Source organism: Pseudomonas sp. B111 (assembly GCF_026428275.1).
GTDB classification, from domain to species: Bacteria; Pseudomonadota; Gammaproteobacteria; order Pseudomonadales; family Pseudomonadaceae; genus Pseudomonas; species Pseudomonas aeruginosa.
The window spans coordinates 112956-169507 of sequence record NZ_CP097857.1; the positions used below are offsets into that span (position 1 = coordinate 112956).

Annotated in this window: 49 protein-coding genes (1 of these 49 only partly in view); 15 read left to right on the forward strand and 34 right to left on the reverse strand. The window is 68.1% G+C overall.

Features of this window, described 5'->3' with window-relative positions:
* Window positions 1-464 precede the first annotated feature (464 nt).
* Entirely contained in the window at window positions 465-1388 is a 924-nt protein-coding gene (locus tag M6E97_RS00530) for a LysR family transcriptional regulator (RefSeq protein WP_003093559.1), read from the reverse strand.
* Between the two features lie 140 nt (window positions 1389-1528).
* Here M6E97_RS00530 and M6E97_RS00535 point away from each other — a divergent pair, with 140 nt between their 5' ends.
* On the forward strand, window positions 1529-1927 hold the full coding sequence (locus tag M6E97_RS00535; RefSeq protein WP_019484601.1) for a RidA family protein: 399 nt from the start codon (window positions 1529-1531) through the stop codon (window positions 1925-1927).
* A 31-nt stretch (window positions 1928-1958) separates the two neighbouring features.
* Here M6E97_RS00535 and xth read toward each other — a convergent pair whose 3' ends face one another.
* From xth to M6E97_RS00550, 3 genes are all read right to left on the reverse strand, one after another.
* The gene (gene xth, locus M6E97_RS00540) at window positions 1959-2759 is read right to left on the reverse strand and encodes an exodeoxyribonuclease III (RefSeq protein ID WP_019484600.1); all 801 of its coding nucleotides are present in this window, start codon (window positions 2757-2759) and stop codon (window positions 1959-1961) included.
* Between the two features lie 22 nt (window positions 2760-2781).
* Window positions 2782-3345 (reverse strand): type 1 glutamine amidotransferase, encoded by a 564-nt coding sequence (locus M6E97_RS00545; RefSeq protein ID WP_003118177.1) that lies wholly within the window; start codon window positions 3343-3345, stop codon window positions 2782-2784.
* Between the two features lie 135 nt (window positions 3346-3480).
* Window positions 3481-4413, reverse strand: a complete 933-nt coding sequence (locus tag M6E97_RS00550; protein ID WP_003121894.1) for an NAD(P)/FAD-dependent oxidoreductase — start codon at window positions 4411-4413, stop codon at window positions 3481-3483.
* A gap of 80 nt (window positions 4414-4493) precedes the next feature.
* On the opposite strand from M6E97_RS00550, the gene M6E97_RS00555 reads away from it, so the two are divergent.
* The gene (locus M6E97_RS00555; RefSeq protein WP_003101327.1) at window positions 4494-4922 is read left to right on the forward strand and encodes an Rrf2 family transcriptional regulator; all 429 of its coding nucleotides are present in this window, start codon (window positions 4494-4496) and stop codon (window positions 4920-4922) included.
* A gap of 64 nt (window positions 4923-4986) precedes the next feature.
* Here M6E97_RS00555 and M6E97_RS00560 read toward each other — a convergent pair whose 3' ends face one another.
* Entirely contained in the window at window positions 4987-7395 is a 2409-nt protein-coding gene (locus tag M6E97_RS00560; protein WP_019484599.1) for a TonB-dependent siderophore receptor, read from the reverse strand.
* Window positions 7396-7737: 342 nt separating this feature from the next.
* On the opposite strand from M6E97_RS00560, the gene dkgB reads away from it, so the two are divergent.
* Complete coding sequence (dkgB, locus tag M6E97_RS00565) at window positions 7738-8556, forward strand: 2,5-didehydrogluconate reductase DkgB (RefSeq protein ID WP_019484598.1); 819 nt, start codon at window positions 7738-7740, stop codon at window positions 8554-8556.
* 49 nt (window positions 8557-8605) lie between these two features.
* Here the strand turns inward: dkgB and M6E97_RS00570 are convergent, their stop codons facing one another.
* On the reverse strand, window positions 8606-9064 hold the full coding sequence (locus M6E97_RS00570) for a GNAT family N-acetyltransferase (protein ID WP_003110534.1): 459 nt from the start codon (window positions 9062-9064) through the stop codon (window positions 8606-8608).
* Between the two features lie 131 nt (window positions 9065-9195).
* Here M6E97_RS00570 and M6E97_RS00575 point away from each other — a divergent pair, with 131 nt between their 5' ends.
* On the forward strand, window positions 9196-10686 hold the full coding sequence (locus tag M6E97_RS00575) for a PLP-dependent aminotransferase family protein (RefSeq protein WP_034005649.1): 1491 nt from the start codon (window positions 9196-9198) through the stop codon (window positions 10684-10686).
* A 15-nt stretch (window positions 10687-10701) separates the two neighbouring features.
* On the opposite strand, the gene M6E97_RS00580 is transcribed toward M6E97_RS00575, so the two are convergent.
* The 5 genes from M6E97_RS00580 to fepB all read right to left on the reverse strand — a co-directional run bounded on the left by M6E97_RS00580 (window position 10702) and on the right by fepB (window position 15986).
* Window positions 10702-11028, reverse strand: a complete 327-nt coding sequence (locus M6E97_RS00580; protein ID WP_003093540.1) for a gamma-glutamylcyclotransferase family protein — start codon at window positions 11026-11028, stop codon at window positions 10702-10704.
* A 61-nt stretch (window positions 11029-11089) separates the two neighbouring features.
* Window positions 11090-12799, reverse strand: coding sequence for an amidase (locus M6E97_RS00585; RefSeq protein ID WP_003112050.1), 1710 nt, complete (start codon window positions 12797-12799; stop codon window positions 11090-11092).
* 200 nt (window positions 12800-12999) lie between these two features.
* On the reverse strand, window positions 13000-14031 hold the full coding sequence (locus M6E97_RS00590; protein WP_003119001.1) for a FecCD family ABC transporter permease: 1032 nt from the start codon (window positions 14029-14031) through the stop codon (window positions 13000-13002).
* A complete protein-coding gene (locus tag M6E97_RS00595) occupies window positions 14028-15050 on the reverse strand; it encodes a FecCD family ABC transporter permease (protein WP_003118181.1) in 1023 nt (340 codons plus the stop codon). Before M6E97_RS00595 ends, M6E97_RS00590 begins: the two co-directional genes overlap by 4 nt.
* Before the next feature lie 30 nt (window positions 15051-15080).
* Window positions 15081-15986 (reverse strand): Fe2+-enterobactin ABC transporter substrate-binding protein, encoded by a 906-nt coding sequence (gene fepB, locus M6E97_RS00600; RefSeq protein WP_034005650.1) that lies wholly within the window; start codon window positions 15984-15986, stop codon window positions 15081-15083.
* 126 nt (window positions 15987-16112) lie between these two features.
* Between fepB and M6E97_RS00605 the strand changes: the two genes are divergently transcribed.
* Window positions 16113-16910: an ABC transporter ATP-binding protein gene (locus M6E97_RS00605; protein WP_003093530.1), complete on the forward strand. Its 798-nt coding sequence runs from the start codon at window positions 16113-16115 to the stop codon at window positions 16908-16910.
* 6 nt (window positions 16911-16916) lie between these two features.
* Here the strand turns inward: M6E97_RS00605 and M6E97_RS00610 are convergent, their stop codons facing one another.
* The gene (locus tag M6E97_RS00610) at window positions 16917-17705 is read right to left on the reverse strand and encodes an IclR family transcriptional regulator (protein WP_074197973.1); all 789 of its coding nucleotides are present in this window, start codon (window positions 17703-17705) and stop codon (window positions 16917-16919) included.
* A 255-nt stretch (window positions 17706-17960) separates the two neighbouring features.
* Between M6E97_RS00610 and M6E97_RS00615 the strand changes: the two genes are divergently transcribed.
* From M6E97_RS00615 to M6E97_RS00625, 3 genes are all read left to right on the forward strand, one after another.
* Complete coding sequence (locus M6E97_RS00615; RefSeq protein ID WP_034005651.1) at window positions 17961-20045, forward strand: TonB-dependent receptor; 2085 nt, start codon at window positions 17961-17963, stop codon at window positions 20043-20045.
* A gap of 67 nt (window positions 20046-20112) precedes the next feature.
* The gene (locus tag M6E97_RS00620; protein WP_003129381.1) at window positions 20113-21420 is read left to right on the forward strand and encodes an NtaA/DmoA family FMN-dependent monooxygenase; all 1308 of its coding nucleotides are present in this window, start codon (window positions 20113-20115) and stop codon (window positions 21418-21420) included.
* Window positions 21421-21856: 436 nt separating this feature from the next.
* A complete protein-coding gene (locus M6E97_RS00625) occupies window positions 21857-22525 on the forward strand; it encodes a TIGR04211 family SH3 domain-containing protein (RefSeq protein WP_003104779.1) in 669 nt (222 codons plus the stop codon).
* A gap of 83 nt (window positions 22526-22608) precedes the next feature.
* On the opposite strand, the gene M6E97_RS00630 is transcribed toward M6E97_RS00625, so the two are convergent.
* The 6 genes from M6E97_RS00630 to M6E97_RS00655 are packed head-to-tail and all read right to left on the reverse strand — an operon-like array spanning window position 22609 to window position 28709.
* Window positions 22609-23670: a 2,3-butanediol dehydrogenase gene (locus M6E97_RS00630; RefSeq protein ID WP_003111357.1), complete on the reverse strand. Its 1062-nt coding sequence runs from the start codon at window positions 23668-23670 to the stop codon at window positions 22609-22611.
* 43 nt (window positions 23671-23713) lie between these two features.
* The gene (locus tag M6E97_RS00635; RefSeq protein ID WP_003093511.1) at window positions 23714-24826 is read right to left on the reverse strand and encodes an acetoin dehydrogenase dihydrolipoyllysine-residue acetyltransferase subunit; all 1113 of its coding nucleotides are present in this window, start codon (window positions 24824-24826) and stop codon (window positions 23714-23716) included.
* A complete protein-coding gene (locus M6E97_RS00640; protein ID WP_015502331.1) occupies window positions 24823-25842 on the reverse strand; it encodes an alpha-ketoacid dehydrogenase subunit beta in 1020 nt (339 codons plus the stop codon). Before M6E97_RS00640 ends, M6E97_RS00635 begins: the two co-directional genes overlap by 4 nt.
* Before the next feature lie 32 nt (window positions 25843-25874).
* A complete protein-coding gene (locus tag M6E97_RS00645) occupies window positions 25875-26849 on the reverse strand; it encodes a thiamine pyrophosphate-dependent dehydrogenase E1 component subunit alpha (RefSeq protein ID WP_003093507.1) in 975 nt (324 codons plus the stop codon).
* 22 nt (window positions 26850-26871) lie between these two features.
* The gene (locus M6E97_RS00650) at window positions 26872-27912 is read right to left on the reverse strand and encodes an ATP-NAD kinase family protein (RefSeq protein ID WP_033937708.1); all 1041 of its coding nucleotides are present in this window, start codon (window positions 27910-27912) and stop codon (window positions 26872-26874) included.
* Window positions 27909-28709: an SDR family NAD(P)-dependent oxidoreductase gene (locus tag M6E97_RS00655; protein WP_033937712.1), complete on the reverse strand. Its 801-nt coding sequence runs from the start codon at window positions 28707-28709 to the stop codon at window positions 27909-27911. Before M6E97_RS00655 ends, M6E97_RS00650 begins: the two co-directional genes overlap by 4 nt.
* Before the next feature lie 331 nt (window positions 28710-29040).
* Here M6E97_RS00655 and M6E97_RS00660 point away from each other — a divergent pair, with 331 nt between their 5' ends.
* A complete protein-coding gene (locus M6E97_RS00660; RefSeq protein WP_033937713.1) occupies window positions 29041-30918 on the forward strand; it encodes a sigma-54-dependent Fis family transcriptional regulator in 1878 nt (625 codons plus the stop codon).
* Window positions 30919-31122: 204 nt separating this feature from the next.
* Window positions 31123-31734 carry a LysE family translocator gene (locus M6E97_RS00665; protein ID WP_033937714.1) on the forward strand — a complete coding sequence of 204 codons (612 nt, stop codon included), beginning with the start codon at window positions 31123-31125 and terminating at the stop codon, window positions 31732-31734.
* Here M6E97_RS00665 and M6E97_RS00670 read toward each other — a convergent pair.
* From M6E97_RS00670 to M6E97_RS00700, 7 genes are all read right to left on the reverse strand, one after another.
* A complete protein-coding gene (locus M6E97_RS00670; protein WP_003093500.1) occupies window positions 31721-32611 on the reverse strand; it encodes a LysR family transcriptional regulator in 891 nt (296 codons plus the stop codon). The two genes, M6E97_RS00665 and M6E97_RS00670, sit on opposite strands and share 14 nt — an antisense overlap.
* A gap of 95 nt (window positions 32612-32706) precedes the next feature.
* Window positions 32707-34122: a TolC family protein gene (locus M6E97_RS00675; protein ID WP_003118187.1), complete on the reverse strand. Its 1416-nt coding sequence runs from the start codon at window positions 34120-34122 to the stop codon at window positions 32707-32709.
* A complete protein-coding gene (locus M6E97_RS00680) occupies window positions 34122-36281 on the reverse strand; it encodes a peptidase domain-containing ABC transporter (protein WP_003093498.1) in 2160 nt (719 codons plus the stop codon). The genes M6E97_RS00675 and M6E97_RS00680 overlap by 1 nt, the downstream gene beginning before the upstream one ends.
* 9 nt (window positions 36282-36290) lie before the next feature.
* On the reverse strand, window positions 36291-37547 hold the full coding sequence (locus tag M6E97_RS00685; protein WP_003093492.1) for an HlyD family secretion protein: 1257 nt from the start codon (window positions 37545-37547) through the stop codon (window positions 36291-36293).
* Between the two features lie 96 nt (window positions 37548-37643).
* The gene (locus tag M6E97_RS00690; protein ID WP_003111247.1) at window positions 37644-37943 is read right to left on the reverse strand and encodes a hypothetical protein; all 300 of its coding nucleotides are present in this window, start codon (window positions 37941-37943) and stop codon (window positions 37644-37646) included.
* A 308-nt stretch (window positions 37944-38251) separates the two neighbouring features.
* Window positions 38252-40045, reverse strand: a complete 1794-nt coding sequence (locus M6E97_RS00695; protein ID WP_023125260.1) for a cholesterol oxidase substrate-binding domain-containing protein — start codon at window positions 40043-40045, stop codon at window positions 38252-38254.
* Between the two features lie 131 nt (window positions 40046-40176).
* Window positions 40177-40476: a hypothetical protein gene (locus M6E97_RS00700; RefSeq protein WP_003093477.1), complete on the reverse strand. Its 300-nt coding sequence runs from the start codon at window positions 40474-40476 to the stop codon at window positions 40177-40179.
* Window positions 40477-41234: 758 nt separating this feature from the next.
* Here M6E97_RS00700 and tyrS point away from each other — a divergent pair.
* Window positions 41235-42473, forward strand: coding sequence for a tyrosine--tRNA ligase (gene tyrS, locus M6E97_RS00705; RefSeq protein WP_009313322.1), 1239 nt, complete (start codon window positions 41235-41237; stop codon window positions 42471-42473).
* Window positions 42474-42501: 28 nt separating this feature from the next.
* On the opposite strand, the gene M6E97_RS00710 is transcribed toward tyrS, so the two are convergent.
* Window positions 42502-43758 (reverse strand): OprD family porin, encoded by a 1257-nt coding sequence (locus tag M6E97_RS00710; protein WP_003093475.1) that lies wholly within the window; start codon window positions 43756-43758, stop codon window positions 42502-42504.
* A 364-nt stretch (window positions 43759-44122) separates the two neighbouring features.
* Here M6E97_RS00710 and M6E97_RS00715 point away from each other — a divergent pair, with 364 nt between their 5' ends.
* Together M6E97_RS00715 and hpaR are read left to right on the forward strand one after the other, a co-directional pair.
* Complete coding sequence (locus M6E97_RS00715; protein ID WP_003093473.1) at window positions 44123-45331, forward strand: Bcr/CflA family multidrug efflux MFS transporter; 1209 nt, start codon at window positions 44123-44125, stop codon at window positions 45329-45331.
* 85 nt (window positions 45332-45416) lie between these two features.
* Complete coding sequence (hpaR, locus tag M6E97_RS00720; RefSeq protein WP_003093470.1) at window positions 45417-45839, forward strand: homoprotocatechuate degradation operon regulator HpaR; 423 nt, start codon at window positions 45417-45419, stop codon at window positions 45837-45839.
* Window positions 45840-45854: 15 nt separating this feature from the next.
* Here hpaR and M6E97_RS00725 read toward each other — a convergent pair whose 3' ends face one another.
* The 4 genes from M6E97_RS00725 to ccoG form a co-directional block, all read right to left on the reverse strand.
* Window positions 45855-46097, reverse strand: a complete 243-nt coding sequence (locus M6E97_RS00725; RefSeq protein WP_003093468.1) for a hypothetical protein — start codon at window positions 46095-46097, stop codon at window positions 45855-45857.
* Between the two features lie 83 nt (window positions 46098-46180).
* On the reverse strand, window positions 46181-47608 hold the full coding sequence (ccoN, locus tag M6E97_RS00730; protein WP_003093467.1) for a cytochrome-c oxidase, cbb3-type subunit I: 1428 nt from the start codon (window positions 47606-47608) through the stop codon (window positions 46181-46183).
* 263 nt (window positions 47609-47871) lie between these two features.
* Window positions 47872-49287 carry a GntR family transcriptional regulator MpaR gene (gene mapR, locus M6E97_RS00735; RefSeq protein WP_003101248.1) on the reverse strand — a complete coding sequence of 472 codons (1416 nt, stop codon included), beginning with the start codon at window positions 49285-49287 and terminating at the stop codon, window positions 47872-47874.
* Between the two features lie 97 nt (window positions 49288-49384).
* Window positions 49385-51106 carry a cytochrome c oxidase accessory protein CcoG gene (gene ccoG / locus M6E97_RS00740; RefSeq protein WP_079385791.1) on the reverse strand — a complete coding sequence of 574 codons (1722 nt, stop codon included), beginning with the start codon at window positions 51104-51106 and terminating at the stop codon, window positions 49385-49387.
* 105 nt (window positions 51107-51211) lie between these two features.
* Here ccoG and M6E97_RS00745 point away from each other — a divergent pair, with 105 nt between their 5' ends.
* A complete protein-coding gene (locus M6E97_RS00745; RefSeq protein WP_003093459.1) occupies window positions 51212-52885 on the forward strand; it encodes a nitrite/sulfite reductase in 1674 nt (557 codons plus the stop codon).
* Window positions 52882-53370 carry a DUF934 domain-containing protein gene (locus M6E97_RS00750; RefSeq protein WP_003093457.1) on the forward strand — a complete coding sequence of 163 codons (489 nt, stop codon included), beginning with the start codon at window positions 52882-52884 and terminating at the stop codon, window positions 53368-53370. The genes M6E97_RS00745 and M6E97_RS00750 overlap by 4 nt, the downstream gene beginning before the upstream one ends.
* 81 nt (window positions 53371-53451) lie before the next feature.
* Here M6E97_RS00750 and hpaI read toward each other — a convergent pair whose 3' ends face one another.
* The 4 genes from hpaI to M6E97_RS00770 all read right to left on the reverse strand — a co-directional run.
* Window positions 53452-54258: a 4-hydroxy-2-oxoheptanedioate aldolase gene (gene hpaI, locus M6E97_RS00755; protein WP_003110125.1), complete on the reverse strand. Its 807-nt coding sequence runs from the start codon at window positions 54256-54258 to the stop codon at window positions 53452-53454.
* Window positions 54259-54270: 12 nt separating this feature from the next.
* Window positions 54271-55074, reverse strand: a complete 804-nt coding sequence (hpaH, locus tag M6E97_RS00760; protein ID WP_003101261.1) for a 2-oxo-hept-4-ene-1,7-dioate hydratase — start codon at window positions 55072-55074, stop codon at window positions 54271-54273.
* A 17-nt stretch (window positions 55075-55091) separates the two neighbouring features.
* Window positions 55092-56396, reverse strand: a complete 1305-nt coding sequence (locus M6E97_RS00765) for an MFS transporter (RefSeq protein WP_003101263.1) — start codon at window positions 56394-56396, stop codon at window positions 55092-55094.
* 92 nt (window positions 56397-56488) lie between these two features.
* A protein-coding gene (locus M6E97_RS00770; RefSeq protein ID WP_003093450.1) for a 5-carboxymethyl-2-hydroxymuconate Delta-isomerase crosses the window boundary here: on the reverse strand, window positions 56489-56552 show its end. It continues 329 nt past the right edge of the window; only the last 64 of its 393 coding nucleotides appear in the window; the start codon falls outside the window, past its right edge; the stop codon is at window positions 56489-56491.

The following is a 56552-nucleotide window of genomic DNA, read 5'->3' on the forward strand; positions in this document are numbered from 1 at the left end:
TGACGGAGTCGTTCAAATATTTTTTATATTCGTTTCTGCTAGCTATTAAATATGAAGAAGCGTTTATGGATAGCAGAATAGATAGCTATTCCCCTCACTTGTCATTGATGTTGGAGTGCTCTCTCTACCAACTAAAGTTTGGTCTGGAGTGCCGCTATAGAGCCTTCGGCTTGCTTCAGAGAGGTGCAGGGTGTAGTGCGCGAGTGCTTTGCTGGTGCATCTATCGATGTGATCGGGTTAACGAAATCCGGATTTTCAAGTTATCCGGTTTGACCAGTCCTGAATATAAGGCTGAGTGAATCTTTCATTCATCGCTCGGAAACCGTTCCGATGTCGGCTTGGTTGAATTCCAGGATATCCGGCTTATGGTCGTATCAGTCATCTTTATAATCGCGGGGCATATATAGAGCCCTGGCCGCTTACCATTACTCCAGGGTTTTCCAGGATACGCCTCCGTCTTTGTTTCAGAGCGGCGGATGCAACGGCGGCGCATGCCGCGCGATCAGTTCGGCGACCCACTCGATGAACACCCGCAGCTTGCCGCTGACGTGGCGGTTCGGCGGGAACGCCAGGTACAGCGGCATCGGCTCCAGGCTCCAGTCCTCGAACAGCGGCAGCAGCTCGCCGCGGGCGAGGGGCTCACGCGCCATGTAGTGCGGCAGCCAGAGGATGCCCAGGCCGGCCAGCCCGGCCGCCAGGTAGGCGTTGCCGTCGTCCACCGCCAGCACATGGCGGCCCGCCACCCGCAGGCTTTCCTCGCCCCTGTGCATGGCGTAGGGCAGGGCCTTGCCGGTGCGCGCCCAGAGGAAGCCGACGATGCGCTGGTGGCTGTCCTCCAGTTCGCGCGGGTGGCTCGGCACGCCGGCGCGCTGCAAGTAGGCCGGTGCCGCGTAGACCCCCAGTTGCAGGTCGCCGACCCGCCGCGCCATCAGCGACTGGTCGCGCAGTTCGCCGCCGCGGATGACGCAATCGACATTCTCGTCGATCAGGTCGACGAGCCGATCGCTCACGCCCAGGTCGATCTGGATATCCGGATAGCGCGCATGGAACTCGGGCAACGCCGGGATCAGCAGCAGCCGCGCCAGCGGGCTCGGCACGTCGATCCGGAGACGCCCGCGGGGCGCCAGGGCGGCGCTGGAGAGGCTGGTCTCGGCATCGTCCAGTTCCGCCAGCAGGCGTATCACCCGCTCGTAGTAGGCGGCGCCGTCGGCGGTCAGGTTGAGCTTGCGCGTGGTGCGATTGAGCAGGCGTACCCGCAGCCGCGCTTCCAGTTGCTGGACCAACTGGGTGACGCTGGTGCGGCTCATGTGCAGCGTCTCCGCCGCCTTGGTGAAGCTGCCGGTCTCCACCACACGGGCAAAGGCCTGCATCGCATCGAAACGGTCCATCGGGGCTCCGGGTCGTCGGGGATTGTTTGGATTCTACAAACAGTCATGGCCAGGGTTGCGCGTTTATCCACGGCGCGCACGACCTTACCGTTCTTCCATCGACGATGACGGGGCCGGGAGCCCCAGGATGGAGGTATCGCATGACTGTACGCGACGTGGTTTTCCCCGCCGGCCGCCAGGCCCTCTACGAGCGCAACCGCTATTCCCCGGCGGTCCGCAGCGACGGCCTGCTGTTCGTCTCCGGCCAGGTCGGCAGCCGCGACGACGGCTCTCCCGAACCCGAGCTGGAGACCCAGGTCCGCCGCGCCTTCGACAATCTGAATGCGGTGCTCGCCGCGGCCGGTTGCGGGTTCGACGCTGTGCTCGACGTCACCGTGTTCATGGTCGACGCCGAGGCCAACTTCGAGCGCATCTGGAAGATCGTCCCGGAGTACTGGGGCGAGGCGCCGCACCCCACGCTGACGGCGGTGGGGGTGAACTGGCTGTATGGCTTCAGCTTCGAGATCAAGGTGGTGGCGAGGTTGCCGGCGGGGCGGTGAGAGCCGATGCGCAGTGCCGGGGCCAGCTCGGCTAGCGCCGGGGCTCTGAGGGACGCCGCAGGCTTACCCAGGCCGGCGCGTGGTCGCTGGCGTGCTCCTCGCCGCGCACCCAGCGATCCACCCCGGCGTCTTCCAGGTGGTCCGCCAGGCTGGCGCTGAGCAGCAGGTGGTCGATGCGCAGCCCGGCGTCGCGTTGCCAGTGCTGGCGGAAGTAGTCCCAGAAGGTATAGATGCGCCGGTCGGGGAAACGCTGGCGTAGCGCGTCCACCCAGCCCTGCCGCAGGAGGCGCTCAAAGCACTCGCGGGACGCCGGCTGGAGCAGGGCGTCCTTTTTCCAGGAGCGGGTGTCGTAGATATCGAAGTCGCTGGGCACCACGTTGAAGTCGCCGGCCAGCACCACCGGATGACCGCTCTCCATCAGTTCGGCGGCGTGGCGGATGAGGTGCTCGAACCAGGCCAGCTTGTAGTCGAACTTCGGTCCCGGCTGGGGATTGCCATTGGGCAGGTAAAGACTGGCCACCAGCAGGCCGTCGACGGCCGCTTCGAGGTAGCGGCTGTGGGGATCGCTGGCGTTGCCCGGCAGGCCGCGGCGTACCTCCAGCGGCTGGCTGTCGCGGGCGAGGATGGCGACGCCGTTCCACGCCGACTGGCCCTGCCAGATCGCGCCGTATCCGGCCTTCTCCAGCGCCGCGGCGGGGAAGCGCGCGTCGGGCGTTTTCAGTTCCTGCAGGCAGACGATGTCCGGCGCTTCCCGCTCCAGCCAGGCCAGCAGCGCGGCCAGCCGGGTCTGGATGCCGTTGACGTTGAAGGTGGCGATCTTCAGGGTGTCCACCGGTCGCCTCCGCGAATGACGATCAGGCGGCCGCCTGCAGGGCTTCGCCGATGGCTTCGTTGAACGCCTGCAAGTCACCCGGGTTGCGCGAGGTGATCAGGGTCCAGCCGTTCGCCGGGCAGACTTTCACCCGCGTGTCGACCCAGTCCGCGCCGGCGTTGGTCAGGTCGATACGCACGCTGGAATAGGAGGTCAGGGTCTTGCCGCGGGCGACACCGGCGTCGATCAGCAGCCAGGGGCCGTGGCAGATGGCGGCGACCGTCTTGCCTGCGTCGCTGAATTCCCTGACCAGGCGCCGGGCCTCGCTGTCCTGGCGCAGGGTGTCGGCATTCACCGTGCCGCCGGGGACCAGCAGCAAGTCGTAGTCCTCGGCGCGCAGGCCTTGCAGCCTGGCGTCGGAATTGACGATCAGGTCCTTCTCGCTGTCGTGCACCCAGGTCTGCGCTTCGCCGCCCTCGATGGTCGCGTGGGTGACCGTGGCGCCCTGTTGCTTCAGGGTCTTCAGCGGTTCGAGCAGCTCGTCGCGCTCGATGCCGGTGTTGGCGGTGATGACCAGGACGTTCTTGCCTTGCAGCTTCGCGCTCATGGTTTTCTCCTCTGCTGGGGCGCCCGTGGCGGGCGCCGTGGCGTGACATGCAGGAGAGTGGAAAGCCGGAACGCCGGGGAGTTCGAAAGATTTGCCGGGCGGTGGGCCGGATCCTTGGCCTGTCAGCCTCCGGCGTCAGCGGAACAGCAGCGAATGATGCGCCGCGCCACCGGTGCGCGCGCCGTCGCCCACCGCGATGGCGACGTTGCCGGCCGCCAGCGCCGCGTCGCCGCAGGCGAAGACGCCGGGAACGCTGGTTTCGCGCATGCCGTCGGTCCTGATGAACGGCCCGCTCGGGCCGTCCTCGAACTCGCAGCCGAGCAACGCCGCCAGCGGGCTGGCCATGCGCGTACGCGGCTGGGTGAACAACCCCGCGAGCGTAATCGTGCGGCCACTGGCCAGGGTCACGTCGGCGCGCGCGCCGCCCAGCGCGACCACGGCTTCGCGCTCGATCGTCACGCCGCGCCGGTCCAGCCTGGACATTTGCTCGGCATCCGGTTCGAAGACGCCGTTGAGGAAAAAGGTGGTCGCTCCCCAGTCGGGCAACATCAGGGCGTGGTGGATGGCCAGCGGTGAGGCCGCCAGTACGCCAATCGGCCCGCCGTCCAGTTCGTAGCCGTGGCAATACGGGCAATGGAACACGTGCCGTCCCCAGCGCTCGGCAAGACCGGGGATCTCCGGCAGCTCGTCGGCGACCCCGCTGGCGAGGATCAGCCGGCGCGCGGTGAAGCGTTCTCCGTTGGCGGCCTTCACCACGAAACCGTCCGCCTCCTTCTTCGCCGCGACGGCGGCTTCGGACAGCCACTCGACGCTGGGATAGGCCAGCAACTGGGCGCGGGCGTCATCGGCGATGGCCGCCGGATCGCGGCCGTCCTGGCCGAGAAAGCCGTGGGAGGCCCGGGCGAAGCGGTTGCGTCGCAGTCCCGTATCCATCACCAGCACCCTGCGCCGCGCCCGCGCCAGTTGCATGCCCGCGGAGATGCCGGCGTAGCTGCCGCCCACGATGATCACGTCGAAAGTCATGGCGTATCTCCCATTCGGATAGTCACGCAACAACGTAAGTTTCATGAGATGCGCTTGTCAACGCTCTCGTAACTTTTTCTGTAGCGAGACATACTCATGGTCTTTCCGTCACGAGCCCGCCGTTCATGAGAAACGACACCCGCCTCTCGCGCATGCTCCATGTGCTGATCCATATGGCCCGCCACGAAGGGCCGGCGACTTCCGAAGCCATCGCGCAGATGCTCGGCACCAACCCGGTGGTGGTGCGACGGACCATGGCGCTGCTGAAGAACGAAGGCTACGTGAGTTCGGAGAAGGGCCATCGCGGCGGTTGGCGGCTGGCCAAGCCGTTGGCGGACATCACCTTGCTGGATATCCACCAGGCGCTGGGAGCGTCCTCGATCTTCGCCATCGGCCTGTCTACCGATCATCCGGAATGCCTGGTCGAGCAGGCGGTCAACGAAGCGCTCGGCGAGGCGTTCGAGGCGGCGCAGGCGTTGCTCCTGGAGCGCCTGGGGAGCGTCACGCTGGAGCAGTTGGCGAGCGAGTTCGAGCGCCGCTATCGGCCCTGCTGAGGCGCCTGGAAGGGCCGTTCGGACACCGCCGCCGCGCCTGCGGAGGCACGCCGGCGGTCCGGGATCAGAGCGAGTACTTCACCGTGAACATCAGGTTGCGCGGCTCGCCGTAGTTGAGGTTGCCGAAGTCGATGCCGCTGTAATAGTACTTGTCGAACAGGTTGTTGAAGTTCAGCCGCGTGTCGATCCGTTCGTTGACCTTGTAGCCGAGCATGGCGTTGACCACGGTGTAGCCGCCCTGCTGGAAACCGGTGCTGCTGTCCTCGGTCTTGCTCTGGGTGGCCAGGTCGCCGCCGACGCGCCATTTGTGCAGTTCGCCGGGTAGCGTGTAGCTGGTGGCGAGCTTGAACAGGTGGCGTGGCTTGGCCGCGTCGAATGGCTTGCCCTCGTTGGCCTTGTTGCTGTCGTGCTTGTACTTGGCGTCGACGTAGGTATAGCCGGCCATCATCTGCCAGTCGTCGCTCAGCGCACCGCTCAGCTCCAGGTCTACGCCCTGGCTGCGGACCTTGCCCGAAGCGCGCGAGCAATAGCGCGAGGTGGGGCTGAAGGGGCATGGCGAGGGGCCGCCGACGTCCTCGGTGGCGCGGTTTTCCTGGTCGATCTGGAACAGCGCGATCTGCGAATTGAGCGCGCCGCCGAAGTGTTCGCCCTTCAGGCCGATCTCGTAGTTCTTGCCGGTGATCGGGTCGAGCAGGCCGCCGCCGGCGTCGAAGTTGCTCTGCGGCTTGAAGATGTCGGTATAGCTGGCGTAGACCGAGTAGGTCTGGTTCAGGTCGTAGATCACCCCGGCATAGCGGGTGACGTTGCGGGTGACCTTGTAGCTGTCGGTATCGGCGTCGGCCTTGTACCAGTCCAGGCGCCCGCCGAGGATCACTTTCAGCGGGTCGGCGAGGTTCAACCGGGTGGTGAGGTAGGCGCCTTTCTGTTCCTGGTCGAGCTTCATGCCCCACAGGCTGGTGTTCAGCCTCGGCTTGAGGGTTGAACTCGGGTCCCACTGGGTCGGGTCCATCGGCCCGGTCGGGGTGCCGTCCTTGTTGAACAGGCTGCCCCAGCCGCCGTGGCCGTCGAAGCGTTCCTGGCGATAGCTGGCGCCGACCACCAGCTCGTGCTCGCGGCCGAGCAACTGGAAGGGACCGTTGGCATAGGCGTCATAGCTGTCGTGGTCGTCGGTGTAGCTGTAGTCGCCGGGGTTCTGGGTCATGCTGGCGCAGCCGGTGGTCGAGTAGTAGCAGTCGTTGTACAGCCCGAGCATGTTGATTCGCGCCCACAGCTTGTCGGCGGCCAGCTTCATCTGCCAACCGTTGGCGAAGCGGTGGGTCAGGTCGCTGAACAGGTGGGTGGTGTCGGTATCCCAGTAGGACCAGTCGGCGCCGTAGTAGGACGAGCGCTTGAGGTCCAGGTGGCGGCCGCCCAGCGGGCTGGGCAGGCCTACCCAGTTGTCGTTGCGGTTGTCGTTCTGGTTCGAGGCGCCGATGGCGAAGGTGGTGTCCGGGCTCAGGTCGGCTTCGGCGATCCCGTAGAACACGCCGCGTTCGCTGCTGACGTGGTCCTGGAAACTGTTGCCTTTCTGGTAGGCGACCACCGCGCGGCCGCGCAGGGTTCCTTCGCTGTTCAGCGGACCGGAAACGTCGGCCTCGCTGCGATAGCGGTCCCAGGAGCCGACGCTGCCTTGCAGGGAGGCGCGGAAGTCCTGGGTCGGACGCTTGCGCACCATGTTGATCGCCGCCGCCGGGTTGCCTGCGCCCTGCATCAGGCCGGTGGCACCGCGCACCACTTCGACGCGGTCGAACATGGCCAGGTCGGCGGCGGAAATGACGTCCTGGGTATAGGTGGAAATGCTCGTCGGCAGGCCGTCGTACATGATGTTGTCGACGTCGAAGCCGCGCGCCGCGTACTTCACCCGGGCCGGCCCGTACTGTTGCACGGTGAGGCCGGTGACGCCCTTCACCGCGTCGTTGAGGTCGCGCATGCCCTGGTCGTCCATGCGCTGGCGGGTGACCACGCTGACCGACTGAGGGGTCTCGCGGATCGACATCGCCAGCTTGGTCGAGGTGCGCATCGCCCGGGTGGTGTAGGAGCCGCTGTCTTCGGTGATGGCGGCGGTGGCCGGGTCCTGGGTGGCGACCACGCTGAGCGCGCCGAGGTCGACGCTGTCGCCGGGGGCGATGCCGGCACCTGTCGGCGCGGCCTCGACCCAGGCGTCGCCGCCCCGTACCTCCCCGCTCAGTCCGGAACCTGCGAGCAGACGCTGCAGTGCCTCGCTCGGCTCCAGCGTGCCGCGTAGGGCCGGTGCGCGCCGGTCGGCCACGGTCGCGCGGTCGAAACGGATGCGCAGGCCGCTGGCGCCCTGCAATTGCTCGAGGGATGCGGCCAGGGGCTGAGCGGGAAGGTCAAGGGCGATGGGAGCGGCCTGGGCGGCCAGGGAAAGCGAGGAGAGACCGAGCAATAACGCACTGGAAACGACGTGTTTCATCTGCAGTGTCCTGGATGGCGGCGCAGGCAGGCCGTTGGCGCGACCGGCTGCGTTTCTTGTTTATGTGGGAAACCGGCGTAGGAATTCGCGGCGGGGCAAGTGTATGTAAATGTAAAAATGGAGTAAATGATAGAGATTATCGTTATCAGTAGTATTCGTAGAAATCCGATGAACTGCGTCCTGCCAGCGGCTGACGGGGATTTCCGCTGGATACCTCCCGTGAAGGCCGCCTGGATTCGTGATTCCAGCGCAAATGAATTTGCTCGATTCGGGTCTTAATCGAAGAGATGTAAGCCGCCACACTGCGCTTCCTTCGAGTCATCCCGCCCACGGAGCGCAGCCATGTCTTCCACCATCCACCCCCTCCCGTCCTTCGGTCTCGGCACCTTCCGCCTCACCGGCCAGGTCGTCGTCGACTCGGTGCGCAGCGCCCTCGAGCTGGGTTATCGCGCCATCGATACCGCGCAGATCTACGGCAACGAGGCGGATATCGGCCGGGCGATCGCCGAGAGCGGCGTACCGCGTTCCGAGCTGTTCCTCACCACCAAGGTCTGGGTCGACAACTACGCCCGCGAAAAGCTGCTCGCCAGCCTGCGCGAGAGTCTGGAGAAACTGCGCACCGACCGGTTGGACCTGGTCCTGATCCATTGGCCGGCACCCGGCAACGGCGTCGAGCTGGCGGAGTACATGGCGGCGCTGGCGGAAGCCAAGTCCCTGGGCCTGACCCGGCGGATCGGCGTCTCCAACTTCAACATCGAGCTGACCCGCCAGGCCATCGCCGCGGTCGGTGCGGGCGAGATATCCACCAACCAGATCGAACTCAGCCCTTACTTGCAGAACCGCGCGCTGACCGCCTTCCTCGAGGAGCAGGGCATCGCGGTCACCTCGTACATGACCCTGGCCTACGGCAAGGTGCTGAAGGACCCGACGCTGGCCGGGATAGCCGCCAGGCACCGGGCCACGGTCGCCCAGGTGGCGCTGGCCTGGGCGATGCAACTGGGCTACGCGGTGATCCCGTCCTCGACCCGCCGCGAGAACCTCGCCAGCAACCTGCTGGCGCGCGACCTGCGCCTGGACGCCGAGGACATGGCGCGCATCGCCGGCCTCGAGCGTAACGGCCGCGAGGTCAGTCCGCAGGGCCTGGCGCCGGCCTGGGACTGAGAACCGCGTCGAGGGTCCGCCGCGCGGAGGCTCCGGTCGCGCGGTCGGTTCAGAGCTCGATGCGGTATTCGATCACGCCCGGCTTGTCCGCCACCCAGTCGTACAGGCGCTGCGCCCTGTGGTTGCTTTCCTGGGTATGCCAGTAGAGCCGCGCGCAGCGACGTTCCTCGGCCTGCCGGCGGACGTACTCGATCAACTGCTTGCCGATCTGCTGGCCGCGCACGTCGGGCGAGACATAGAGGTCTTCCAGGTAGCAGACGTCCTGTGCCGCCCAGGTCGAGCGGTGGTAGAGGAAGTTGACGATGCCATGCAGGCGGCGACCGTCGCTGGCCACCGCGCAGTGCATCGGTTCGCCCTCGTCGAAGAAGCGCCGCCAGGTGGCCTCGGTGGTCTGTGCCGAGAGTTCGACTTCATAGAACGCCTGGTAGGCCTTCCAGTGTTCGAGCCACTGCTCGAAGTCCTCGTGTGCCACGGGGCGTACCGATACCAGTGTGTGCAGGGATTGCATCCAGTGCTTCCTTCTTTGGCTTGATGGGGCGATCCGGCGGAGGCCGGGACCGAGGGTCTTGACCCGGGTGTTTTTATAGCCGCCTAATGGCTTGCCATATCCCACCAATTAGATGATCGAGGGCAGACCATTTGTTCAGGCAATCACTGCTCGAATCGGTCAAGGCGCGACTCCTCCATCCACAGCTCCAGGCCCTGCCGCTGCATGCGCGAATCCAGCGCGCGATCCGCCAACTGATCCTCGACGGTGCCCTGGCGCCGGGCAATCCGTTGCCGGCCTCGCGGGCGCTGGCGCAGTCGTCGGGGGTATCCCGCGACACCGTCGAAGCGGCCTATTCGCACCTGCATGCCGAGGGCTTCATCGAGCGTCGGGTCGGCAGCGGCAGCGTGGTGGCCGCGGCTACCCGGCTGTCCCCCGGCCGGCGCGGCGCGGGCGCTCCACGGCGGGTCGGCGGCGCGCCGCGACTGAGCCGGCGTGGCGAGGCGATGCAGGCTGGCGGCGGGGTTCGCGAGCAGCTCGTCCCGCGCCCCTTCGCTCCCGGCGTGCCGGAGACCCGCACCTTTCCCCTGGCGACCTGGGAGCGCCTGCAGCGCCAGGTCCTCAAGGAATATGGCGCGCGCGCCCTGACCCACGGCGACCCGCAGGGCGCCGAACCGCTGCGCCAGGCGATCGCCGACTACGTCAACCTGGAGCGTGGCGCACGCGCCACGGCCGACCGGGTACTGGTGCTGACCAGTTCGCAACAGGCGCTGGGTCTTTGCGCCAGCGTGCTGCTCGACGCCGGCGAGCGGATATTCGTCGAGGACCCGGCCTACTACGGCGCGCGCAAGGCCTTCGAGGCCGCCGGCCTGGAGTGCCTGCCGGTCCCGGTCGACGAACAGGGCCTGCGGCCCGAGCCGATCCTCGCCCAGCCGCAGGCGGCGCGGGCGCTGTGCCTGACCCCGTCGCACCATTACCCGACCGGCGTGACCCTGTCGCTGGAGCGTCGCCTGGCGCTGATCGAATGGGCGCAGCGGCAGCAGGCATGGATCATCGAGGACGACTACGACAGCGAGTTCCACTACGCCGGCCGGCCCACCGCCTGCGTGCAAGGCCTGGACGTCCACGAGCGGACGCTCTACATCGGCACGTTCACCAAGTCGCTGTTTCCCGGCCTGCGCATCGGCTACATGGTCCTGCCGCCGGCGCTGGTGGCACCGATGACCGTCGCCCGCTCCCTGCAGGACGGGCACAACGCCTCGCTGGCGCAACTGACCCTGGCGCGCTTCATCGCCGGCGGCCACTTCGGCGCCTACGTGCGCGGCATGCGCAACCTCTACGGCGAGCGCCTGGGATTCCTCGCGGAGCGGGTAGGCAAGCGTCTAGGCGGCCTGGTCGAGCCGCGCGTGCCGGCCGGCGGGCTACAGATGCCCGGGCTGCTCTGCGCGGAAATCGACGAAACGCGCGCCATCGCGGCGGCATACCGCGCCGGTGTCGAGCTGGTCGGGCTCAGCGCCCTGCATCTCGCCGCGCCACCGCGAGCGGGTTTCCTGATGGGCTTCGCCGCCTACACCACGGATGAGCTGGAGGCGGCGGTCGGGGTCCTCGCGAAGACCCTGCGCGGTTTGCGTGCGAATCCCTAGGCCGCCGGCAAGCGCTCAGTCGCGCAGGGCGTAGACGTAGGCATCGACCTGGGCGCCGTCGGCCAGCGTTACCCGGGTCGCCACGCGCCGGTATTCGGTGCCTTCGAATTCATCCAGCGCGGGCCAGTGCTCGGCGAGGCGGTCGGAGACGAACACATGGCCGTGGATTTCCTCGCCGTCGGCGTCGATCGCCAGGCCCGGAAAGCCCATCCCGGCGCCCCAGCCCTTTTCCAGCAGGCGACCGCGGAGGCTGGCCGCCTGCCATTGCCCGCCGATCTTCTGCATCAGGTGTTCGTTGGGACGGCCGGGGCCGAGGCTGCCGTAGACGAAGAGTCGCTGCATCGATAACTCCCTTGAACGGAACAGCGCGGGCGCAAGACGCGAAGCCTTCCGCCCGCGCCTTTCACTTGCTTGCCAGCGGTGGAGTACGCGGCGGCACGATACGCCGCGAGCCGGTCGACTCGAAGGCCGCGGCGAAGCGCAGCAGCGCCGAGTCGTCGTAGGCGCGGCCGGCGAAGGTCAGGCCCACCGGCATGCCGATGTCGGCCATCACCCCCATCGGTACGGTGACCGTCGGCACGCCGAGGTGGCGGATGGCGAGGTTGCCGTTGGCGACCCAGACACCGTTGCTCCAGGCGATGTCGGCCGAGGCCGGGTTGACGTCGGCGTCCGCCGGGCCGACGTCGGCGACGGTGGGGAAGAGCACGGCGTCCAGGCGCAGGCGTCGCATCCACTCCTCGAGGTCGATCCGCCGGGTTTCCTCGAGGCCGCGCAGGCCATCGGGGAGGGTCGCGATCCGGTCCCAGGGCTTGATGCCGCGCTCGGCCATCCGCACGTATTCGTCCATGCCGGCGGCCAGGTCGCCCTCGCGGTTGGGCAGGGTGCCGGGGTCGTGGGGGAAGATCTGCGGGCCGTCGACGTCCGCCAGGCGGTTCAGCTTCGGATCGCCATTGGCGCGCAGGAAGTCGTCGAAGCCCCAGGCCGAGAGTTCCCACAGCTCGTCGTGGAGGAATTCCTTCGACACCAGGCCGCGGTTGAACACGGTGGGCGCGCCGGGTCGGTCGCCCTCGCAGTTCGACACCAGCGGGAAGTCCACCTCGATCACTTCGGCGCCGGCGGCTTCCAGGGCCTTGCGCGCCTGTTCCCAGAGGGCGATGACCGAGGGCCGGGTATGGATGCGCTGGCCGGTCGGGCCGCCGATCCCGGGGGACTCGCTGGTGCCCGCATCGGGGTCGGCGTTGATGAACATGCGCGGCACGCCGAAGCGCTTGCCGGCCAGGGCCTCGGCGCCTGCGGCCAGGGCCGGGTAGCTCGCCGGGCGTACCTCGGAGGCCTTGGGGATCGGCACCCAGGGCTGCATGCGCCAGAGGTCGCCGCGGGTATCGGGATCGTCGGCGACCACTACGTCGAGGATTTCCAGCAGGTCGGCCATGCTCCGCGCATAGGGCACCACCACGTCCATGGTCGGCGTCAGCGGCCAGTTGCCGCGCACCGAGATCACCCCGCGCGAAGGGGTGTAGGCGCACAGGCCGTTGTTCGACGCCGGGCCGCGCCCGCTCGACCAGGTTTCCTCGGCCAGGCCGAAGGCGGCGAAGCTGGCCGCGGTGGCGGTGCCGGCGCCATTGGAGGACCCCGAGGCGAAGGGCGCGGTGAGGTAGGCGGCATTGTACGGGCTCTCCGCGCGGCCGTAGACGCCGCGCTGCATGCCGCCGTTGGCCATGGGCGGCATGTTGGTCTTGCCCAGGCAGATCGCCCCGGCGGCGCGCAGGCGCTCGACGGTGAAGGCATCGCGCTGGGCCACCAGGTCCTTGAACGCCGGGCTGCCGGAAGCCGCGGTGAGGCCCTTGACCAGGTAGCTGTCCTTGGCGGTGTAGGGAATGCCGTCCAGCGGACCGAGGGTCTCGCCACGCGCCCGGCGGGCGTCGGAGGCCTGCGCTTCGGCCAGCGCATCGGGATTGCGCACCACCACCGCGTTCAGCGCGGTGGGCGTGCCGGGTGCATCGTAGGCGTCGATCCGCGCCAGGTAGGCCTGGACCAGTTCGACCGCCGTGGTACGACCGGACTCGAGCGCGTCACGCAGCTCGGCGATGGAAACCTCGGTGACCTCGATCATGCTGTCACCGCCTGGCGAATGGAGACGGGGAGACCGTTAGCGACGCTCATCATCGTTCCTCTTGTTCTCTGCTCGATGCGACGGGGGCCGCGAGGCGGCCGGGTCGATACAGGGGATGCAGTGTACATCCTGGCCGGCGTTCGCGGCTTCCCTGGCGGGGGCGCGGCAACGGCAGCCTGGGCGGTCGTTGAGGCCAGGGCTCAGATCCGGCGGCTGCGCAGCAGTAGCCAGAGCAGGTAGAAACCGCCGAGCAGGCCGGTCATCAGGCCGATCGGCAGGTTGGCGACGTATGCCAGGCGCTGGCCGAGCAGGTCGGCGGCCAGCAGCAGGACCGCGCCCATCAATGCGCCGGACAGCAACGGCACCCCGGCCGAGCGGGTCAGGCGCCGGGCCAGTTGCGGGCCGGCCAGGGCGATGAAGGCGATGGGGCCGGCCGCGGCGGTGGCGATGGCGGTCATGCCGACGGCGACCAGGACCATCTGCAAGCGCACGCGCTCCACCGCCACGCCGAGCTGGGCGGCGCTGGCATCGCCCAGCTCCAGCACTTCCAGGCGACGACCGTGGTACAGCGCCAGCGGCACGCTGGCGAGCAGGCCCAGCGCTGCCGGGACGACGTGCGACCAGGTCCGGGTGTTCAGCGAGCCGGCCAGCCAGAGCTGGGCGTACATCGCCTGGTCGAGGTTGCCGGTGACCAGCAGCAGGCTGTTCAGGCCCGACAGGCTGGCGCCGACACCGATGCCCACCAGCACCAGGCGGTAGCCGCCGGCGGTGGCGCCCCGGCGCGCCAGCAGCACCACCGCCAGCGCCGTGCAGAGGCCGGCGGCCAGCGCCGCCAGCGAGGTGGCCAGCGGGCCGGCATCGAACAGGATGATCTGCACGATGGCGCCGCTGGCGGCGCCGGTGGTGAAACCGATGACGTCGGGCGAGCCCAGCGGATTGCGCGAGATCGACTGGAAGATCGCCCCGGCCATGCCCAGCGCGGCGCCGACCAGGCAGGCGGTGAGCACCCGTGGCAGGCGCACGCGCTGGACGATGCGCTGGGCGGTGGGGTCCTGGCCCTGGCCGAGTAGGCTGGCGAACACCTCTGCCGGGCCCAGCGCCAGGCTGCCGGTCCCCAGCAGCGCCGCCGCCAGCGCCAGCCCGACCCCCGCGAGGACCAGGCAGGCCAGCGCCGCCCGTGGCCGCCAACGCAGCGACAGGGAACCCAGGCGCAGGGCGTGGAGACCGTTCACAGGCGGCTCAGGCGGAAGCGCCTGACCAGGACGATGAAGGCCGGCCCGCCGAGCAGCAACGCGACGATTCCGGCGGCGATCTCCGCCGGCGCCGCCAGCAGCCGCCCGAGGATGTCGGCGCCGAGCAGCAGGCCGGCGGCGATCAGCGCCGAGAAAGGCAGGATCCAGCGCTGGTCCGGTCCGGCCAGCAGTCGCGCGAGGTGTGGGGCGACCAGCCCGACGAAGGCGATCGGCCCGGCCAGGGCGGTGGCCGCGCCGGCCAGCAGCATCACCGCCAGGCAGGCGAGCAGCCAGGTCAGGCGCAGGTCGACGCCGAGCGCCCGGCCGATCTCCTGGCCCAGGGCCAGGGCATTGAGCCTGGCGGCGAGGGCGAAGGCGGCGGCCAGCCCGGCGCCGATGGCCAGGCCCGGCCATCCGAGCAGGGCGAAGCCGCTGCCGGAAAGCGAGCCGGCGGCCCAGTGGCGGAAGCGGTCGAAGACTTCCGGCGGGGCGTTCAGCACGATGATCCCGGTCAGCGAGGCGAGCATCACCGACAAGCCGGCACCCGCCAGCACCAGGCGCACCGGGTTGGTGCCGGTCTCGCGGGCCTGGCCGAGAAGGAATACGGCGATGCCGGCCAGGCCGGCGCCGAGGAAGGCGCAACCGAGGTACTGGCCCATGCTCGCCAGGTCGAACAGCGCGACCCCGACGATCACCGCCAGCGCCGCGCCGGCGTTGATTCCCAGCAGGCCGGGTTCGGCCAGCGGATTGCGCGTCAGCGCCTGCATCAGCGCGCCGGCCACTCCCAGTGCTGCACCGGCCAGCAGCGCCACCAGGGTGCGCGGCAGGCGCAGTTCGCGTACCACCAGGTGGCGATCATCGTGCGGATCGACGGCTTGCAGGGCATCCAGGGTGACCGCCAGGGGCACCGGCCGCGAGCCCAGCGCCAGGCTGGCCAGGGCCGCCAGCGCGAGCAGCAGCGCGCCGGCGAGCAGGCCCCAGGCGCGCAGGCGCCGGCGGCGCATCGGGGACGCTTGCATAAGCGGACTTCCGGCGAACGGGCGCATGGCTCAGCGGAAATGGCGGGCGACGTTGTCGATCATCTGCCGCCCCGAGTAGTAGTCGATGCGGAAGGAACTGGGGCCCAGAGCGTACACGCGCTTTTCGCGCACCGCCGACAGGTTGGCCAGCACCGGGTCGGCGAGGAACGCCTGCACGTCGTCGTCGCTGGCGCCGAGCAGGAACACGCTGTCGCCGGCGATGGCGGCGGGCAGGTTTTCCCGCGAGATGAACTGGAAGTCCGAGGCGCGCGTCACCTTGCCCGCCAGCGCCTCCGGCAGTTCCGCCACCTGGAAGCCGAGGGCTTCGAGCAGGCGTGCCTGGGGGCTGGCCTGGCGGCCGATGGAATAGCTGCCGGCGATGTTGTAGCCGACCACGCTGACCGGGCCCTGCGGCGGCGCGATGGCCGCGGCGACTTCGGCGGTGTAGGCGTCGAAGCGCTGGATGGCGGCCTGCGCCTGGCGTTCCAGGCCGGTGTGCCGGCCCAGCTCGGTAGCCAGTTCCTGCCAGCTGTGTTTCGAGTAGTCGACCACCAGCGTCGGTACGCCCTGCGCCTCCAGCTCCGCACGGTATGGCGCGGCGCTGTCGGCGCCGGTGGCGGAGGCGACCAGCAGGTCCGGATCCTGGGCGATCACCGCTTCGATGTCGAAGCGCAGGTTGCGGTAGAGCACCTCGACGCCACGTTGGTCGGCGACCTTCGCCCATTGCGAGAAGAAGCCCTTGGCGTCGGTCAGGCGATTTGGCGTGGTGGCGGCGCTGGCCACCAGCGGTGCGTCCATCGCCAGCAGGATGCCGGTGACGCTCGGGGTGGTGGAGACGATCCGCGCCGGCTTCGGCTCCCCGGCCGCGGCGAGGGTGGCGAACAGGCTCAGGGCGAGGGCGAGTAACGGCAGGGCGGAGCGGCGGCGGGTCGGCATGAAGGCTGTTTTCGCTGTAGGGGAAGCCGGGCGGACGGATTCATATGATAATGCTTCTCATGCAGTCTATTCCATAATGTAGAATCGATTCCACATATTCGAGCCATTCTTATCCAGGAACCTCCCATGACCCATCGCCTGCACGCGGACGCCGTGACCTTGCGCCGCGACGCGCGGACCGTTTCGCGGAATCTCTCGCTGGCCATCCCCGAGGGTTCGTTCAGTGTGATCGTCGGGCCCAACGCCTGCGGCAAGTCGACCCTGCTGGCGGCATTGTCGCGCCTGTTGGCGCCGGCCGAGGGCCGGGTGGTGCTGGACGGCAGGGATATCCACAGCCTGCCGGGACGGGAAGTGGCGCGGCGTCTCGGCCTGCTGCCGCAGAGCGCGCTGGCGCCGGATGGCATCACGGTGGCCGAGCTGGTGGCGCGCGGGCGCTATCCGCACCAGTCGTTCCTGCGCCAGTGGTCGCCGGCGGATGAGCGCGCGGTAGCGGCGGCGTTACGCGCCACGCGGGTCGACGGCCTGGCCGAGCGACCGCTCGACGCGCTCTCCGGCGGCCAGCGGCAACGCGTGTGGATCGCCATGGTGCTGGCGCAGGAAACCCCGTTGCTGCTGCTCGACGAGCCGACCACCTACCTGGATATCGTCCACCAGATCGAATTGCTCGAACTGCTCGCCGAGCTGAATCGCCAGGGGCGCACCATCGTCGCCGTGCTGCACGACCTCAACCAGGCCTGCCGCTATGCCTCGCACCTGATCGCCATGCGTGACGGCGCGATCCTCGCCGAGGGCGCGCCGGCGCATATCTTCACCGAGCGTCTGGTGGAGGAGGTGTTCGGCTTGCGCTCGTTGATCATCGCCGACCCGGTCAGCGGCACGCCGCTGCTGGTGCCGCGCGGGATCGCCGCCGACGCGCCGGGCTGAGGTGGCTCAGCGCGGCGGCGGCCGCATGCCGGGATGGAGGACCAGGCCGCCGGTGGACTGGTTGACCTGCAGCGCCTCGTGGAACAGCGCGTCGCGGTCTTCCGCCGACTGCAACTGGCCGAGATCGGTCACCGTGGTCATCGCGCAGACGATCTCCAGCTGGGCGTCGAACACCGGCGCCGCCTGGCCGGTGACGTTCGACAGCAGGTGGCTGGTCAGTTCGGCCCAGCAGCGCTCGCGCACCTCGTCGAGCAGCGCGCGGCTCGGCGGGCTGCCGCGGAAGTGCGTCGGTTGCTGCTTGCGCGCGGCGTCGACCACGGCCTTCGGCAGGAAGGCCTGGAACACCAGGCCGCAGGCGGTGTTGTCGATGGGCAGGATATCGCCCAGGGCCAGCGGGTTGATCGAGAAATAGGCGCTGCGGTACCAGCGCACCAGGGTCGGGCCGCGCTCGGTCCAGATCGCCACCCCGCCGCTGGCGGCATGCCGTTGGGCCAGGGCCTTCATGTGGCGGGCGGCGATATCCACCGCGTCGATCCGCTTCAGCGCGCCTATGCCGATGCTCAGCGCCGCCGGCCCGAGGTCGTAGAGACCGCTGAGCGGGTCCTGGCGGGCCAGGCCTTCCTTCACCAGGCTCTGCAGGTAGCGGTGCGCGGTGGAGCCGCCGGTGCCGGTGCGCCGGGCCACTTCGCCGAGGGCCAGCTCGCCTTCGGCGTTGGCCAGGGTCTTCAGGAAGCGCGCCGCGATGGACACCGACTGGATGGTGCCGGAGCGCTTTTCGCCCGGGGCGTCCGGCATCTCGTCCGCCGGGGGCTGCGAAGTATTCAACGGCTCGGTCTCCTCACCACGGTTGATCCATAGGCTTCGGTCCGCGCTGCGGTGGCGCGGGCGGCGCCCATGATACCGATTCCCCGGGGCGGTGGGGCGCCGCGGAAGGGACGGGCGTAGGAGATTTCATATTTCGCAATGAGGAATCTATTCCCCATTGAGGAATGCTCTGGTGGCGTGATAGCCTGAATGTAAAAGAGAGTCATTCCCATTTGGAGAAGATCCTTGAACGCCCGCACGCACCGCACGCTCAACCGGGGAATCGGCGTCGTCACGCTGTCCACCCTGCTCGCCTCGCCATCGGCACTGGCCCGGGAAAACCCGCCCGCCGAGGACGAACCCGCCCCCCTCGAGGCGCTGGTCGTGACCGGCGAGAAACGTGAACGCTCGCTGAAGGACACGGCGTCCTCGGTATCGCTCACCAGCGCCCGCGACATCGACCGCAAGCAGACCGGCAACGCCTCGGTCGCCGAGGTGATCAATGGCAGTCCCAACGTGGTCTACACCGACTCGGTGGGCGCGCCGATCATCCGCGGCCAGGACACCCAGGGCCCGAACAACGGGCAGAACGTGTTCTGGGGCGGCACAGTGCCGCGGGCGACGATCAACCTCGATGGCCACTACCTGAACTACAACGAGATGTTCTTCGGCGCGACCTCGGTCTGGGACGTCGACAGCATCGAGGTGTTCCGCGGCCCGCAGACCACCTCCCAGGGCGCCAACGCCATCGCCGGGGCGATCATCGTCAACACCAAGGACCCGACCTTCAGCCCCGAGGCTGCCTACCAGGCGGAGATCGGCAGCTACCATTCGCGGCGCAGCTCGATCGCAGTGTCCGGCCCGCTGGCGCAGGACTTCGCCGGGCGCCTGGCGGTGGACTACGCGGGCCGCGACACCTTCATCGACTACGACAACCCGAAGTTCCAGGACAGCGGCACCGACCAGGACTTCCGCGCCCTCAACGCGCGCGCCAAGCTGCTCTGGCTGCCCAGCGGAATTCCGGGCCTGGAGAGCAAGTTCACCTTCTCCCACAACGACAGCAACCGCCCGACCCAGGAAGCGGCGACCCGCCCGTTCGACAAGCTCGACCATCGCTCGACCACCATGCCCAGCTGGGAGCAGGACACCAACACCAGCATCCTCGACGTCGCCTATGACCTCGACAATGGCATCCGCCTGTTCAACCAGGCGCAGTACTCGCTGTCCTCGGTGCACCGCACCACCGGCGCGGGCGGCGAGGGCGACGCCGACATCCGCCAGAAGAACGCCTCCAACGAATCGCGGATCAGCTTCGGCGAGCAGGAGGACCGGGTCAGCGGCATGGGCGGGGTCTACTACGCCCGTACCCGCACCGACGAGACGCTGCACCTGCGCGGGCTGTCGGCCTTCGACGACACGAAGAAGAACCTCGGTGTGTTCGGCGAGCTGAACTACCGCCTGAGCGACCGCTGGACCCTGACCACCGGCCTGCGCTACCAGGAGGATCGCATCGAGCGCAGCGGCAACTCGGTGCTGGCGCCGCGTCCGCTGGACTACCAGAAGACCTTCTCGGCCTTCCTGCCGAAAGTCTCCCTGGCCTTCGCCGCGACCCCGGACTGGACCGTCGGCGGCCTGGTCAGCCGCGGCTACAACCCCGGCGGCGTGTCGCTCAACCTGACCACCCGCAACTGGGCCTACTTCAAGGAAGAAACCATCTGGAACTACGAACTGTTCACCCGCGCCAGCCTGCTCGACGGCCGCCTGCTGCTGAACGGCAACCTGTTCTTCATGGATTTCAAGGACGCCCAGTACAACATCCCGGTGGTGGTTTCGCCGGGGGTGGCGCAGTCGTACACCATCAACGCCGAGAAGGCCCACGCCTACGGCATGGAGCTGGACCTCGACTACCGCCTACGCGACGACCTGCGGCTGAAGGCCAGCGCCGGCGTGCTACGCACCCGGATCGACGAGATGTCCGGCAATACCGGCTACGAGCACAACGAGTTCGCCCGCTCGCCGGGCTATACCCTCAGCTTCGGACCGAGCTGGGACGTCACCGAGCGCCTCAACCTGAACGCCCAGGTGCGCTACCTGGACGGCTACTACTCGGACACCGCCAACACCAAGGCCTACTCGATCAAGGCCTACACCCTCACCGACGCCCGCGCCAGCTACCGCTTCAACGACCAGGTGCAGCTCTATGGCTACGTGAAGAACGTGTTCGACGACCGCTCGCCCACCTACATGCAGGAAAACCGGGGGATCGGTGGCATCGAGGCGAGCATGACGCAGCCGCGGACCCTCGGCATCGGCATCAAGGGCACCTTCTAGGCGCCCCGAGAAGCCGGCCCCGCGCAGGGCCGGCCCAGCCCCAGAGCCCATACAGGAGATTGGCACGATGAGTACCCCGAAACGCCTGCACATCGGCATGTCGCTGGCCCCCACCTGGCTCAGCGGCGATGCCTGGCGGCGCCCCGACAGCAACATCGAAGGCATCTTCGGCAGCGATTTCGCCGTCGACATCGCCAGGCGCTCCGAAGCCGCCCACCTCGACTTCGTGTTTCGCCCGGACGTCAGCAGCCTGCCACTAGACGTGCTGGAGACCGGCTCCGGCTTCGCCAGCCTGGATCCCACCGTACTGCTTGCCGCGGTCGCCCGCGAAACCTCGCGGATCGGCCTGGTGTCGACGGTCTCCACCACGTTCTATCCGCCCTACGTGGTGGCCCGGCAGCTGCAATCGCTGCACTGGATCAGCAACGGCCGCGCCGGCTGGAACATCGTCACCGCGCTGCAGGGCCACGAGAACTTCGGCCTGGACGCGATGCCCGATGCGGAGCAGCGCTACGCGCGCGCCGCCGAGTTCACCCGGCTGGTGCACGACCTGTGGGACAGCTTCCCCCGCGAGGCACTCCTGGTCGACCGCGAGAGCGGCCGCTACGCCGACGTTTCCCGGGTGCGCCCGGTCGACCACGACGGCGAATTCCTCAAGGTCAAGGGACCGCTCAACCTGCCGGCCTTCGGCGAGGCGCGGATTCCCCTGGTGCAGGCCGGCGCCTCCGAGAGCGGGCGCGACTTCGCCGCCTCGGTGGCCGACCTGGTGTTCGCGCCGACCCCGGACAAGGAGGCTGCCCTGGAACTGCGCCGCGACCTTTCCCGCCGCGCCGAACGCCACGGTCGCTCGCCGCGCGACGTGCGCCTGCTGCCGGGCTTCAGCCTGTACCTGGCGGAGAGCCGTGAGGAGGCGCGGGAAATCTTCATGCAGACCCACGCGCGCCTGGACCGCGCGCGCAAGTTCGCCACGATCAGGCAGATGCTCGGCCTCGACCTCAGCGACTGGCCGCTGGACCGGCCGATTTCCGCGGCCGACCTGCCGCCGCCGGTGGCCAACCCCGGCAGCCGCACCCACACCGACCTGCTGCGGCGCCTGATCGAGCGCGAGACGTTACGCCTGGACCAGTTGCTGCTGCGCCCCGAGGTGGTTTCCGCGGCGCACTGGCAGGTCATCGGTACGGTGGACGATGCCGTCGAGCAGATCGTCGACTGGGCCGCCGCCGGCGCCATGGACGGTTTCATCGCCGCGCCGGGAGGCTCGGTCGGCTCGCTGCGGCTGTTCCTCGAACAGGTGGTGCCGCGCCTGGTGGAGAAGGGGCTGTTCCGCGAGCGCTACAGCGCCACTACCTTCGCCGGGCACCTGGCAGAGGAATGATGGAAAGGGCCGGCGACGGCCGCGACCTGGCGGCGATGGCGAGCGAGTGACCGCCTGCGGTTGGCCGCCTGACGGGCCCGCTGTATCGCAGCACGCCATCCGACCGGTGGGGCGTGGTACAGGCGAGGGAGCCTCTGCCTTGGCGTAGATACCGTCGTACCCCGGGGATCATCCGGACAGGTCGCAGCCTGGGCAGCGCTGGCCGTCGGCAGGCCTGGCATTCTGCTGTTACAACCATCCATCCATTCCTGCGGAAACGAGTGAACTCAATCGCCCCGAGCGCTGTCTGTCAGCCGTCGGCCCAACCGGGCCGGGCGCATGGCCCTTGGCCATGCGGTAGCCCCGCCCCGGTCGCGCGCTTGTCCATAACAATTCGACTGGCCGGCTTTTTCGCTCCCCTTTGCGGGTTTCGTTCTCTCGCCATGTGAAGATTGCCATGTCCCTATCCCGTCGCATCCCCGCCGCTCTTTCCCCGTTCCAGAACCGCGTCATCGGAGCCTGCCTGCTCGGCGGCCTGCTGGCGGCCGGCGCCCCGGCGCAGGCCGAGGAGGCGACCGGCAACGCGCGCTGGGTGAGCGACAGCCTGACCACTTTCGTGCGCAGCGGCCCCACCGATGGCTATCGCATCGTCGGCACCCTCACCTCCGGGCAGAAGGTCGAGCTGCTTGGCACCCAGGGCAACTACAGCCAGGTGCGCGGCGAGAACGGCAGCACCGTGTGGATTCCCAGCCGCGACTTGCAGGAGGTTCCCGGCCAGGCCGAGCGCCTGCCGCAACTGGAACAGAAGGTGGCCGCCCTGACCGCCGAGCTGGACGGCATCAACGACACCTGGAAGACCCGCGTGCAGGGCATGCAGGAAACCCTCGACACGCGCAAGAAGTTGATCGACGAATTGCAGGCGGCGCGCAGCAACCTGGACGCCGAGCTCGGCAAGGCCCGCTCCGACCTGCGTGCGGTGCAGGCGCAACTGGGCGACGAGAACAAGCAGGTGCTGATGCGCTACATGGTCTACGGCGGCAGCATCGCCGGCGCCGGCCTGTTCGCCGGGCTGATCCTGCCGTCGCTGCTGAGGGTGCGGCGCAAGCGCAACGACAAGTGGTTCTGAGCCTCCGCCCGCGTCTCTGCGTTTCGTAAAGGAAGCCCCGCCGGCCGCGGGGCTGTGTCGCAAGCGCGACAAGGGCTGAAGCGTCAGCCGCCCGGCGAGACGATGATCTTCACGTTGTGCTCCTTGTTGTTCACCAACTCTTCGAAACCGCGCTCGACGATTTCTTCCAGGCCGATGCGACCGGTCACCAGCGGTGCGATGTCGAGGCGGCCGTCGGCTATGAAGGCGATCACGTCGGCGAACTCGCCGTTGTAGGCGAGGGCCCCGAGCAACTGCTTCTCGGTGGAAACCAGCTCGAAGAAATTGAATTCACTGGGCTCCTCGAAGATTCCCACAAGCACGCATTTGCCGGCCTTGCGGATGGCATCGATGGCCAGCTTGGCGGTGTGCTTGTTGCCGATGCATTCGAAGCTGACGTCGGCGCCAAGCCCGCCGGTGAGGGCGCGGATTTCGCCTAGGGCGTCGCACCGCGAGGGGTCGAGCACCTGGCTGGCGCCGACCTCCAGGGCCTTGGCCTTGCGCGCCGAGGACATCTCCAGGGCGATCACCTGTGCCGCGCCGGCGGCGCGCGCGCACATGATGGTGCACAGGCCGATGGTGCCGGCGCCGACCACCACCACGTTCTGCCCGAGCAGGCTGCCGGCCTTCTTCACCGCGTGCATGCCCACCGCCAGCGGCTCGATCAGCGCGCCGGCCTCGCTGGGAAATCCGGCCGGCAGGGCGTAGAGCAGGTTGGCCGGTACGTTGACGTATTCGGCGAAGGCGCCGTTGTTCATCAGCCCGGTGAAGGCCAGGTTCTCGCAGATGTTGTACAGCCCATGCCGGCAGTAGTAGCAGGTGCCGCAATGCTGGCAGGCGTCTGCGGCGACCGCCTGGCCGACGGCGAAGCCGGTCACGCCGTTGCCGAGGCGGACGATTTCGCCGCTGAACTCGTGGCCGAGGATGCATTGGTCCTTGAGGCCGGTGAGCGGGTGCGGCGCCTCCACGGGGATGAATACCGGGCCGGCCAGGTATTCGTGCAGGTCGGAGCCGCAGATGCCGCACCAGTGCACGCGGATCTGCACCCAGCCGGGCGGCGGCTCGGCCGGGAGCGGCACGTCTTCCACGCGGATATCGTGGCGGCCGTGCCAGACGGCGGCGCGCATCGCCGCGTTGGCTTGCGGGGAACTGTTCATGTCGGTCGTCTCCTCAATGCTGGCGGAGGAAGTCGAGCAGCAGGCGGTTGACCTGCTCGGCGGCTTCCATCTGCACCATGTGCGCCTGTCCGGGAATGATCTCCACCTGGGCTGGCAGGCCCTCGGCATGCCGCGCCGGGATGATCGCGTCATCGCTGCCCCAGATCGCCAGGACCGGCTGGCGGCCCTCGCTCGCCACGGCACGCAGGTCGTTGCGCTGGCGACCGTCGGCGAACAGGTTGTCCAGCAACTGGCGCAGGGCCGCATCGACGCCTTCCAGGCGCTTGTAGCGGAGCATGTCCTCGAGCATCTGCCGGGTGACCAGCGCGGGGTCGGAGAACAACTGCACCAGTTGCGGCTTCAACGCGTTGCGGTTGGCCGCCTCGACGAAGCCGCGCAGGTAGTCGCCGTTGATCTCCTCGCCGAGGCCGGCGCTGCCGATCAGGCTCAGCGACAGCACCCGCTGCGGCGCCAGGCGCGCGCAGTTCAGCGCCACCGCTCCCCCCATGGAGTGACCGGCCAGGTGTACCTGTTCCAGGTCGAGGTGGTCGAGCAGGGCCAGCACGCTGCCGCTGAGTTCATCGAGGTCGCCGCGCACCAGGGCCTTGCCGGACTCGCCGTGGCCCGGCAGGTCTAGAGCGATCACCCGCCGCTCGGCGGCCAGCGCCTCGTGGTTGAACAACCAGTTGTTCAGGTCGCCACCGAAACCGTGGATCAGCAGTAGCGCCGGATCGCCCTCGCCGCGGTCGAAATAGCGCAGGAGGCGCCCGTCCAGCTCGACTTTCCGCGGTGCCGGTCCGCTATCCCCAGCGTCCTCGTCGGCGGGTACGAATTCGGCCTGGAAGCGTTGCACCAGTGCGTCGATCTCCTCGTCGCTCGCCTCGCCCTCGACCACCACGCCGAGCAGCGCGCCGACCGCCAGGGTCTCGTCCTCGCGCGCCACCTTGCGCCGCAGCACGCCCGAGAAGGGCGCCTCGACGCTGCTGGAGATCTTGTCGGTCTCCACGTCGAGCACCTCGTCGCCTTTCTCGATATGCGCGCCCTCTTCCTTGAGCCAGGCGTCCACCCGACCCTCGGTCATCGACAGGCCCCACTTGGGCATGGTCAGTGTATGGATCCGGCTCATGCCGCGTCCCTCCCTTCCAGGGCCTGGCGCACGGCTGCCTCGATCTTCGCCGCGTCGGGGATGTAGAGGTCTTCCAGGGCGTCGGAGAAAGGCACCGGCGTATGGGGCGCGGTGACCCGGCGGATCGGCGCGCGCAGCGCGGAGAAGACCCGTTCGGCGACCAGCGCGGCGATGTCGGTGGCCATCGAGCAGCGTGGGTTGGCTTCGTCGACCACCACCAGGCGGCCGGTCTTTTCCACGCTTTCGAGAATGCTGTCCTCGTCCAGCGGGCTGGTGCTGCGCAGGTCCAGTACTTCGCAGGAGATGCCCTGGCGCGCCAGGCTGGCGGCGGCGTCCAGCGCCAGGTGGACCATGCGGCCGTAGGTCACCAGGGTGACGTCGTCGCCGTCGCGGAGGAAGTTCGCCTCGCCGAAGGGTACGCTGTACAGCTCCTCGGGTACCTCGCCCTGCATCGAATAGAGCAGCTTGTGCTCGCAGAAGATCACCGGGTCGTTGTCGCGGATCGCCTGGACCAGCAGGCCCTTGGCGTCGTAGGGCGACGACGGGCAGACCACCTTGAGGCCGGGGATGTGGGTCCATAGCGAAGTGAGCATCTGCGAATGTTGGGCGGCGGCGCGCAGGCCGGCGCCGACCATGGTACGGATCACCAGCGGGGTGACCGCCTTGCCGCCGAACATGTAGCGGAACTTGGCGGCCTGGTTGAGGATCTGGTCCAGGCAGCAACCGGCGAAGTCGACGAACATCAGTTCGCACACCGGGCGCATGCCGCGGGTGGCGGCGCCGACCGCGGCGCCGACATAGCCGATCTCTGACAACGGGGTATCCAGCACGCGGCCGGGGAACTGGTGGTAGAGGCCCTTGGTGACCCCCAGCACGCCGCCCCAGGCGTCGTCCTCGCCGGGCGCGCCGGCGCCGCCGGCATTGTCTTCGCCCATGATGAAGACGCTCGGGTCGCGGCGCATTTCCTGGGCCAGCGCCTCGTTGATGGCCTGCTGGTAGCTGATCTTTCTCGCCATGATGGTTCTCCTCGTTCTTGTTTTCGGGCGGCTCAGGGATAGGACACGTAGACGTCGCGCAGCAGGTCGTCCGGCTCCGGCTTGGGATCGTTCTTCGCGCGCTGCACGGCATCCTCGATGCGCGCCTCGACCTCGGCGTCGATGGCGTCCAGGTCGCTGGCGGAGAGCAGGCCGGCGTGGCAGGTGCGTTCGCGGAACTGCTTGAGGCAGTCGCGGGTTTCCCGGTAGTGCTTTACTTCGTCGGGATCGCGGTAGGTCTGTGCGTCGCCCTCGAAGTGTCCGTAGTAGCGGGTCAGCTTGACTTCGATCAGCGACGGCCCCTCGCCGGCGCGGGCGCGCTCGATGGCGGCGCCGGCAGCCTCGTGGACGGCGAAGAAGTCGAAGCCGTCGACGGTCACCCCGGGCATGCCGAAACCGGCGGCGCGGTCGGCGATGTGGTCGCAGGCCACCGACCAGTTGGCCGCGGTGGCCTCGGCATAGCCGTTGTTCTCGGCGACGAACAGGCACGGCAGGTTCCACACCGCGGCCAGGTTCATCGCCTCGAACACCGCGCCTTCGTTGGAGCCGCCATCGCCGAAGAAGGCCACCGCCACCGCATCGCTGCCTTTCAGCTTGGCCGCCAGCGCGGCGCCGGCGGCCAGCGGCGCGCCGGCGCCGACGATTCCGTTGGCGCCGAGCATGCCTTTCTCCAGGTCGGCGATATGCATGGAGCCGCCCTTGCCCTGGCAGACCCCGGTCTTCTTGCCATAGATCTCCGCCATCATGCCGTGCACGTCTACGCCCTTGGCGATGCAGTGGCCGTGGCCGCGATGGGTGGAGGCGATGCAGTCGTCGTCGCGCAGGTGCGCCATCACGCCGGCGGCGGAGGCTTCCTCGCCGGCGTAGAGGTGGACGAAGCCGGGTATCTCGCCCGTGGCGAACTCGACGTGCAGGCGTTCCTCGAAGGCGCGGATGGTGCGCATCACGCGGTAGGCATGGAGCAGTTGGTCGGTGCTCAGAGTGGACATCTTGTTGTTCTCCAGGTTGTCTTCACGGGGTCATCGGGGTTCGCTGGCCGGCCAGCAGGCGATGGCGGGCGGCGTAGGCGAGGGTGGCCGGCACATCGACGCTGAACGGGCCGGAAGGGTCGAGGGTGATGCTCGGGCGGTCGGTGGCGCTGAACTCGATCTCGCGCTCTCCGTCCAGCGCCAGGGTCCCGCTGGACAGGCTCGGCGCGTGGGCCACGCCGGGTTGCAGGTAGCCGGCGGCAGAGACCCCGCAGCCCACCAGCAGGCCCGGCGCCAGCGGCACCAGCAGGCTCTCGCGGGCGTCCGGATGCAGGCGCATCCAGGCGCCGTGGGGCTCCTCGCGGCTCACCGGCGACCACAGTCCGCAAAGCGCCGAAAGGCCGATGGCGTGGGGTTCGGCGAAGCTGACGAAGACTTCGGCGAGGTCTTCGGCGCGACTGATGGCGCGGGCGCCGATGAACGGCTGCGGCGACACCGCGACGTCCACCAGCGCCCACTCGCAGAGCCCGCGGCGCGGCTCGCGCACCAGCAGGCGCTTGTTGCGTCGCAGGCCGATCTCCGGCGGCACCCGGTTGCTGGCGCAGAGGCCGCCGGCGAGCCCCGCGCCGGTGGCTTCGCGCAGCTCCGGGAAGGCGTTGTTGGTCCCGGTGGACAGCGCCAGCAGGGGGACGTCGCCGACCTCGGCGGCCACTGCCTTGTGCGTGCCGTCGCCGCCGAGCACGGCGATCAGCGCCACGCCGCGCTCGACCATGCGCCGCGCCGCCAGGCGGGTATCCTCGACGCTCTGGCGCAGCGGCATGTCGAGGAACTCCAGGAACGGCCAGTGGCCGTCGCGGGCCTGGCGGGTCTGGCTGGCCCGGAGCACGGCGGCGGCGATGCCGGTCATGTCCGGCGGCAGCAACGCATGGCGGATGCCGGTGGCGCCGAAGGCGGCGAGCAGGCGTTGCACCACCGATGCCTTGTCGGTGCTGGAGTGCAGCCCGGCATGGGCGGTGAGGCGACGCAGGTCGCGACCGGAGGCCGGGTTGGCGATGATGCCGACGATCGGCGAGGGCGGGTTCATAGCGAGAATCCGCCGTCGACGGCGATGGCCTGGCCGGTGACGTGCGGCGCGCAGGCCAGGTAGACGACGAGCTGGCCCATGTCTTCGACGGTCTGCGCCTCACCCTGGGGCAGCAGGCTGGCCTGGTGGCGTTCCCAGGACTGCGCCTCGCTTTCGCTGGCCTGCCGCCAGCGGCCCGACAAGCCGTCCTCGCCGCGCCACATTCCGGTGCCGACGATTCCCGGGCAGAGCGCGTTGACCGTCACCCCGTCGCGCGCGACCTCCTTGGCCAGGGCATTGCTGAAACCGATCACGGCAAACTTCGAGGCACAGTAGTGGGCGAGGTCTGGGAGACCGACCTTGCCGGCGATCGATGACAGGTTGACGATCCGCCCCCAGCGCTGCGCCTGCATCAGCGGCAGTTCGGCCTGGCAGCAGAGGAACACGCCGCGGGCGTTGACGTTCATCACCCGGTCCCAGTCGGCGAGGCTGAGTTCGGCGACCTTGCGGATGCTGATCACCCCGGCATTGTTCACCGCCACGTCGAGCCGGCCGAACTCCGTGGCGACCCGCTCGACCATCGCCCGGACGCTGTCGCCGTCGCTGACGTCGACCCCAAGGGCCAGGCTGCGGCGACCGAGGCTGCGGATCGCGGCGGCGGTTTCCTCGGCGACCTGCGGATCGAGGTCGGCCACCGCCACGTCGGCGCCGGCGCGCGCCAGGGCGAGGGCGATGCCCCGGCCGATGCCGCGTCCGGCGCCGGTCACCAGCGCGACCCGGGAAGACAGGGAGAAATCGTCGGACGACGTAGCGTGCATGCTTCACCTCTGATTGTTCTTGTAGGTGTATGCGGCAGGGCGTTGGGAGGAGCGGACAGTCCGCCCTGCCGTCGCCGTGGCTGGAGCAAGGCCGATGCCAGGTTGCGGCGTGGCGGCCGGAAGGCCCGTCGTAGAGCGCCGGCATGGGAAGGCCGGCGACCGCCGGGGCGACGTCCGGCGAGACAACCCATGTCATCGCGCACGGGTTCCCGGCGAGACGCTGAGACGCTCCGTCTCAGTCGTCGGCTGTGGCGGCCCGGCGCTTGTCGAGGGTCGCCGATGGGCGCTTAATGGGCGGCACAACAACAAGATGCCGAGCAACGGAGGCCCCATGCTTTCCGCACACTCGAAGGACCATGTGGACTGTGTCAGCCGTGTCCTGAGGAACGCCGCGCGCCTGCCGCAGGCGCCGGTGCCGACGCCGATCCTCGACTCCTGGCGCCGCTCCATGGAGCAGCACCGTCTCGACCCGGGGTCCCTGCAAGGGCCGCGGATTCTCTCGCAGACCCTCCTCGACGAATGTCGCGAGCGTTCCGAACTGTTCCTGCGCATCGCCAGCGAAGAGGTGGCGCGACTGCATGGACGGGTGCGCGATGCCGACTACTGCGTACTGCTCACCGATGCCCAGGGGCGGACCATCGACTACCGTGTCGAGTCGACCATCCGCAACGACTGCCGCAAGGCCGGGCTGTACCTCGGCACCTGCTGGTCGGAAGGCGAGGAGGGCACCTGCGGGGTGGCCGCCGTACTCACCGACAGGACTGCGGTGACGGTGCACAAGCGCGATCACTTCCGCGCCGCCTTCATCGACCTGACCTGTTCCGCGGCGCCGGTCTTCGATCCGCAGGGCGAGTTGCTCGGTGTGCTCGACGTTTCCGCCGTGCAATCGCCGGACGACCGCCGTAGCCAGCATCTGATCCGGCAGATGGTGGCGCAGAGCGCGCGGGAGATCGAGAACGCCTTCTTCATGCACAGCGCCCAGGGCCATTGGGTGCTGCGCGCGCACCGTGCGCCGGGCTACGTCGACAGCCAGCCGGACTACCTGTTCGCCTGGGACGCCGATGGGCGCCTGCTGGCGTTGAACCCGGCGGCGCGGCACTACCTGCGGCAGCGCCTGGGGCAGGTGCCGAGCCACATCGGCGAGGTGTTCGACCTCGACGCCCTGCACGCCGCCACCGACCAGGCGCCGTGCCTGCTGCGCGGCCAGGCCGGCGAACTGCACGTGCGTCTCAGCGCGCCGCGGGCCAAGGCGCGGCGGCTGGAGCGCGAGGTGCCCGACGACGCTGCGCTCGACCCGCGCATCGCCGAAAGCCTGCGCCTGGCGGTGCGGGTCAAGGACCGCAACCTGCCGGTGCTGATCCAGGGCGAGACCGGCGCCGGCAAGGAGGTTTTCGCCCGCCAGTTGCACCAGGCCAGCGCCCGTCGCGACAAACCCTTCGTCGCGCTCAACTGCGCGGCGATTCCCGAAAGCCTGATCGAGAGCGAGCTGTTCGGCTACGTTGGCGGAGCCTTTACCGGCGCGGCGGCGAAAGGGATGCGCGGCCTGCTGCAGCAGGCCGATGGCGGTACCCTGTTCCTCGACGAGATCGGTGACATGCCGCTGGGCCTGCAGACCCGCCTGCTGCGCGTGCTGGCCGAGGGCGAGGTGGCGCCGCTGGGGGCTGCGCGCCGGCAGGCTGTGGATATCCAGGTGATCTGCGCCACCCACCGCGACCTGGCGGCGCTGGTGGCGGCCGGCGGCTTCCGCGAGGATCTCTACTTCCGCCTCGGCGGCGCCCGCTTCGAACTGCCGCCGCTACGCGAACGCAGCGACCGGCTGGCGCTGATCCGGCGCATCCTCGACGAGGAAACCGCGCACTGCGGCGTACGCATCGAACTCGGCGAGGCAGCCCTGGAATGCCTGCTCGGCTATCGCTGGCCGGGCAATGTCCGCCAGTTGCGGCATGTGTTGCGCTACGCCTGCGCGCTGTGCGGCGGCGCCACCCTGCAACTCGCCGACCTTCCGGCAGAGCTGCGTGGCGAAGGCCGGACACCGGCCAGTGCGTGCGAGAGCGGCGGCGGTCCGGAGCGCGACGCCCTGCTCGACGCCCTCGTGCGGCATCGCTGGAAACCCATGGCCGCGGCGCGGGAACTGGGTATCTCGCGAGCGACCCTGTATCGGCGGGTGCGCCGGCATGGCATCCGCATGCCGGGCCAGGCGGACGACTGAGGTGCGCCGGCGGCCGGCGCAGTCGTCAAGCGCGGAAAATCAAAACCAGCCGTGAGCCTTGCCCCGTTAATGCCGGTGGGCTTTCCCTGTAGCGTTCCGGGCAGCGGCGCAACCCGTTCGGTCGCGCCCCGCCAGGAGCCTACGGAGGAAACCCATGCCCGCCCCGCACCAGCCAGCCCGCAACCCGACCAGGGAGTTCGACCCATGCCGCTAGCCCTGCTGCTCGCCATGGGCGCGTTCTCCCTGAGCCTGTCGATTTCCCCCGGTCCGGTGAACCTGACCATCGTCGCTTCCGGCGCCAACCATGGTTTCCGCCGGACCCTGCCGTTCGTCACCGGCGCCACCCTCGGCTTCGTCCTGCTGCTGGCCTTCGTCGGCTTCTGGTTCGTCCGCGCGATCGAGGCCTACCCGCGCTTCTTCGACTACCTGGGGATGGCCGGCGCGGCGTTCGTCGCTCATGTGGGCTACCGCATCGCCACCGCGGATCCACGCCTGGCCCTGGAGGAAAACGGGGTCCCCGGGTTCTTCCAGGGCGTGCTCCTGCAATGGCTCAATCCCAAGGCCTGGATCGCCTGCGCTTCCGGCGTGGCCTTGTTCGCCAGCCCGAGCACGCACGCGCCGCTGCTGGTCTTCATGGCCATCTACCTGGTGGTCTGCTACCTCTCGCTGGCCGCCTGGGCGCTGCTCGGTGACCGCGTGGCGCTGCTGCTCGACAGCCCCCGGCGGGTGCGCCTGTTCAATCGGGCGATGGGCGGCACCCTGGTGCTGACCGCCGGCTACATGCTCTACCTGCAGCTCGCCGCTAGCCCGGATTGAAGGCCTCGTAGAGGCGATTGATGAGGGTATAGGCGATGCTGCTGGCGGGTACGTTGGGCGGCCACACCGCATACACCTTCAACGGCTCCAGGCGCCATTCCGGCAGCACCGCGCGCAACTCGCCGCGACGGATCGGCTCGTCGCTCAGGTAGGTCGGCGGCGCGGCCAGGCCGACGCCGAGGCGGGCCAGGCGGCAGGAGGCTTCGACGCTGTCGACGCGCACCCGCGGGGTGTAGTCGACGCGTACCTCCTCGTCGTCCCGCGCATGACGGAATAGCCGGCTGTCGGGGCGCATGCCGAGCCCGATCCATTCCAGCCGCTGCAGGTCGCGCGGGTGTTCCAGCGGCGCGTGCCGGGCCAGGAATGCCGGCGCCGCCACTACCTGGCGCGGCAGCAGGAACAGGTGACGGGCCTTCAGCGAGCTGTCCGGCAGGTCGCCGATGCGGAAGGCGATGTCGATGCCGTCGCCGATGATGTCGTGGCGGCTGTCGTCGCAGGCGATGCCGAGGTCGAGGTCGGGATGCTCCTCGATGAAGGCTGCCAGGTGACGGGTGAAGTCGCCGTTGACGAACACCGCGGGCATCGAGATGCGCAGGCTGTTGCGGGTCGAGACGGCGCGCTGGCGGAACTCGATGAAGCCCTTCTCGTAGAGTTCCAGCATGGAGCGGGCGGTGTCCAGCAACTGCGTGCCGTCCTGGGTCAGCGACAGCTTGCGGCTGTTGCGGTAGAGCAGCGCACGGCCCAGGTTCCGTTCCAGCCTGGACAGGTGCAGGCTGGCGGTCGCGGCGCTCAGGCCCAGCGCCTCGGCGCCGCCGGAGACGGAGCCGGTCTCGGCGATCTTGGCGAATACGATCAGGTAGCGGATGTCGTCGATCATGCGGTCTCTCGTCGCGGGGGCTGGGTGCATCCTGCGCGATGGCGGCCAGCCGGACAAGCGCGAGAGGTAGAGGGCAGCGGCGCTTCCCGGGCTTTTCAGCGCAGGCTCCAGAAGCCCAGGCGACCGAGGCTGGCCGCCAGTCGCAGGCGCGAGGTCTGCCAGTTGCCGAGGGCACGGATGTGCTGGTCCTCGGCGCTGGCGTAGGCGGTCAGGGCGTTGAGCAGCTCAATCATGCTGCCGACCCCTGAGCGGTAGCGGCCCTGCACCACCTCCAGGCTTTGCCGCGACTGTTCGACCAGTTCGCGGGTGCGCGCCAGGCTGCGGGTCTCGACGCTGAGCGACTGGTAGTTGTTCCACACCTCCAGCGAAACCTGCTGCTCGGTGTCGGCCAGCTCCGCTTCGCTGGCCTCGCGGCGGGCCAGGGCGTTGCGGACCTGGTAGGTGCGTTCGAAGCCTTCGAACAACGGGATGTTCAGTTGCAGGCCGATGCTGCGGTCGCGTTCGCGGGTATCGCCGTTGAAGGCCATCGCCTGGTCGCTATGGCTGCGTGCCAGGTTGGCGCTCAGCGCCAGGCTCGGCCGGCCGGCGGCGCGGCTTTCCTCCACCGAGGCGGCGGCGGCCTTCAGCCGCGCCTGGGCGGCGAGCAGTGCCGGATGCTCGCGGCGGGCTTCGGCGAGCATCTCGTCGATGGCCTTGACGAAGCCGGTGTCGGGTTGCGCCTCCAGCTCGCCGGAGAGGCGCAGCGGGGTATCCGGCGCCAGGCCCATGCGCAGGGCGATGACGCCGAGGGCGTTGCTCAGGGCGCCTTCGTCGCGGACCTGGGCGAGGCTCGCCTGGGACAGCGCGGTCTGCGCCTGCAGGCGATCGGAAAGGGCGGCGGCGCCGGCCCGGTACTTGGCGTCGGCGGCTTCCAGGTTCTGCGCCGCCAGCTCCGCGACCTGCCGCGAGGCGGCCAGGCTGCGCTGGGCGGCGAGGGCGTCGTAGTAGGCCTGGGCGGCGAGGGCGAAGGTGTTCTGCAGGGTCGCGTCCTGGCTGGCGTTGGCTGCCAGCAGCAACTGCTGGGCGTTGCGCAGGGCGGCGCTGCGGCGGCCGAAGTCGAACAGCACCCAGCTCAATTGGAGGCTGGCGCCGCGCCGGTGGCGATGGCCGTCGCCGGAGAGGTAGGGGGCATCGCGATAATCCATGTCGCTGTAGCCGCGACTGGCGTCGAGACGGCCGTCCAGGCGCGGCAGGTAGGCGGACTTGCCGATCCCGACCTGGGCCGCCTGGGCCTTGGCATTGGCCCAGGCGAGGCGGGTCTGCGGGTCGTGGCAGAGGATCCGCTCGATGGCTTCCTCCAGGCTCAGCTCGGTCGGTGGCGGCCCGCCGCGGCAGGGCAAACCGCTGCCGCCGAGGTCGTAGACCGCCTGGCCGGCGACCTGGCCGGCGGTGCCGAACACGTCCGGCTCGTAGGCGGCGGCGCCGGGAACCAGGCCGAGCAGGCCGCACAACAGGCCGGCGAGGGCACGCATCAGGCCTGCTCCCGCGCCGCGGCGGCCTGGCGTTCGGCCAGGCGCGCGGTGCTTTCGTCGAGGCTTACCTTGCCCTGGCCGAGGACTATCACGCGGTCCGCCGAGGCGATGGTCTCGGGCCGATGGGCGACCATGATGCGGGTGATGCGCAGCGCGCGAATGGCGGCGTTGACCCGCTGTTCGCAGTGTACGTCGAGGTGGCTGGTGGCTTCGTCGAGGAACAGGATGCGCGGCTTCTTGTACAGCGCCCGGGCCAGCATCACCCGCTGCTTCTGGCCGCCGGAGAGCACCGTGCCCATGTCGCCGACCAGGGTGTTGTAGCCCATCGGCATGGCCTGGATGTCATCGTGGATGGCAGCCATCTGCGCGCACTGCAGCAGCCAGGGCATGTCCGGCTGCGGGTCGAAGAAACTGATGTTGTCGCTGAGCGAACCGGCGAACAGCACGTCGTCCTGCAGCACCGTGCCGACCAGTTCGCGCAGGCCGTCCAGGCCCAGTTGCGCAAGGTCCAGGCCGGCCATGCGGATCTGTCCCTCCACTGGCGGGAGGATGCCCAGCAGGACGTTGAGCAGGGTGCTCTTGCCGCAGCCCGAGGGGCCGACGATGGCCACCGACTCGCCGCCGGCGATGCGCAGGTCGAGGCCGTCGAGGACCCAGGGCTCCTGTTCCGCGTAGCGGTAGCGCAGGCCCTGGATCTCGATGCTCGCCTCGCGCTCGCGGAGGTTCTCCGGGAGGATGTCGCCGTGGCTGACCTCCGGGGCCTGGAGGACGATGTCGGCCAGGCGCTCGCCCTGCAACTGGAGCATGCGCAGCTCGAAGAACTTGTCGATCAGGCTGCCGACGCGGCTGTCGAACTGCGACTTGTAGGCGTTGAAGGCCATCAGGATGCCGACGCTGAACTGGCCGTCCATCACCATGGTCGCGCCGAGCCAGATCACCAGCAGGTTCTCCACGCCGAACAGCAGGCCGTTGAGCTGCTGGTAGAACAGTTGCAGCTTCTGCGTACGCAGGCCGGCGTTGATCTGTTCCACCAGCAGGCCGAGCCATACCGAGCGGCGCTCGTCCTGGCGCTGGAACAGCTTCAGCGGGCGGATGCCGCGCACCGTCTCGAGGAAGTGGCTCTGCTGGCGCGCGGCGTGGACGATCTGCTCCTCGGTGGCGTTGCGCAACGGCCGGTACCAGATCCAGCGGCCGAGGGCGTAGAGGCTCATGGCGGCGATGGCGATGGCCGCCAGTGGCGGACTGTAGAGCAGCATCATGCCGAGGGTGGCGACGGTCATCAGGCCGTCCAGCACCGCCGAGAGGAAGGCCGCGGTGAGGGTCTGCTGGATGCTGTTCACCGCGCCGAAGCGCGACACCACGTCGCCCAGGTGGCGCTTCTCGAAATACTGCGCGGGCAGCCGCAGCAGGTGACTGAAGACGTTGGCCTGCCACTGCACGCCGAGCAGGGTGCTCATGTGCATCATCACCCAGGCGCGCACCCCGCTGACCGCCTGCTGCATCAGCAGCAACAGGCCGAAGCCGATGGCCAGGGTGCTGAGCAGGTCACGGTCTTCGCTGACGATGACGTTGTCGATGGTCCATTGCAGGAAGAACGGACTGATCAGCGAGAACACTTCCAGCGCGCCGGCGAGCAGCAGCACCTGGGCCAGCGAGCGGTACAGCCCGGTGACCTTGCCGAGCATGCCCAGCAGCTTGATCCGCGGCGGCGCCTCCTGTTTCTCGAAGCCGCTCTCCGGCCAGAGTTCCAGGGCTACCCCGGTGAAGCTCCGCGAGACTTCCTCCAGGCCCAGCCGGCGCTGGCCGTGGGCGGGGTCGTGGAGCACCGCGCCGCGCCCGTCGACCGCCTTGAGCACGACGAAGTGGTTGAAGTTCCAGTGCAGCACGCAGGGCAGCTTGAGCTTGCCGAGGTCGCCGAGGTCGAGCTTCACCGCGCGGGTGCCCAGGCCGAGGCGGTGGGCGGTCTGGATCAGTTGCTTGAGGGAGATGCCCTTGAGCGACACGGAGAAGCGCCGGCGCAGTTCCATCAGGCCGGTATGGTGGCCGTGGTAGCCGGCGATCATCGCCAGGCAGGCCAGGCCGCATTCGGTGGCTTCGGTCTGCAGCACCAGCGGCAGGCGGCGGCCCAGGCGCAGGGCGAGAGCGTCGAGAAAGGCCATGGGTCGTTCCTAGAGTTTGCCGGTCAGGCTGTAGAGCGGTTCCAGCACCCATTCGTAGAGGCGCCGGGTGTCCTGGAGGATGTCGGCGTCCAGCAGCATGCCGCTCTGCAGCGGACGCGGCTGGCCGTAGGCGGTCACCGCCTGGTCGTCGAGGGTTACCCGCAGCCGGTACAGCTGCTCGCCATCCTGGCCGAGCCCCGGTACGCCGCCGACCATGCTGGAAAGCTCGGCATAGGAGACGCTGGCGCGGGAGATCGACTGCACCTTGCCGTGGTACTGGCCGAACTTCTGGTACGGATAGGCCTGGTAGCGGATCAGCACCGCGTCGCCCGGCCGGATGAAACCGATGGACTTGCTCGGCGCGTAGAGTTCGGCCTGCAACGGGGTGTCGGCGGGAACGATGCTCAGCAGCGGACGCGAGCTGTCGACGGTCTGCCCGGCTTCGGCGAGCACGGCGGTGGCGATGCCGCTCTCCGGCGCGGTGACCAGCAAGGTGCGCTTGGCTTCGCTTTCGGCCAGGTCCTGCTCCACCGCGCTGAGCTGGCGGCGGGTTTCCGCGAGCTGGTTGGCCTGGCGCGCGGAAAGCCCGGCGAGTTCGTTGCGGCGCTCGGTCAACTGCTGCCGCAGCGACGTGCGTTCGCGCTCCAGGCCTTGCAGGGTCTGGCGCTGGCCGAGGAGTTCGGCCTGGCGCTGCTGCAACTGGTCCATGGAGATGTAGCCCTTGTCCATCAGCCCCTGGTAGCGCGCGGCGGCGTCGCTGGCCAGCGCCAGCAGGCGTTGCTGGCTGTCGGTCTGGGCGGCGAGGGTGGTCAGTTCGCGCTGCAGGCTGGCGACCTTGCTGGTCAGGCTGTCGCGCTCGTCGTCTTGCAGGCGGCGAAGCTTTTCCAGTTCGTCGCGCAGGGAGTCGCGGCGTTGTTCCAGGCGCCTGCTGATGCCGGCCTGCACCGGCCCGGCATCGCTGCCGTAGCGTTCGCTGGAAAGCACCATCAGGCGCTCGCCGCGTCGTACCGCCTGGCCTTCCTGGACGAACTTGCGCAGCACGATGCCGGCCTGCGGCGCGTGCACCTTGACCTGGCCGCTGGCGGGCACCAATTGGCCGCTGACGGTGCTGCGCTTGGTGTAGCTGCCGAACAGGAAGAAGCCCACCACCAGCAGCGCCATCGCCGCGGCCAGCAGGGTGAGAAAAGTGAAGGAGACCGGGCGGATCAGCACGATCTCGCCCAGGCCGCCGGCATGCTGGGCGTCGAGGGCTTCCTGGCGAAACATGGTGGCTGGATCCTGGATTCGAATAATACTTGCATGACACTCCGACACCCTTGCGAAAGTTCAAACGCATGAAGTGCCGGAGTGCGACTTTTCTAATTAGATGGTGGTGCGGCCTACATCACCGGGACCGAAGTTTTCCCGGTATTGGCCCAAGTAACCGACAGCCGTCTCTGCATTGGTGAAGAGACCGACCGTGCCCCCGGCAATAGCGCCCATCGCGGTTGGCACGACCAGGCCGACCAACTGGGAAAGTGCGCCGAAGCCGAAGCCGCCGGCACCGCCCCATTTCCCACCGATTGCCATGCCCGTCGCGGCGCCGTCGACGGCGCCTACGATCATGCCGGAAAGAGTTCCACCCGAAACGCAGGTGACTTCAATGTCATTGAGTTCTTTCATTTCATATATCTCCTTTAGGCTTCCCATGAGTCTGGAAAGCCATTCGATGGTACTAATCCGAAAGAGTGGAATGAACTGCCAGGATTAGCGGTTTTTCATGGGCTCGATAATTCGTTTGACAATGAGTTTCAATGTTCGGCGGATGAAGGTTTGCCACTCCGGGTAAACTTTGCGAATGATTAAGGCCGGTTCGTGCGACACCTCGATAAGACCTGTTGAACAAGTCAACGCCGTATCGAGGGCTCATTCATATCGGCTCCGGCGAACCGCTCTTCGTCCGAGTCAGTACGGCCTCGCATAGCGGCATTTCATGGCATCAGCCGGTCGAGCAGCGGCGAGCTGAACAGCCGATGCGGATCGGCTTCGTTCAACTGGCGCGCCGCGGCGTCCCAATCGTTGTCTGCGACCAGGCCTTGGCGTAGCGACTGCGCCACCAACTGGTCGACCACCGTCGGCTCGGCCCAGGCGGCGGTGGGGCTGTAGCCCCAGCCCTTGCTCCACTCCACCCGCAGCGAGGCGTAGTCGCCGCTGAAGTGGTCGAACAGCCAGGCCTCGAACTCGTGGTAGAAGGCGTTGGCCTGCGGAGTGCCGGGCAGGCTGAGGATGTCCAGCCAGATCGCCGTGTCCCACTCCGGCTGGTCGGGGCGCGGACGGATCGCCGACAGGCTGGGCACCTGGGCGCCGGGAACGATCGACTCGCCGGGCTGGTCGAGCCCGCTGACGCGAATCTCCACCGGGCCGTTCATGGGGTAGTGGCCGTTGGCGCGGTAGGCGGCGACCATCGTCTGGTACTGCAGGTAGAACTCGTTGATCACCCGCTGCACGTCGCGACGCCGGGTCAGCACCGCGTAGCCGTTGGCGGTGACGCGCAGGGTGCTGGGCTTGATGTACAGCAGCAGGTCCTTGCTCCAGCCCCAAAGGTCGTAGCCCAGGGTCAGCGCCATGCCGCCCACTACCAGGTCGTACTGCAGCTTGCCGAGCAGCGGGGTGAGTTCCGGGTGGCCGGTATTGATCGCCGCCAGCAGGTCGGACAGCGCCTTGGGAATGTTGTCGGAGAAGGGGTAGTTGAACGGGCCGTTGACCGCGCGGGCACCGAACGGGCAGCGCGGGGTCGGCGTCCAGACCTTCAGCCAGGGCTTGTCGGTGAAGGGGAACCAGATGGCCTCGGCGCGTCCGCTCTTTTGCAGGAAGCTGTCGAAGGTCCTTCCGCCGCTGCCGGCCGCGGCGAACATCTCGCTCGCCGGGATGTTCACGTAGCTCTGGCAGCGCATGCGCTTGTTGACCCCGGCCTGGAGGGTCGCCTCGACGATGAAGGCGCGTCCGAGGTGGACGAGGAACGGCGCGCAGGCCGGATCGTCGCGGCGGAAGGTCTTCAGCACGTATTGTCCGGCGGCGCCGTCCCAGACCACCGCGGTCAACGCCACGATGCTGTTGCTCAGGGAGCCGTAGCTCTGCCCCGGCAGGCGGCTTTCGCCCTGCGCCGGGATGCCGGTGCCGTGGCCGTCGATGGCGAGCACACCGCCGAGGGTCAGGTCGCCCGGCGCCGGCGTGGCGACGAAGCCGAGCTTGACCCGCTCCAGTTGTTTCAACAGGGCTTCCATGGTGACGCCGGTCTGCGCGCTGAACAGGCCGAACTCGCCCTGGGCGTCGATCCGTACGCGGGTCAGGTAACGGCTGGTTTCCACCAGCACGATGCGGCTCTCGCAGTTCTCGCCGCCTTTCAGCAGCAGCGGGGACCAGTTGTGGCCCATGCCGCGCGGGCGCACCTTGAAGCCGTTCTGCCAGGCCCAGTTGACCACCGCGAGAACCTCTTCGTTGGTGCGCGGGGCGCAACTCCAGAGGTCGTCGGCGGCGATTTCCCCCGACCAGTTGCGGAACGCCCGCCGATAAAGTTCGAGACCGGCCGGAAAGCCTGCCGGCGCCGGACAGCTGCTGGCGGCGGCTTCGGCGGGCTGGATGACGAAGGCCGGGGTCCAGCCGGCCACCAGGCCGACCGCGCCGAGCGTGGCACTCTTGCCGAGGAAGCTGCGGCGCGACAGGCCGCCGGACTCCTGGTCGGGATCGTCGACGAAGGCGTCGGCTTGCTGGATGGGGTCGTGCATGGCGGTTCTCCTGATCGGGGCGCTGGTCGCCCCTTCCCGGTTGCCGGGTCCTTGGTCGCCGCCGGGGGCGCCCAGGCCTCCGGCGACGGGGGAGGCCCGCTCCGCGACGGGAGCGGGCCGAGGTCCTGGGATCAGGTCCACTCGGTGTCGTAGTGGTAATCGATACGGCTGGTATCGCCGCCGAGCAGGCCGCCGACCGCGGCGACGCCCTTGAACACGCCGTAGCCGAGGGTGTCGGCCAGTTGATGGATGGGGGTCAGGCCGACGGCGTTGAACACCTTGCCGACCGAAGAGATGACCGACGTGTTGAGCAGGTCGTTGGACACCTTGACCACATCGACGATGGCATCGCCGACGAAGCTGAAGAGTCCGGCGCCCGATACCTGGTCGATTTCATCGAAGCTCAGTTCCTGAAGTGTGGCGAGTTGCATGGCGCTATTCCTTCATCAATCAAGTTTTGAGCGATAGCCGGCCCTCTCGCATAAACATCGGTTTGCGAAGGTAGAGTGACTATCGGTTGCCAGCCGCTCTGGAAAAGTACTTTGCCGGCTGGTCGCTGAAAATTACTGATCTGCCGGCGAGAGTGTCAATCTGGGAAGTTGATAGGGTGAACTTGGAATATCCATGTTAGGCAAATGACGCCGATATTTTGTCAGTGGAATTGGTCGATGTTTTTTCGAATGCCGCGATAAGCATCTGGATATTGCTGATCCATTGATATTCGTGGGTGCTGGGAAGCGGTTCGCTATTTTTACGAGATGATGCGTCAATCCAGAAAAGTATCGAATTATTGCTTTCGGAAAAAATTCAACTGCCTTGCTGATAGGTTTCTTCCGGTCGAGTTATTGAAGTACACGTCCGGTCGGGCGTTGTTTTTCAAAGTAGAGAAACCGGCGTCATAAATTTGTGCGGATAACTGGCGGGCAAACTTTCCCAGGCTGCGCTTCTGTTGCGAGGAAGTGCCTCGGTTCGTGTCGAGGCGCTTTCCAGCCTTGACAGCCCGGCACAGGCGCGTAGAGTGCCGCGCATGAATCGTGCAGCCCTGACCTTCAAGCGCTATTACGCCTATCTGCTCCCTCATTGAGGCGGTAGATGCGTCGCTGCATTCCCGAACCGCCCGAGGCGGCGGTCCGGTGAACTCCCTCCCAACCTGTCTCCTCGGGCATCCACCGTGCCAAAGGAGATACCCGTGTCCGTCCCGACCCATCAGCAAGACCTGATCGCCCTGCTCGAAGAGCGTGGCTTCGTCCACCAGTGCACCGACCGCGACGGCCTCGCCGCGCACCTGGCCGCCGGTCCGGCAACCGCCTACCTGGGCTTTGACGCCACCGCCGACAGCCTGCACGTCGGGCACCTGCAGGGCCTGATGCTGATGCGCTGGCTACAAAAGGCCGGGCACCGTCCGTTGCTGCTGATCGGTGGCGCGACCACCCGGATCGGCGATCCGAGCTTCCGCGATTCGAGCCGGCCGATCCTCACCGAGACGCAGATCCAGGCCAACATCGACGGCATCGCCCGGGTCTTCTCGCGCTACGTCGAACTGCACGACGACAGCCTGGTGAACAACGCCGAATGGCTGGACGGCGTCGGCTACCTGGAGTTCCTCGACCGGGTCGGCCGGCACTTCTCGATCAACCGCTTGCTGACCTTCGACGCCATCAGGCAGCGCCTGGACCGCGAGCATTCGCTGTCGTTCCTCGAGTTCGGCTACACCCTGCTGCAGGCCTACGACTTCGTCGAACTGTCGCGCCGGCGCGGCTGCACCCTGCAACTCGGCGGCGCCGACCAGTGGGCGAACATCATCAACGGCGTGGAGCTGTCGCGACGCCAGGGCGGCGCCCAACTGTTCGGCCTGACCATGCCGCTGCTGGCCACCAGCGACGGGCGCAAGATGGGCAAGTCGGCGCAGGGTGCGGTATGGCTCAACGCCGAGCGCCTGGCGCCGTTCGACTTCTGGCAGTTCTGGCGCAACTGCGACGATCGCGACGTCGGTCGCTTCCTCGCCCTGTTCAGCGAACTGCCGATGGATGAGGTGCGCCGCCTGGGCGCCTTGCAGGGCGCCGAGCTGAACGAAGCGAAGGTGGTCCTGGCCAATGCCGCCACCGCCCTGGCGCACGGCGAGCACGCCGCGCGATCCGCCGCCGATGCCGCGCGCGGGGTGTTCGCCGACGGTACGCGGGATAGCGGCCTGCCGGTGATGAAGCTATCCCGCGCGCGCCTGGCGCAGGGACTGTCGCTGACCGACCTGCTGCTGGAACACGCGATCCAGCCCTCCCGCAGCGCGGTCCGCCGCCTCGCCGCCGGCGGCGGCCTGCGCCTGGACGGCACGCCGGTCAGCGATCCGGACGCGCCGCTGGCGGGCGAGGTCGACGGGCTGCGCCTGAGCCTGGGCAAGAAGCAGCATTTGCAACTGCGACTCGAGGATTGAGGTGCCTGCGGCCCCAAGGGGCCGCGCTTCACCAGAGCTTCAGCGTGTAATTGACGATGAAGCGGTTCTCGTCCAGGTCCGCACCGTAGCGGCTGCGGTAGGTGATGTTGCGCCATTTCAAGGCGACGCTCTTCAGCGGTCCGCTCTGGATCACGTAGGACAGGTCGGTGTTGCGCTCCCATTCGCTGTCGTCGGCGCGGCCGGCGCCGCGGTCGATGTCGCGGCCCTGTACATAGCGGGTCATGAGGTTCAGGCCGGGCAGGCCGAGGCCGGCGAAGTCGTAGTCGTAGCGCAGTTGCCAGGATTTCTCCTGCGGTCGGGTGAAGGTCTGGTAGGCCATGAGGTTGGCCACGTAGGGCGTGGTGTAGCCGTTGAGCACCGGAAAGGCGTCGTTGCCGATCATCTTCTGGACACCGATGCCGAAGGCGTGGGCGCCGGCGCGCAGGGTGAGCATGGCGTTGAGGTTGCGATTGTCCACCGGCCCGGAGATCGCCGCGCCGTCTTCGCCGCTGTCGAAGTAGCGTAGGTCGCTGCGCAGCGACAGCCCTTCGCCCAGCGGCAGGGTGTGCAGCAGGCCGAGATAGTGCTGCTGGTAGATGTCCTTGAGCTGGCCGTAGTAATAGCTGGCGCTGAGCCGAGGGGTGAAGGCGTAGGTCGCGCCGGCGAGATTGAACTCGTCGCTGGCGTGGGCCTTGTCGCGGCCCATGATGTACATGTCGTCGCTGCCGGCCGACTCGCGGGTGCGCGACTTCCACAATTGCCCCGCGGTGAGGGTGAGACCCTCGATCTCGCTGGAGGTCAGCAGCGCGCCGTCGAAGGTCTGCGGCAACAGGCGCACGTCGTCGCGGAACGCCACCGGCAGTTGCGGCATGAGGATGCCGACCTGTAGCTGGGTCTGCGAATAGCGCAGCTTGGCGGTCAGGCCGAGGTGACTGTAGTCGTCCACCGGCTCCTTCGAATTCGCTCCGAACGGCAGCGTGCCATCGTTGCTACGCCCGCGTCCCGAGTCGAGCTTGACGCCGAGCAGCCCGGTAGCATCCAGGCCGAAGCCGAGCGGGCCGTCGGTGAAACCGGATTGCAGGCGCAGGACGAAGCCCTGCGACCAGTTGCCGGCCTGCGATTGGGGCGCATCGTGCTGGCGGTAGTCGCGCAACTGGTAGAAGTTGCGGAGGTCGAGGTGGGCGCTGCTGTCCGCGAGGAATTCCGCTTGCGCGGCGAGGGGCAGGAGGCCGAGGCCAAGCGCATAGCTGCGCCAGGCGCACGGGCGGGGGCATGCCGTGATCATCGATTCTTCCCTTGGTTGTTGTTCTTGTAGGTATGGGTGACGCCGATTGCACGGTGAGTTTTAGCATATTGTTAACTTGTTAATGAAGTGTTGGCGATCCTCCTGGAAGCTTCGCTAGCTTCTGTCCCTTTCCATGCTTGCCGATCATGGAGGGTACGGCGCTGGAGAGCGAAACCGACCTGGAATCTTTCGCCTTCTGCGCATTTTGTTAATCTGTTAACGTTGTCGGCCCGCGAAAGGAGCCAGGCCCGCGCGCTGCCAGGGTGAACGAGGTCGCGTCGTGGGGATTTCCCGGACGGCGAACTTGCATCCGCGTGCACGGCGGTGTCGTCTGGACCGAAAGGCGAAGAAGAGGAGGGCGAACGTGCCTGCGAGTGCATCGAGGATTCAGCTCGGAAGCGGCGAACGACGCCTGTTGCTGCTGTTGTCGGCGCTGGTGGCGTTCGGCCCGCTGTCGATCGACATGTATTTGCCGAGCCTGCCGGCGATCGCCGCCGATCTCGGCGCCAGCGATGCCCAGGTGCAGCGGAGCATCAGCGGCTTCCTGGTCGGCTTCTGCGTCGGCATGCTGTTCTACGGCCCCTTGTCCGACCGTTTCGGCCGGCGCCCGGTGCTGCTGGCCGGTATCGCCTTGTACCTGTTCAGCAGCCTGGCCTGCGCGCTGGCCGACAGCGCGGGGCAACTGGTCCTGCTGAGGGTGCTCCAGGCCCTCGGCGGCGGCGCCGCGTCGGTGCTGGCGCGGGCCATGGTGCGCGACCTCTATCCGTTGGGCGAGGCCGCCCGGATGCTGGCATTGATGCACATGGTGACCATGCTGGCACCGCTGGCCGCGCCGCTGCTCGGCGGCTACCTGATGCTCTGGGCCGGCTGGCGCGCGTTGTTCGTGGTCCTGGCGCTGTTCGCCGGGCTCTGCCTGCTGGCGGTCTGGCGGGTCGCCGAAAGCCACCCGCCGGAGCGCCGCGGCGGCAGCCTGGCCCAGGCCTTTCTCGCCTATGGGCGGCTGCTCGGCGACCGTCGCGCGCTGGGCTACGTGCTGTGCATGGGGCTGGCGTTCGCCGGGATGTTCGCCTACATCAGCGCCGCGCCCTTCGTGTTCATCGAGCATTTCGGCGTGCGCGCGGAGCGCTTCGGCTGGTTCTTCGGCCTGAACATCCTCGGCGTGATGCTCGCCACCTGGTGCAGCGCGCGCCTGGTGCGCCGCCACGGTCCGCGGCCGCTGCTGCGGGCCGGCAGCCTGCTGGCCTGCGTGTCCGGGCTGTTCCTCCTCGGCTATGCGGCGCTCGGCGAGCGGGGCGGGTTGTGGGCGCTGGTGCCCGGGTTGCTGTGCTTCGTCAGCGTCACCGGCCTGCTCGGCGCCAACTGCATCGCCAGCCTGCTGGCGTTGTATCCCGGACAGGCCGGGGCGGCTTCGGCGGTGGCGGTGTCCGGGCAGTTCGGCCTCGGCTGCCTGGCCAGCCTGGCGGTCGGCTGGCTGGCGCTGCCCGGCGTGCTGCCGATGGCGCTGGTGATGGCCGTCTGCGGCGTCGGCAGCCTGCTCGCACTGGGCTTGGCCCTGCACGGCGGAAACCGTTGATTTCCTTCTGCATACCCGCATGCAGCCTGTGTTTTTTCCGCTACTCTTCTGCACTTTCGAAACCAGTCATCCAAGCTCGGACCCTATGTCAACGCCAAGACCCTCCCTGACCCTGACCCTGTTGCAGGCTCGCGAAGCCGCGATGAGTTTCTTCCGTCCCTCCCTCAACCAGCACGGCCTCACCGAGCAGCAGTGGCGGGTGATCCGCATCCTGCGCCAGCAGGGCGAGATGGAGAGCTACCAGTTGGCCAACCAGGCCTGCATCCTGCGCCCGAGCATGACCGGCGTGCTGGCGCGCCTGGAGCGCGACGGCATCGTCCGGCGCTGGAAGGCGCCCAAGGACCAGCGGCGGGTCTACGTGAACCTGACGGAAAAGGGCCAGCAGTGCTTCGTCTCCATGAGCGGCGACATGGAGAAGAACTACCAGCGCATCCAGGAGCGGTTCGGCGAGGAAAAGCTCGCGCAGTTGCTGGAACTGCTCAACGAGCTGAAGAAGATAAAGCCCTGAAGCGACTGGCCGGCGTCATGCCGGCCAATTCTTGTCCCAGTGCCGGCAGTCGCCCTGGCAGCGACCGGGACAGCCGCAGCCGGTGCGGCTCCTGCCGGTTTCCCGCTCGACCCGGCGGGCCACCTCCTCGTCGTCGGCGAACGGCAGCATGCTCGCCTGGTCCAGGGTCTTGGCGTGGCGCAGGCTCCAATGCACGCCGAAGAACAGCACGGCGACCGCCAGCAGCTCCAGCAGGATCTCGCTCCAGCTGAATTCCATGATGATTCTCCTCGTCGGCTGTCGAGCCTTGCCCGCAGCGTGGCGGGCGAGGCTCGGGAAGGGAAGGGACGCGCTGTCGCGGCTCAGGCCATGCGGGCCGCCGCGAGGATTCCTTCCGGGCGCGCCTGGCGTACCGTGCGCCAGGTGTTGTAGCTCATCAGCAGCATGCCGGTGAGGAAGAACCCGCCACCGACCAGGCGCACGATGAAGCCCGGATGGCTGGCCACCAGCGACTCGACGAAGGAGTAGGTCAGCGTGCCGTCCTCGTTGACCGCGCGCCACATCAGGCCCTGGGTGATGCCGTTGACCCACAGCGAGGCGATGTACAGCACGGTGCCGATGGTGGCCAGCCAGAAGTGCGCGTTGATCAGGCCGACGCTGTGCATCTTCTCGACCCCGTAGACCTTGGGAATCAGGTGGTAGAGCGAGCCGATGGTGATCATCGCGACCCAGCCGAGGGCGCCGGCGTGGACGTGGCCGATGGTCCAGTCGGTGTAGTGGGAAAGGGCGTTGACGGTCTTGATCGCCATCATCGGGCCTTCGAAGGTGGACATGCCGTAGAACGCCAGGGACACCACCAGGAAGCGCAGGATCGGGTCGTCGCGCAGCTTATGCCAGGCCCCGGAGAGGGTCATCATGCCGTTGATCATGCCGCCCCAGCTCGGCGCCAGGAGGATCAGCGACATCACCATGCCCAGCGACTGCGCCCAGTCCGGCAGCGCGGTGTAGTGCAGGTGGTGCGGGCCGGCCCAGATGTACAGGGTGATCAGCGCCCAGAAGTGGACGATGGACAGCCGGTAGGAGTAGACCGGGCGCCCGGCTTGCTTGGGCACGAAGTAGTACATCATGCCGAGGAAGCCGGTGGTCAGGAAGAAGCCTACGGCGTTGTGCCCGTACCACCACTGGACCATGGCATCGGTGGCGCCGGAGTACATCGAGTAGGACTTGAACCAGCTCACCGGCAGCGACATATGGTTGACGATGTGCAGCATCGCGGTGGTCAGGATGAACGAGCCGAAGAACCAGTTGCCGACATAGATGTGCTTGACCTTGCGCTTGATCAGGGTGCCGAAGAACACCACCGCGTAGGCGACCCAGACGATCGCCAGCCAGATCGCGCCGGTGAACTCGATCTCGGCGTATTCCTTGGTGGTGGTGTTGCCCAGCGGCAGGCTGACCAGCAGGATCACCGCCACCGCCTGCCAGCCCCAGAAGGTGAAGGCGGCCAGGGTGTCGGAGAACAGGCGTACCTGGCAGGTGCGCTGCACCGTGTAGTAGCTGGTGGCGAACAGCGCGCAGCCGCCGAAGGCGAAGATCACCAGGTTGGTATGCAGCGGCCGCAGGCGGCCGAAGCTGGTCCAGGGCAGGTCGAAGTTCATCTGGGGCCAGACCAGTTGCGAGGCGATCAGTACGCCCAACCCCATGCCGATCACGCCCCATACCACGGTCATGATGGCGAACTGGCGAACCACCTTGTAGTTGTAGGCAGGTTCCGTCGTTGCTTTGTTCATCTGTACAGTCCCGAAAGAAATGAACAGCCGGCGACCGCCGTCGAGGGGGGAGACGGGGCGCCAGCCGGAGCCTGCAATCTAAGGGCTGGGGCGGGGGTAAAACAGCTTCAGGTCGATATGGAATTTGGGTATCAGATGGGGCAGGGGAAGGCGTTCGTGCAGGGCGGCGGCGCATACCGGGATGGGGGACGCGAGCCGATCATGGCGGATGACCGCGCGCGGTTATCCGCCCTACGCCGGGGTGGCTTTCCGTCTGCGGGGCGTCAACCCGCCAGCGACTGGGCGATCCGCCCGAGGGTCTCCATCGCCTTCTCCTGCCGCGCGCTCCACGGGTGCCCGTAGTTGAGCCGGGCGCAATGGGCGAAGCGGCGGGTGGCGGAGAAGATCGGCCCCGGGGCGAGGCTGATGCCCTGGGCCAGGGCCAGTTGGAACAGGCGCAGCGAGTCGACCGCCTCGGGCAACTCCAGCCAGAGGAAGTAGCCGCCGCTGGGACGGCTGACCCGGGTCTGCTCGGGGAAGTAACGCGCCACCGCCGCGAGCATGGCGTTCTGCTGGGTCTCCAGGGCGTAGCGCAGCTTGCGCAGGTGGCGGTCGTAGCCGCCGTGCTGGAGATAGTCGGCGATGGCCGCCTGGGCCGGGATCGACGCCGACAGGCTGGTCATCAGCTTCAGTCGCTCGATCTGCTCGGCGTAGCGTCCGCCGGCCACCCAGCCGACCCGGTAGCCCGGCGCCAGGCTCTTGGAGAAGGAACTGCAGTGCATCACCAGGCCTTCCTGGTCGTAGGCCTTGACCGGTTTCGGCGCCTGCTGGCCGAAGTACAGTTCGGCGTACACGTCGTCCTCGATCATCGGCACCTGGTGGCGCGCCAGCAGCTCGGCGAGGGCGCGTTTCTTCTCGTCGTCCATGCTCGCGCCCATCGGGTTCTGGAAGTTGCTCATGAACCAGCAGGCCTTGATCGGCAGGCGCTCCAGGCTGTCGGCGAGCACTTCCAGGTCGATGCCTTCGCGCGGATGCACGGGGATTTCCACCGCCTTCAGCTTCAACCGTTCCAGCACCTGCAGGGTGGCGTAGAACGCCGGCGCCTCGATGGCCACCAGGTCGCCGGGACGGGTGACCACCTGCAGGCAGAGGTTGAGTGCCTCCAGCGCGCCGTTGCTGATGACCAGTTCTTCCACCGGCAGCAGCAGGCCGCCGACCATGTAGCGCAGGGCGATCTGCCGGCGCAGGCCATGGTTGCCCGGCGTCATGTCGGCGACCACCGACTGCGGATCCATGTCGCGCACCGCATGGGCCATCGAGCGCGCCAGGCGCGGCAGGGGAAACAGTTGCGGGCTGGGGAACGCCGAGCCGAAGGGCACGGTGTCCGGGTCCTTGATCGAACTGAGTACGGAGAACACCAGCTCGCTGACGTCGACCTCGGTGGCGTCGGCCTGGCGCGGGCTGATCTCCGGCTCCGGCAGCGGCCGCTGCACGTGCTGGCAGACGAAGTAGCCGGAGCGTGCGCGGGCCATGATCAGCCCACGGCTTTCCAGCAGGTAGTAGGCCTGGAACACGGTGGAAGCGCTGACCCCGTAGGTACGGCTGGCGTGCCGTACCGAGGGCACCTTCTGCCCGGGGGCGAGGACGCCGGTGCGGATCAGCTCGGCAATCTCGTCGGCGAATTTCTCGTAGCGCTTCATCTTGTCCTGGCCGCTGTCCTGGCTGGCCGTGGGCACGGCCGCTGGCGCCCACTCTATGCGCGCCGGGACCGTGTTGTCATGCCTCATCGCGGCCTCCTCAGCGCGCCGGCGAAACGAAGGTGCTGGTGCTGCCGACCGCCAGGCTCGGGTCGTCGATGCCGCGCAGGCTGAACGCCAGCGGTTGCGAGCCGGCCCTGGCGCGTTCGGCGATAGAGGCCACCGACACCGGGAAGTCGAGGATCTCGCCGGGCTTCAGGCTCAGGGTGTGCTCGCCCTGCAGGCGGAACTCCGGTGCGTCGTCGAGTTGCAGGCGATAGCGCTGCGGCTGCTGGGTCTTGTTGATGACCTTGAGGGTGTAGATGTTCTCGATCTGCCCGGCGGCGTTCTCGCGGAACAGCCCACGGTCGCGGGTCACGTCCAGCGAGGCCAGCGGGCGGGCATCCAGGGCGACGACGAAGGCGCCGATCATCGCCAGCATCACCGCCGCGTAGCCGACCAGGCGTGGACGCAGGAAACGGGTCTGGCCACCTTCCAGGGCGCGTTCCGAGGTGTAGCGCACCAGGCCGCGTTCATAGCCCATCTTGTCCATGATCGAGTCGCAGGCGTCGACGCAGGCGGCGCAGCCGATGCAGGCGATCTGCAGGCCGTCGCGGATGTCGATGCCGGTGGGGCAGACCTGCACGCACTGCTGGCAATCGATGCAGTCGCCGAGCCCCTGGGCGCGCGGATCGCTGCCTTTCTTGCGGGCGCCGCGGGATTCGCCGCGGGCGGCGTCGTAGGACACGATCAGGGTGTCCTTGTCGAACATCACGCTCTGGAAGCGCGAGTAGGGGCACATGTGGATGCACACCTGCTCGCGCAGCCAGCCGGCGTTGACATAGGTGGCGGCGGTGAAGAACAGCACCCAGAACAGGCTTTCCAGGTCCAGCTGGAAGCTGAACAGGTCGGCCACCAGCGGTCGCACCGGAGTGAAGTAGCCGATGAAGGTGACCGCCGTGACCAGGCTCACACCCAGCCACAGCGCGTGCTTGGCCGTCTTGCGCAAGAGCTTGGCGGCGCTCGCCGGACCCTGGTCGAGCTTGATCCGCGCGTTGCGGTCGCCCTCGGTGACCTTCTCGCACCACATGAACACCCAGGTCCATACGCTCTGCGGGCAGGTATAGCCGCACCAGACGCGGCCGGCGAACACGGTGATGAAGAACAGGCCGAAGGCGGCGATGATCAGCAGCGCCGAAAGCAGGATGAAGTCCTGCGGCCAGAAGGTCGCGCCGAAAATGTAGAACTTGCGCTCGGGCAGGTCCCAGAGCACCGCCTGGCGGCCGTTCCAGTTCAGCCACAGGGTGCCGAAGAACAGCAGGAACAGCAGGCCGCCGCCGAGGCGGCGGAAGTTGCGGAACAGACCGGTGAAGCTGCGGGTGTAGATCGGGCCGTTCACCGCCGACGGCAGCTTGCCGGGCGCGGGCGGCTGTTTCGACGGAGCGGCCGGTACGGCGGGCTCGACCTGGATAGCGGGAATTCTTTCGCTCATTTTTCGTAGGCCCATCAGGCTGGAGAGGCGGTTGCGACTATAGGAACCGGCTGATGGGCGAAACAGCGGCAGATCGAGCGGGAAAAACCATATCAGATGCCTCCGGAAAGCAGCGGCCCAGCATTGCCGCGGGTTACCGGGCGTCCTCCGGCAGTACAGATATGCACCCCGTGGCAACCGGTCGCAGGCGGCGCGAATTCGCCGTCGTCGGCCATCTGATGTGTTTTTTTCGGCGGAATCTGCCGCTGTTTCGCTGTCTGTACGCGGGCGATAGTGGGTGCCAGTGAACACCGGCCCATCCTGTCGCCAGAAACAGGGGCGCAGCCGGTCCCCGGTTTCTTCGCCACCCACCCTGCCCGTCATCGGTGGAGAAACCCTGTCGATGAGGGCTTTGCGATGTACCAGTACGACGAATACGACCAGGCGCTGGTGAGCGAGCGGGTGGCGCAGTTCCGCGACCAGATCGCCCGCCGCCTCGACGGCGAACTGAGCGAGGAGGAGTTCCTCCCGCTGCGCCTGCAGAACGGCCTGTACCTGCAGAAGCACGCCTACATGCTGCGCGTGGCGATTCCCTACGGCACCCTCTCGTCGCCGCAACTGCGCGCGCTGGCGCATGTCGCCCGGCACTACGACCGCGGCTACGGGCACTTCACCACGCGGCAGAACATCCAGTTCAACTGGATCGAACTGGAGCAGGTCGGCGACATCCTCGAACACCTCGCCGGCGCGCAGATGCATGCGATCCAGACCTCCGGCAACTGCGTGCGCAACATCACCACCGAAGCCTTCGCCGGGGTCGCCGCGGACGAATGGACCGACCCCCGGCCGCTGGCCGAGATCCTGCGCCAGTGGTCGACGGTGAACCCGGAGTTCCTGTTCCTCCCGCGCAAGTTCAAGATCGCCCTCAGTTCGGCGGTGGAAGACCGCGCCGCGGTGCAGATGCACGACATCGGCCTGTACCTTTACCGCCACCCCGACGCCGGCGGGTTGCGCCTGCGGGTCTTGGTCGGCGGTGGCCTGGGACGCACGCCGATGCTCGGCCAGGTGATCCGCGACGACCTGCCCTGGCAGCACCTGCTGTCCTACGTCGAGGCGATCCTGCGGGTCTACAACCGCCACGGCCGGCGCGACAACAAGTACAAGGCGCGGATCAAGATCCTGGTCAAGGCGCTGGGCATCGAGGCTTTCGCCCGCGAGGTGGAGGAAGAGTGGCAGCACCTGCGCGACGGCCCGGCACAACTGACTGCCGAGGAGTGCCAGCGGGTCGCCGAGCGCTTCGTATTGCCGCGCTACCTGCCGCCGGCCGGCGGCGAGCTGGCCTACGGCAGCGCCCGTGCGGTCGATCCGGCCTTCGCCCGCTGGGCCTCGCGCAACGTCCAGGCGCACAAGGTGCCGGGCTACGCCTCGGTGGTGCTGTCGACCAAGCCCGGCGCCAGCGCGCCGCCGGGCGACGTCACCGCGGAGCAGATGGAACGCGTCGCCGACTGGGCCGAGCGCTACGGTTTCGGCGAGATCCGCGTGGCCCACGAACAGAACCTGGTGCTCCCCGACGTGCGCCTGGAGAACCTCCACGCGCTGTGGCGCGAGGCCTGCGCAGCCGGCCTCGGCACGCCTAACCAGGGCCTGCTCAGCGACATCATCGCCTGTCCCGGCGGCGACTACTGCGCGCTGGCCAACGCCAAGTCGATCCCCATCGCCCAGGGCATCCAGCAGCGCTTCGAGGACCTCGACCACCTGCACGACATCGGCGAGCTGAGCCTGAACATCTCCGGCTGCATGAACGCCTGCGGCCACCACCACATCGGCAACATCGGCATCCTCGGCGTCGACAAGAACGGCAGCGAGTGGTACCAGGTCACCCTCGGCGGCGCCCAGGGCAAGGACAGCGCGCTGGGCAAGGTGATCGGGCCATCGTTCAGCGCCGCCGAGGTGCCGGCGGTGATCGAACGGATCGTCGAAACCTTCACCGACCTGCGGGTCGGCCCGGAACGTTTCATCGACACCTTCAACCGGGTCGGCCTGGAGCCGTTCAAGGCCCGGGTCTACGCCAGGATGGAGGAACCGGCATGAACAACCTGATCCGTTTGCGCGATGGCGTCGCCGAGGTCTGCCGCGACGATCCCTGGCAACTCCTGCGCGAGTTGCCCGACGCGTTGCCGCCGGGGCCGTTGCTGCTGCCTCTGGCGGCCTGGCTGGAGCGCCGCGGCGAGGCCGGAGCCGCCGCGCCCTGGCTGGCGCCGGACGATGAGGTGGAGGCCTTGCTGCCGCACTTCGCCGAGCTGCCGCTGATCGCCGTCGACTTCCCCAGCTTCCGCGATGGGCGTGGCTACAGCCTGGCCTACCTGCTGCGCGTGCGCCTGGGCTGGAGCGGCGAGTTGCGCGCAGTGGGCGACGTGTTGCGCGACCAGCTCAGCCATATGCGCCAGTGCGGCTTCGATGCCTTCGCGGTGCGCGAGGACAAGAACGTCGAGGACGCGCTCAAGGGGCTGGCGGGTTTGAGCGTGCTCTACGGCCGCTCGGCGATCGAGCCGCGACCGTTGTTCCGCCGACGCTAGGCATACGCCCCCGGACCGACGCCGATACCTGCCGCAACGCCGACCTGGCCCCTCTCCCGCAGCGGGAGCGAGGCGCGCCCCTCAGCCGTAGATCGAGGAACTGGCGGACGGCGCCGTCGCGCCGCCCTTGAAGCGCCCCGCCAGCTCGCGCAGCGAACGCATCAGCAGGCTGGTGTCCACGCCCACCGCGACGAACGCGCAGCCCAGCTCCAGGTAGCGCCGCGCCAGCGCCTCGTCGGCGGAGAGGATGCCGGCGGCCTTGCCGGCCGCGCGGATGCGGCGGATGGCGTCCTCGATGGCCGCCTGCACCTCGGGATGGCCGGGATTGCCGCGATGGCCCATGGCTGCGCTGAGGTCGGCCGGACCGATGAACACGCCGTCGACACCCTCGACAGCGGCGATCGCGTCGAGGTTGGCCAGGCCCTCCAGGTTTTCCACCTGGACCAGCAGGCACATCTGCTCGTCGGCGTGGTCCAGGTATTCCGCCACGCTGTTCCAGCGCGAGGCCCGGGCCAGCGCACTGCCGACCCCGCGCACGCCCGCCGGCGGATAGCGCACGGCGCGCACCAGGCCTTCGGCCTGGGCGGCGCTGTCGACCATCGGTACCAGCAGGGTCTGTGCGCCGATGTCGAGCAATTGCTTGATCAGCGCGGTGTCGCCCTGCACCGGGCGGATCACCGGCTGGCCGGGGTAGGGCGCCAGCGCCTGCAACTGGCCGAGCAGGCTGCGCAGGTCGTTGGGCGCGTGCTCGCCGTCCAGCAGCAGCCAGTCGAAGCCGGCGTTGGCGGCCAGCTCCGCGCAGTAGGGATCGGCCAGGCCGAGCCACAGGCCGATCTGCGCCTCGCCGCTGCGCAGGCGTTGCTTGAAGCGATTGACGGGCAGGTCCATGGAAATACCTCCTCAGACGAAACGGCAGGAGATGCTGCCGAGCAGGTCGTAGTCGACGTGGAAGGTGTCCCCCGGCGCGGCCGCCACCGGGCGGGTGAAGGAGCCGCCGAGGATCACCTGGCCGGCCTCCAGGCAGACGCCGTAGGGCGCCAGCTTGTTGGCCAGCCAGGCGACGCCCTTGGCCGGGTGGTTGAGCACCGCGGCGGAGACGCCAGACTCCTCGATCACGCCATTGCGGTAGAGGATCGCCGGTACCCGTCGCAGGTCGATATCACCTGGCCGCACGGCCCGGCCGCCCATCACCACGCCGGCGTTGGCGGCGTTGTCGGAGATGGTGTCGAAGACCTTGCGCGTGACTTTCGTTTGCGGGTCGACCTGCTGGATGCGCGCATCGATGATCTCCAGCGCCGGGATCACCCACTCGGTGGCCTCGAGCACGTCGAACAGGGTGCAGCCCGGTCCCTTCAGCGGCTTGCCGAGGATGAACGCCAGCTCCACCTCGACCCGCGGCACGATGAAGCGCTGGAAGGGGATGTCGCTGCCTTCCTCGAAGAACATGTCGTCGAGCAAGGCGCCGTAGTCCGGTTCGCTGATGTTCGACGAGACCTGCATGGCGCGCGAGGTCAGGCCGATCTTGTGGCCCTTGAGCACGCGCCCGTCGGCGATCTTGCGCTCGACCCAGGCGCGCTGGATGGCGTAGGCGTCCTCGATGGCGATGTCCGGGTAGTCGAGGGAGAACTGCCTTACCTGCTGGCGCGAGCGTTCGGCGGCGTCGAGGCGGTTGGCGGCTTCCTGGATCAGGCGGGGATCGAGCATGGTCGGGGTCTCTCGGTTCAGCGTGGGTTGACCACGGCGGCGGGGGTCCGCAGGACCAGGCCGGCGCCGAGGGCGATGAGGATGGCCAGCAGGTACAGGGCCAGGCTGGCGCTCTGGGTGGTGTCGCGCATCCAGCCGATCAGGTAGGGCGCGAGGAAGGCGGCGATGCTGCCGAAGGAACTGATCAGGGCGATTCCGGCGGCCAGGGTGGCGCTGGAAAGGAAGGCTGGCGGCAATTGCCAGAACATCGGCAGGGCGGCGCTGGCGCCCATCCCGGCGATCACCAGGCCGCCCATCACCAGCCAGGCGCTGGTCGGCGCCAGGGCCGCCAGGCTGAGCCCGGCGGCGGCCATCAGCAACGGAATGCCGAGGTGCCAGCGGCGCTCGCGCAGGCGGTCGGAGGAACGGCCGATGAAGATCATGAAGGCGCAGCCGGCGAGATAGGGCACCGCGCTGAGCATGCCGATGCGGCTGTCCTGGGCGATGCCGGCGCCGTGGATCAGGCTCGGCATCCAGAACGCGATGGTGTTCACCGCCAGCATCACCGCGAAATAGATCGCCACCAGCAGCCACACCTGCGGATTGCTGAAGATGCCGGAGAAGGAGGTGATGGTCTTGCGCTGCTCCTCGCCGGCCAGTTCCTCGCGCAGCAGGTGCTTCTGTTCGTCGCTGAGCCACGTCACCCGTTCGAAGCTTTCCGGCAGCGAGCACCAGACCACCACGCCGAGCAACACAACCGGCAGGCCTTCGATCAGGAACATCCACTGCCAGCCGCGCAGTCCGAGGGCGTCATGGAAGCCTTCTAGGATCCAGCCCGAAAGCGGTCCGCCGATCACCCCGGCCATGGGCACGGCGATGGCGAACAGGGCGGTGATCTGCCCGCGTCGGCGCGCCGGGAACCAACGGTTCAGGTAGACCAGGATACCGGGGAAGAAGCCGGCCTCGGCGACCCCCAGAAGAAAGCGCAGCAGGTAGAAGCCGCGTGCGGTCTCCACCAGCAGCATGGCGGTGGAGAGACAGCCCCAGACCAGCATCAGGCAGGCGATCCAGCGGCGCGGGCCGATCCGTTCCAGCATCAGGTTGCTGGGCAGGCCGAACAGCGCATAGGCGATGAAGAATAGCCCGGCGCCGAGACCGTAGACGGTGTCGCTGAAGTGCAGGTCGGCGCTCATCTGCAATTTGGCGAAACCGATGTTGATGCGGTCCAGATGGGCGAAGACGTAGCACACCAGCAGCAGCGGCATCAGCCGCCAGGTGACGCGGTCGTGGGTGCTGTCGCTGAGAGGCAGGGTGGTGCTGTTCAGGGTGCTGGCTGTGCTCATGATCTTGTACTTTTTGTGAGCGCCCGGACGTCCCGGCGACCTGTCGGTGGCCGGGAGGCGAGCTGGGTGAGTGCAGCGTTATGGCGGGCCGGTCAGTCCGCCGGGTTGTTCAGGAATTCATGCACGTTGTTGCGCTTGTAGTTCAGCTCCGCGTCC

Bases quoted from the DNA above. Each gene is read 5' to 3' on its own strand.
- M6E97_RS00530 (WP_003093559.1), bottom strand. From the start codon at position 1,388: ATGGACCGTTTCGATGCGATGCAGGCCTTTGCCCGTGTGGTGGAGACC.
- M6E97_RS00535 (WP_019484601.1), top strand. From the start codon at position 1,529: ATGACTGTACGCGACGTGGTTTTCCCCGCCGGCCGCCAGGCCCTCTAC.
- M6E97_RS00545 (WP_003118177.1), bottom strand. From the start codon at position 3,345: ATGAGCGCGAAGCTGCAAGGCAAGAACGTCCTGGTCATCACCGCCAAC.
- M6E97_RS00550 (WP_003121894.1), bottom strand. From the start codon at position 4,413: ATGAAACTTACGTTGTTGCGTGACTATCCGAATGGGAGATACGCCATG.
- M6E97_RS00555 (WP_003101327.1), top strand. From the start codon at position 4,494: ATGAGAAACGACACCCGCCTCTCGCGCATGCTCCATGTGCTGATCCAT.
- M6E97_RS00560 (WP_019484599.1), bottom strand. From the start codon at position 7,395: ATGAAACACGTCGTTTCCAGTGCGTTATTGCTCGGTCTCTCCTCGCTT.
- dkgB (WP_019484598.1), top strand. From the start codon at position 7,738: ATGTCTTCCACCATCCACCCCCTCCCGTCCTTCGGTCTCGGCACCTTC.
- M6E97_RS00570 (WP_003110534.1), bottom strand. From the start codon at position 9,064: ATGCAATCCCTGCACACACTGGTATCGGTACGCCCCGTGGCACACGAG.
- M6E97_RS00580 (WP_003093540.1), bottom strand. From the start codon at position 11,028: ATGCAGCGACTCTTCGTCTACGGCAGCCTCGGCCCCGGCCGTCCCAAC.
- M6E97_RS00585 (WP_003112050.1), bottom strand. From the start codon at position 12,799: ATGATCGAGGTCACCGAGGTTTCCATCGCCGAGCTGCGTGACGCGCTC.
- M6E97_RS00595 (WP_003118181.1), bottom strand. From the start codon at position 15,050: ATGCAAGCGTCCCCGATGCGCCGCCGGCGCCTGCGCGCCTGGGGCCTG.
- fepB (WP_034005650.1), bottom strand. From the start codon at position 15,986: ATGCCGACCCGCCGCCGCTCCGCCCTGCCGTTACTCGCCCTCGCCCTG.
- M6E97_RS00605 (WP_003093530.1), top strand. From the start codon at position 16,113: ATGACCCATCGCCTGCACGCGGACGCCGTGACCTTGCGCCGCGACGCG.
- M6E97_RS00610 (WP_074197973.1), bottom strand. From the start codon at position 17,705: ATGCCGGACGCCCCGGGCGAAAAGCGCTCCGGCACCATCCAGTCGGTG.
- M6E97_RS00620 (WP_003129381.1), top strand. From the start codon at position 20,113: ATGAGTACCCCGAAACGCCTGCACATCGGCATGTCGCTGGCCCCCACC.
- M6E97_RS00625 (WP_003104779.1), top strand. From the start codon at position 21,857: ATGTCCCTATCCCGTCGCATCCCCGCCGCTCTTTCCCCGTTCCAGAAC.
- M6E97_RS00630 (WP_003111357.1), bottom strand. From the start codon at position 23,670: ATGCGCGCCGCCGTCTGGCACGGCCGCCACGATATCCGCGTGGAAGAC.
- M6E97_RS00635 (WP_003093511.1), bottom strand. From the start codon at position 24,826: ATGAGCCGGATCCATACACTGACCATGCCCAAGTGGGGCCTGTCGATG.
- M6E97_RS00640 (WP_015502331.1), bottom strand. From the start codon at position 25,842: ATGGCGAGAAAGATCAGCTACCAGCAGGCCATCAACGAGGCGCTGGCC.
- M6E97_RS00645 (WP_003093507.1), bottom strand. From the start codon at position 26,849: ATGTCCACTCTGAGCACCGACCAACTGCTCCATGCCTACCGCGTGATG.
- M6E97_RS00650 (WP_033937708.1), bottom strand. From the start codon at position 27,912: ATGAACCCGCCCTCGCCGATCGTCGGCATCATCGCCAACCCGGCCTCC.
- M6E97_RS00655 (WP_033937712.1), bottom strand. From the start codon at position 28,709: ATGCACGCTACGTCGTCCGACGATTTCTCCCTGTCTTCCCGGGTCGCG.
- M6E97_RS00660 (WP_033937713.1), top strand. From the start codon at position 29,041: ATGCTTTCCGCACACTCGAAGGACCATGTGGACTGTGTCAGCCGTGTC.
- M6E97_RS00665 (WP_033937714.1), top strand. From the start codon at position 31,123: ATGCCGCTAGCCCTGCTGCTCGCCATGGGCGCGTTCTCCCTGAGCCTG.
- M6E97_RS00670 (WP_003093500.1), bottom strand. From the start codon at position 32,611: ATGATCGACGACATCCGCTACCTGATCGTATTCGCCAAGATCGCCGAG.
- M6E97_RS00675 (WP_003118187.1), bottom strand. From the start codon at position 34,122: ATGCGTGCCCTCGCCGGCCTGTTGTGCGGCCTGCTCGGCCTGGTTCCC.
- M6E97_RS00680 (WP_003093498.1), bottom strand. From the start codon at position 36,281: ATGGCCTTTCTCGACGCTCTCGCCCTGCGCCTGGGCCGCCGCCTGCCG.
- M6E97_RS00685 (WP_003093492.1), bottom strand. From the start codon at position 37,547: ATGTTTCGCCAGGAAGCCCTCGACGCCCAGCATGCCGGCGGCCTGGGC.
- M6E97_RS00690 (WP_003111247.1), bottom strand. From the start codon at position 37,943: ATGAAAGAACTCAATGACATTGAAGTCACCTGCGTTTCGGGTGGAACT.
- M6E97_RS00695 (WP_023125260.1), bottom strand. From the start codon at position 40,045: ATGCACGACCCCATCCAGCAAGCCGACGCCTTCGTCGACGATCCCGAC.
- M6E97_RS00700 (WP_003093477.1), bottom strand. From the start codon at position 40,476: ATGCAACTCGCCACACTTCAGGAACTGAGCTTCGATGAAATCGACCAG.
- M6E97_RS00710 (WP_003093475.1), bottom strand. From the start codon at position 43,758: ATGATCACGGCATGCCCCCGCCCGTGCGCCTGGCGCAGCTATGCGCTT.
- hpaR (WP_003093470.1), top strand. From the start codon at position 45,417: ATGTCAACGCCAAGACCCTCCCTGACCCTGACCCTGTTGCAGGCTCGC.
- M6E97_RS00725 (WP_003093468.1), bottom strand. From the start codon at position 46,097: ATGGAATTCAGCTGGAGCGAGATCCTGCTGGAGCTGCTGGCGGTCGCC.
- ccoN (WP_003093467.1), bottom strand. From the start codon at position 47,608: ATGAACAAAGCAACGACGGAACCTGCCTACAACTACAAGGTGGTTCGC.
- mapR (WP_003101248.1), bottom strand. From the start codon at position 49,287: ATGAAGCGCTACGAGAAATTCGCCGACGAGATTGCCGAGCTGATCCGC.
- M6E97_RS00745 (WP_003093459.1), top strand. From the start codon at position 51,212: ATGTACCAGTACGACGAATACGACCAGGCGCTGGTGAGCGAGCGGGTG.
- M6E97_RS00750 (WP_003093457.1), top strand. From the start codon at position 52,882: ATGAACAACCTGATCCGTTTGCGCGATGGCGTCGCCGAGGTCTGCCGC.
- hpaI (WP_003110125.1), bottom strand. From the start codon at position 54,258: ATGGACCTGCCCGTCAATCGCTTCAAGCAACGCCTGCGCAGCGGCGAG.
- hpaH (WP_003101261.1), bottom strand. From the start codon at position 55,074: ATGCTCGATCCCCGCCTGATCCAGGAAGCCGCCAACCGCCTCGACGCC.
- M6E97_RS00765 (WP_003101263.1), bottom strand. From the start codon at position 56,396: ATGAGCACAGCCAGCACCCTGAACAGCACCACCCTGCCTCTCAGCGAC.